The organism is Streptomyces sp. NRRL S-350 (assembly GCF_000719705.1).
Taxonomy (GTDB): Bacteria; Actinomycetota; Actinomycetes; order Streptomycetales; family Streptomycetaceae; genus Kitasatospora.
Genome location: NZ_JOHO01000002.1, coordinates 518,148 through 567,261 on the forward strand (window position 1 = coordinate 518,148; position 49,114 = coordinate 567,261).

Consider the following 49,114-nt stretch of genomic DNA (forward strand, 5'->3'; position numbering starts at 1 on the left):
ACTACGGCGCCGTGCTGACCTCGACGTTCTGGTGGCAGGCGCTCGGCGTCACCGTCCTGATCACCGCGGTGTCGGTGGCCGTCGAGCTGGTGCTCGGCCTGGCGCTCGCCCTGGTGATGCACCGCGCCGTCTTCGGCCGCGGCACCGTCCGCACCGCGGTCCTGGTGCCGTACGGGATCGTCACCGTGGTCGCCGCCTACTCCTGGCAGTACGCCTGGACACCCGGCACCGGCTACCTGGCCGCCCTGCTGCCGCAGGGCAGCGCCCCGCTCACCGAGCAGTGGCCCGCCGTCGGCCTGATCATCCTCGCCGAGGTGTGGAAGACCACCCCGTTCATGGCGCTGCTCCTGCTCGCGGGCCTGGCCCTGGTGCCCGACGAGACCGTCCGGGCCGCGATGGTGGACGGGGCGAGCTTCGGGCAGCGGCTGCGCCTGGTGGTCCTGCCGCTGATGAAGCCGGCCATCCTGGTCGCCCTGCTCTTCCGCACCCTGGACGCCTTCCGGATCTTCGACAACATCTACGTGCTGACCGGCGGCTCCAACGGCACCGGATCCGTCTCGATCCTCGGCTACGACAACCTCTTCACCGCGCTCAACCTGGGCATCGGCTCGGCGATCTCGGTGCTCATCTTCGTCTGCGTCGCGCTCATCGCGCTGGTCTTCGTCAAGCTGTTCGGCGCGGCCGCGCCCGGCGCCGAACCGGAGCGCCGATGAACGGCCGCCACGCCCGGACACTGACCGGCTGGGGCATCGCCAACCTGGTCGTCGTCCTCTACGCCCTGTTCCCGGTGTGGTGGATCGTGGCGCTCTCGTTCAAGGACCCGGCCACCCTCTCCGACGGCGACTTCGTGCCGCGCAAGTGGACCTGGGCCAACTACCGCGGCATCTTCCAGACCTCGGAGTTCACCCGCGCCCTGGTGAACTCCATCGGGATCGCAGTGATCGCCACCACCATCGCCGTCGTCCTCGGCACCATGGCCGCCTACGCCGTCGCCCGGCTGCGCTTCCCCGGCAAGCGGCTGCTGATCGGGGTGTCCCTGCTGATCGCGATGTTCCCGCCGATCTCGCTGGTCTCACCGCTGTTCAACATCGAGCGGGTGCTCGGAATCTTCGACACCTGGCTCGGGCTGATCATCCCGTACATGACCTTCTCGCTGCCGCTGGCGATCTACACCCTCTCGGCGTTCTTCCGCGAGATCCCCTGGGACCTGGAGAAGGCCGCCAAGGTCGACGGCGCCACGCCCTGGCAGGCGTTCCGGCTGGTCATCGCCCCGCTGGCGGCGCCGGGCGTGTTCACCACCGGCATCCTGGTCTTCATCTTCTGCTGGAACGACTTCCTGTTCGCCATCTCGCTGACCTCCACCACCGCGGCCCGGACCGTGCCGGCCGCCATCGCGTTCTTCACCGGAAGCTCCCAGTTCGAGCAGCCGACCGGCTCGATCGCGGCCGCCGCCGTGATCATCACGATCCCGATCGTGGTCTTCGTGCTGCTGTTCCAACGCCGCATCGTCGCCGGGCTCACCGCCGGCGCAGTCAAAGGTTGAGACCGCCGCACCCGGCGGACCAGGAAGGCGGATCGTGGCCGAGATCGTCCTCGACGGCATCACCAAGCGCTACCCCGACGGCGCCCTCGCCGTCCGCGACGTCAACCTCACCATCGCCGACGGCGAGTTCGTGATCCTGGTCGGCCCGTCCGGCTGCGGCAAGTCCACCACGCTCAACATGATCGCCGGGCTGGAGGACATCACCGAAGGCACCCTGAGCATCGCCGGGCAGGTCGTCAACGACCGCGCGCCCAAGGACCGCGACATCGCGATGGTCTTCCAGAGCTACGCCCTCTACCCGCACATGAGCGTGCGCGACAACATGGGCTTCGCCCTGCGCCTCGCCAAGGTCGACAAGCCGACCATCGCGGCGAAGGTCGAGGAGGCCGCCCGCATCCTCGACCTCACCCAGCACCTCGACCGCAAACCCGCCAACCTCTCCGGCGGGCAGCGCCAGCGGGTCGCGATGGGCCGGGCGATCGTCCGCGACCCCAAGGCCTTCCTGATGGACGAACCGCTGTCCAACCTCGACGCCAAGCTGCGGGTCCAGATGCGCACCCAGATCGCCGCGCTCCAGCGCCGCCTGGGCACCACCACCGTCTACGTCACCCACGACCAGGTCGAGGCCATGACGCTCGGCGACCGGGTGGTCGTGATGCGGGCCGGTGTCGTCCAGCAGGTCGGCACCCCGCAGGAGCTGTACGACGAACCGGTGAACCTCTTCGTCGCCGGGTTCATCGGCTCGCCCGGCATGAACTTCCTCGGCGCCGCCCTGGAGCGGAACGTGCTGCGCACCTCGCTGGGCGACCTGCCGATGGACGACCGCACCCGGCGCGCCCTGGAGCGCGCGGACGCGCCGCGCGACCTGATCGTCGGCATCCGGCCCGAGGACTTCGAGGACGCCTCCCTGGCCGAGCACCCCGGCGGCGTCACCTGCAGCGTCACCGTCGACGTCCGCGAGTCCGTCGGCTCGGACGTGTACGTCCACTTCGCGGAGGAGGGCGGCCCGGCCCCGACCGAGGAGCTCGCCGAACTCGCCGCCGACTCCGGCCGGGCCGACACGGGCATGCAGGAGCACCGTGTCGTCGCGCGGCTGAACACGGCCACGCGCGCGGCCGAAGGCAGCCCGCTGGAGCTGTGGGTCGACACCACCCGGATCCACGTCTTCGACCCCCGCGGCGGAGCCAACCTCACCCACCCGGAGCGCGCGTCGGGGTGACGCCGCCGCACTCCCTGCCGGTCGGCTCCCCTTCACTCGTACGGGACGACGGCGACCGGGCAGCGGACGTGGTGGATCGCCGCGTGCGCCACCGGGCCGAGGTGGTGGTGGCGCAGCGGCATCCAGTGCCGGCGGCGGCCGACGACGAGCAGCCGGGCCGTCGCCGCCGCGTCCACGAGCTCGACGGCGGCCTTGCCCCGGACCAGGTCGGTCGTCACCTCCACCTCGGGGTGGCGGGCCCGCCAGGACTCCAGGGCTTCGGCGAGGTCGGCCCGCTCGCCGGCGGACACCTCGCCCTCCAGGCCGCCGATGGCGCCGTAGGACAGGTGCGCACTGCCGGGCGGCGGTGCCCAGACGTGCACGACGCGCAGCGGCGCCGAGCGGAGTGCGGCGGCCTCGAAGGCGAAGGCCAGGACGGCGTCCGCCGGGCGCGCCAGGTCGAGGCCCACCGTCACCGGGCCGTTCCTCTCGCCCGCGTCCGACCGGACCAGCACCACCGGGCAGACGGCCCGGCGCAGCACCTCCTGGCTGACCGAGCCGACCAGGAAGCCGTGGACGGTGCCGAGCCCGCGCGAGCCCAGCACGACCACGGCGGCACGGCGTGCGGCGGCCTCCAGCGCCTCGGCAGGGTCGGCGGAGACGAGGGATCCGGCGACCGGCACCCCGGGCACCAGGGCGCGCAGCTCGGCCTCGCGGTCGGTGAGGCGGCCCAGGGCCTGGTCGTAGCTCTGCTCGCTGCCGACCACGTCCCGCTTGGGGAGGGGCCAGGCCCGGAGCAGGTCGAGGCGCAGGCCGCGGCGCACCGCCTCGCGGGCGGCCCACTCGGTGGCGGCCATGCTCTCGGGCGAGCCGTCGAATCCGGCGATCACGGATCCGCTCATGGCGTCCTCCTCGGTTCCGCGGCGGACCGAGGGGGCGTCCGCCGCCTCGGGTGCGGGCCCCAGTATCGGCAGTCGGCGCGGTCGGCGCCTCCCGGAGCGCGCCGCCGCCGCTCCGGGCCGTCCCCGGCCCCGGGCCCGGAGCCGAGGCCGGATCCGGTGCTGGGCGCCGCCCGCCGAGGGGCGGCGCAGCGCCGCTGACCACGGGAAACACCGATCGGGAGCCTGGATATGCTGGTCCCATGAGTGACACCCTTCCCGCCTGCCCGCAGTGCGCCGGCGAGTACACCTACGAGATGGACGCCCTCATGGTCTGCCCGGAGTGCGGCCACGAGTGGGCGCCCGCCGACGGCGAGGCCGCCGCCGGGGCCGCCCCCGCCGGGGGCGGCGAGCGAGTGGTCAGGGACGCGGTCGGCAACGTCCTGGCCGACGGCGACACCGTCACCGTCGTCAAGGCCCTCAAGGTCAAGGGCAGCGTCTCCGGCATCAAGGCCGGCACCAAGGTCCGCAACATCCGCCTGGTCGACGGCGTCGACGGCCACGACATCGACTGCCGCATCGACGGCTTCGGCGCGATGCAGCTCAAGTCCGGCGTGGTCAAGAAGGCCTGACGAGTCCTTCGCGGTCGAACCCGGCCCGCCGGCGCCGGCCGGGTCTTCACCGCGCTCTTCCCGGCACCCAGGGCAGCCCCGTATGGTCGGTCACCGCCGACTTGTCGAGCCACCGTCACCACCACGGGGATGCGCATGAAGAGACTCGGAACGCGCCTGCTCGCCCTGGCCGCGTGCCTGCCCGTACTCGCCGCCCTGGCGGCGGGCTCCGGCGCCGCGGCGCCGACGGGCGCCACCGCCGACCGGCCCGCCGCCGCGGCGGCCGCCGGTGCCCGGTCGGCCGCGACCTGGACCGGTCCGCTCAGCACCCGCGGGCGCTACATCGTCGACGCGAACGGCGACCGGTTCAAGCTGAAGGCCGCCAACTGGGCCGGGGCCCAAGGGACCTGGGAAGGCAGCGGTAGCGCCGACGACCCCGCGAACAACCAGGCCGGGCAGGTGTCGCACAACCTCCCGCTGGGGCTGGACCGGGTGCCGATGGCCCGGCTCCTGGACGACTTCCACGCCCTGGGCCTCAACAGCATCCGGCTGCCGTTCGCCAACGCGATGATCCACGACACCGCGCCCGTACCGGACGTCGCCGTCGCCGCGAACCCGCAGCTGAAGGGGAAGACCCCGCTCCAGGTGTTCGACGCCGTCATCGCCGCGCTCACCGCCGACGGCTTCGCGGTCATCCTCAACAACCACACCACCAGCTACCGCTTCTGCTGCGGCCTGGACGGCAACGAGCGGTGGAACAGCGGCCAGACCACCCAGGCCTGGGAGGACGACTGGGTGTTCCTGGCGAAGCGGTACAAGGACAACAAGCGGGTGGTCGGCGCCGACCTGCGCAACGAAGTCCGCCGCGACACCTGGGACGACCCCAACTGGGGCCTGGGCGACGCCCACGACGAGTACGCCGCCTTCGAGGAGGCCGGCAACCGGATCCTGCAGGCCGACCCGGACCTGCTCGTCGTCATGGAGGGCATCAACTGGTACGGCATCCCCGCCGCGCCGTTCAGCCACGGCCGCCCGATGCTCACCCCGGTGCGCAACCTCTCCAACACCCTGATCGACTCCGGCAAACTGGTGTACTCCGCGCACTTCTACGCCTACACCGGGCCGGCCAACACCGGGGCGGGCAGCGGCCCGGGAGCGACGAACGACCCCCGCTACGAGGACTTCACCCCCGCACAGCTGGCCCAGGTCGTGGACGACGAGGCGCTGTTCGTCACCCAGGCCGGGCAGCACTTCACCGCCCCGGTCTGGATCAGCGAGTTCGGCGCGGGCGGACGCGGCTCCACCGACACCGGGGAACAGACCTGGCTGGACACCTTCACCGACCTCCTGGCCCGCAACGACACCGACTTCGCCGTCTGGCCGCTGGTCGGCTGGGCCGACACCGGCGGACGGCCGCTGGACACCTGGGCGCTGCTCTCCTACGACCCCGCCGGCCGGCGCACCGGCCTCGGCGACCCCGGTGACTGGCGGGCACCCGACTGGCACAAGCTCGTCGACGCCCCCGCGCTCACCGGCCCGGTCGCCCGGGTGGACCACTGGAACATGCTCGACCTCGACCACAGCGACCGGAACGTCTCCCGGCGGATGCTCGCCCTGCCGGACTGGAGCCCCGGCAACCGCAAGGGCACCTGCCCGGACGGCCTGCGCCTGATCGCCCTGGGCCGCGGCGCCAGCCGAGGCCTGTGCACCGACGCGGGCGAGCCCGCGACGGGCACCGGCGACTGGACCACCGTCACCGACGAGCGCTACGTCACCGCGGGGGACTGGGCCCCCGGCTACAACAAGCTGCAGTGCCCCGACCACACCTACGCCGTCGGCTACGGCGTGCACGGCGACGCCATGGCCGCCCTGCTGTGCGCACCCGGCGCGGGGCCCCTGCCCACGACCGGTCGCACCCTCTGGTTCGACCGGGGCGACAACCGGCCCCCCACCGGCGGCTCCGTCGCGAGCGACTGGGCGCCGGGCCACTACAAGGGCCAGTGTGCGGACGGCGAGTACCTGGCCGGCGTCGCCTACACCTGGCGGTCGCTCCAGTACGGCGCCCCCGACGCCCTGCTCTGCCGCCCGCTCGCCTGACCGGCTCCGGCCGCCGCCGCCCGCCCGAGCGGTGGCGGGCGGCCTCGACGGGACCGGGCGCGCCCCGCCGGGACCGAGCGCCGGGCACGCCCCGCCGGGACCGGTGCCTCATGTGCCCGGGACACCGGGTGCAGGACACTGCTGCCATCCGGCCGTCGGCGAGGAGAGGGTGCTCATGGCTGCGGAGAGTGCGCGAAGAGCCTGGTGGCGGCCCCGGTCCGGGCCGGCGGAGCGGCAACTGGCCATGGCGGGCTGGTGCGCCGCCGTCTGCCTGGTGGCCGGCGGCCTCTGGGTGGGCTACGTCGTGAGCCACCTCGGCTCGCCCGGGATCTCCCCGCCGGCCCACCACCTGGCGGTCCTCGGCTACGGCCTCGCCGCCGTCGCCGGCGGGATGCTGCTGCACGCCCACCGGCCGGGCAACCAGCTCGGCTGGGCGCTGCTCGCCTACGGGACGGCGCTGATCGTGCCGCTCGCCGCCCAGGCCCCGGTCTGGGTGGAGGTGGGCGACTCCAGGGTGGTCGGGGCCGTCGTGGTCCTGGTGTCGGTCGGCTACACCGTCAGCGGCACGCTGTGGCACGCGCTGCCGCTGTGGCTGCCGTACGGGACGCTGCCCAGCCGCCGCTGGTGGTACGCCATCGGTGCCGTGGGCCTGTGGATGCTGCCGCAGGCGTGCTACTACGTCTACCAGCCCACCGTGTTCGGCCGGCCGAACCCGTTCGCCGGCAGCGCCGTCGCGAGTCGGCTGCGGCAGTTCGACGACCGGCTGCACGTCGCCCAGCTCGTGGTGTTCGTCGTGCTGACCGCCGTGGTGATCCTCGTGCCGCTCGCCCGCACCCGCGGTTTGTCCCCCCGACGGCGGCAGAACGTGCTGATCGGGCTCGGCGTCTACCTGCTGTGGGGCGGTGCCGAACTCGGCTACTACTTCGACGAGCAGAGCACGGCCTCGTACGTCGCCTTCGCGGTCGCCTCCGCGCTGTGGACGCTCACCCTGGCCGTCGTCGCCGTGCGCGACGGCTCCTGGCGGCTCGACCGGGCGGCCCGCCGGGTGCTGGTCGGGCTGCTGGTGGCCACCGGACTGGTCGTGGCGTTCGTGCTGGTGGCCTGCGTGCTCTCCACCATGCTGCTGCCCGGGCGGCGCGGCGCCGGGGCGCTGCTGCTGGTCGCCGTCGTCTTCGTGTTCGCCGCCGGGCTGCCCCGGGGCGTCCGGTGGGCCTCCGGCGTCGTCGACCGCTGGTACTACGGCTCGCGCGCGCAGCCGTACCAGGTGCTGCGCAGCCTGGCCGGACGGGTCAGTCAGACCGTCGACCCGCAGGACGTACCGGCCGTGCTGTGCACCACCGTCAGTGACGAACTCCGGCTCTCCGGCGTGGCGTTGACCGTCTCCACCCGCGGCGGCGAACGCCCGCTGGCCGCCGTCGGGGACCGCTCCGGCAGCGGCGAGGGCTTCGCCCTGGTGCACCGCGGCGCCGAGATCGGCCGGCTCACCGTCGCCCCGCGCCCCGGCCAGCAGACACTCGACGCCAGCGACCGCGACATCCTCCGCTCGCTCGCCGACCAGGCCGCGCCCGCCGTCGCCTCGCTGCAGCTGATGGAGGACCTCCGGGCCAGCCGGGAGCAGATCGTCGCGGCCCGCGAGGAGGAGCGCCGCCAGCTGCGCCGCGACATCCACGACGGCCTCGGCCCGTTGCTGGCCGGCCTGCGGCTGCGCCTGCAGGGTGCGGCCGCGGTCGACGACCCGACGCAGTTCCCGGGCGCGTTGGAGCGGCTCGCGGACGACCTGGCCTCGGCCGTCCGCGAGGTCCGGCGGATCACCGACCGGCTCGGGCCGACCGCCCTGGGCGACTACGGACTCTCCCAGGCGCTGAACCGGCTCGCCGAGACCTTCAGCGACGCCGACCTCGCCGTCACCACACGACTGGAGCCCGACCCGCTGCCCGAGCTGCCCGCCGCCGTGGAGGTCGCCGTCTACCGGATCACCGCGGAGTCGCTCAACAACGTGCTCCGCCACGCCCGGGCGAGCAGGGCCACGGTGTCCGTGCGGGTGGACACCGGGCAGCTGGAGCTCGTCGTCCAGGACGACGGGCAGGGCCCGGGGCGGTGCGGGGCCGCGCATCCGGGGGTCGGGCTGCGGTCGATGTCCGAGCGGGCCGCGGAGATCGGCGGCAGTTGCACCGTCGACGCGCTCGGCCGTGGCACCCGGGTGCACGCGGTGCTCCCTCGGCGGCCCGTGAGCGAGTGAGCGCGGTGCTCGCCGGTGCTTTTCGGTGCTCCTCGGTGCTTTCGGCGAGCCCCGGCGCAGCGCTCGCGGCCGGACCGGCGACAGGGGGCCGCCCCCGGCGCGACGGGCGGTCGGCCGGGGGCGGGACGTGTCAGGGGATCGGGGGCAAAAGGGTGGGTAGCGCGTTCAATTGCAGTTCGGCGGATTGGGGCACCGGGGTCGCGACGGGCCGGTGCCGGCGCCCGTGCCGGGCCCGGGGCGGGGCCACCGCTTGGGTCCGCGGCCGCCCGCGGTGCTCTCGGTGCTCCCGACCCGGCACCTGCACGCCCGGGCGGCCGCGGCGAGGCTCACGGCGGCGAACACGGCGGCGACACCGGCCGCCGCCAGCGCCGTACCGGCCGATCTGTCAGTCATGGCTGACCTCCAGGGTGGGTTCCGCAGGCCGGGCGCTCCGACCTGCTCCTCCATGCCACCGCCGGTCCTGCCCCGACCGCATGGGGCGACGGTCCTGTCCCGGTCCCGCTGCGCGCTGGGGCGGTCACCATGGGTGATGCGGCGCGGGCGGTGGCTGGTCTGCGGTCGGGTACCTCCGCATCCGGGCTCCGCTGGGGTCCACGGGATCCCCCCGGGTTCCCCGGGGTTCCGGCCGGGGGTGGGGGTTCGGTACGGGGCGGTGCGCTGGGGGCGACTCGGCGGACGGCCGGGCCCGGGCACCGGGGGAGCCTCTTCTGGAAGCGTAACGGCGTGAACGTCCCTGGCAACTCGGCCACTTGGGAAGCCCGGCAATGGCGGAACGGTGGCGGGGGTGGGAGGGAACGGGTTCGTTCACTAACATCGACAGTAGTCCCGTGACAGAGAACCTGCATTCGCCGTCGCGCCGGCGGACGGGGACTCCCTTTCGGAGGTCCGCGTCCCGGAGAACCACGGCGCGGACGAATGCGTGTACCGATGGGATCGAGGAAGGCGACTGGAGAAGGTGCGCAGCCATGACCGCTGAAACGGACGCCGTGCGCGGACCGCTGACCGGAGCCCCGCTGCGGCGGCGCGGCGAGGTGCTGGAGAGCGCCATCTACGACGCGGTCCTCCAGCAGCTCACCACCGACGGCTACGCCCGGCTGACCATGGAGGGAGTGGCCGCCGCGGCGCAGACCGGCAAGGCCGCGCTCTACCGCCGCTGGTCCTCCAAGGAGCAGCTGGTCATGGACGCCCTGCAGGCCAGCCTGCCGCCGGGCGGGGCGGCCCCCGACACCGGCAGCCTGCGGGAGGACCTGCTGGGGGTGGTGGCCGGGCTGCGCGCCGCGATGTTCAGCGACGTGGGCGCCGCCGTCCGGGCGATCATGAGCGAGCTCGACCACCGGCGTGCCCACGCCTTCGTGGAGATCGTGCTGGAACGGGTGGTCGAACCGACCACCGCCCTGATCGCCGAGGTGCTGGACCGCGGCACCCGCCGCGGTGAGGTCCGCCCGGGGGCCGTCACCCCGCTGGTCACCGACGTGGTGCCGGCGTTGATGCTGTACCGGATCAAGATGTGCGGCGGGGAGGCGGTGCAACTCGACCCGGAGGAGATCGTGGACGAGGTGCTGCTGCCGATCGTCCGCCCGTGACGCGGCGCCGCGCGGTGTGCGAATTCCGGCGCGGTACGGCGATCGGCAGCGGCGGTCGGATTTCCCGGGTGCGGAACCGGCCGCTTTCCGGCCCCGCCGGGCGCCCTTTCCGGTGACCTTTCCGGTGTCCCCTCCGGTGGCTGCCGTTTCGGCGTGCCGTTTTCGGGGCGCCGTTTCCGGGGCGCCGTTTCGCGGGGTGCTTTCGGGGCCGTTCCGAGGCGCCGCTTCCGGGTGCCCTGGCGGAAGTGACGGCTTGGGGAGTGCCGTTCCGGAGGGTGTTGCGGTCGGTTCCGGGGAAGGTGCGGCGCCGCGCGGCCTCACGCCCCGCTGTGGCGGATCATCTCCTCGCGCTCGACGACCTTGACCCGCTCACGGCCCTCGGCCCGGCCGAGCGCGCGCTCGTACCCGTCGAGCAACTGCCAGCCCGCCCAGGTGGTGTAGCGCACGCCGCGGCCCCGCAGGTGCTCCTCGACCGCCGCCGGATCCGGCTCGGCGGCGCCGGGCAGGCGGCCGGCCGCGTGGTCGTCCAGCAGGCAGGCGACCGTCTCGTTGGCATCGCCCTTGGTGTGGCCGATCAGGCCGACCGGGCCGCGCTTGATCCAGCCGGTGACGTAGGTGGCGGCGTGGTGCGAGCCGTTGCCGTCCACGACCCGGCCGGCCGCGTGCGGGACGGTGCCGGAGACCGGGTCGAACGGCAGCTTGGGCAGTTCGTCGGAGTAGTAGCCGACGGCCCGGTAGACCGCCTGCACGTCCCAGTCCGTGAAGCGGCCGGTGCCGCGCACGTTGCCGGTACCGTCCGGCTCGGTGCGCTCGGTGCGCAGCCCGACCACCCGGCCGTCCGCACCGAGGATCTCCACCGGGGACTCGAAGAAGTGCAGGAAGACCCGGTGCGGGCGGTCCCCGACATCGCGGATCGCCCAGTTCTCCAGCGTCGACGCGACCAGGTCGACGTGCTTGACCGCGCGGCGCTCGGCGACCGAGCCGGCGTCGTACTCGATGTCCGCCGGGTCGACGATCACCTCGATGGTGGGGGAGTGGTCCAGCTCGCGCAGCTCCATCGGGCTGAACTTGGCCTGGGCCGGGCCGCGGCGGCCGAAGACGTGCACCTCGCGGGCCCGGTTGCGCAGCAGGCCCGCGTGGACGTTCGGCGGGATCTCGGTGGGCAGCAGCTCCTCGGCGGTCTTGGCGAGGATGCGGGCGACGTCCAGGGCGACGTTGCCGACGCCGAGCACCGCGACCTTCTCGGCCGCCAGGGGCCAACTGCGCGGCACGTCGGGGTGGCCGTCGTACCAGGAGACGAAGTCGGCGGCGCCGTGGGAGCCGTCCAGGTCGACGCCGGGCAGGTCCAGTGGACGGTCGGCCGTCGCGCCGGTCGCGAAGACCACGGCGTCGTAGAACCGGTGCAGGTCGTCCAGGGCGACGTCGGACGGGTAGTCGACGTTGCCGAACAGGCGGACCTGCGGCTTGTCGAGCACCTGGTGCAGGGCCGTCACGATGCCCTTGATGCGCGGGTGGTCGGGCGCGACGCCGTAGCGGATCAGGCCGAACGGGGCGGGCATCCGCTCGAACAGGTCGATCGAGACGCCGGGCGTCTGCGCGGCGTCGGACTTCAGCAGGGCGTCGGCGGCGTAGATGCCGGCGGGGCCGGCTCCGACGATCGCGACTCTGATCGGGCGGGGCATGGCGGGCCTCCGGTCGGGCGCAGCGGGAGGTGGTCTGGACCCTTGCAGCCAACCCGGGGGCGGGACGGGGGTGTAGGGGGCTCCGGCCTATGACGGCATAGAGGCGACCTATGGGTGAGCGGACGGCCTGGCGGTCCGCGCGGCGCGACCGGCCCGGGACGCCGCCCGGGCCGGCCGCGTGGCGGGGTCAGCCGCCGTCGCCAGGGGCCTGCGCCGGTACGGCGGGCGGCGGGGTCCGGGTCGGGTGACCGGCCGGACCGCCGGCCCCGTCGGCGACCCCGGCGGCGGCCTCGAAGAAGCGCAGCAGCTCCACGGGGAACGGCAGCACCAGCGTCGAGTTCTTCTCCGCCGCGACCTCGACGACGGTCTGCAGCAGCCGCAGCTGCATGGCCGCCGGCGTCCCGGCCATCCTGGTGGCCGCCTCGGCCAGCTTGGTGGCGGCCTGGAACTCGCCGTCGGCGGTGATGATCCGGGCCCGGCGCTCCCGGTCGGCCTCGGCCTGGCGGGCCATCGAGCGCTTCATCGAGTCGGGCAGGCTGACGTCCTTGATCTCCACCCGGTCGATGTGCACGCCCCAGCCGGTGGCCGGACTCTCCAGCATGACCTCCAGCCCCTGGTGCAGGTTCTCCCGACCGGAGAGCAGGTCGTCCAGCTCGCTCTTGCCGATGATCGAACGCAGGGAGGTCTGGGCGACCTGCAGCATGGCGAAGGCGTAGTTCTGCACGTCCACGGTGGCCTTGACCGGGTCCACCACCCGGAAGTACAGGACCGCGTCGACGCTCACCGAGACGTTGTCCTTGGTGATGCCCTCCTGCGCGGGCACCGGCATGGTGATGACCTGGACGTTGACCTTGCGCATCCGGTCCACCACCGGCACCAGCAGGGTGATGCCCGGCTCGCGGACGCGCCCGCGCACCCGCCCCAGCCGGAACACCACGCCGCGCTCGTACTGCTGCACCACCCGGACGCCGGTCAGCAGCCAGAGCAGGAGCACCACGGCGACGATCACGACCGCTGTCACCAATCCCACCTCCCCCGTCGGCGCGCAGCCGGGCCGGACCCGGGAGGCCCTGTCGCGCGGTGCGAGCCGCGCAGGACAGTATGCGCCCGGGCTGCCGGGCGGGACAGGCTCGTGCACGGGGCTTCTGACGGGCCTTCGGCGGGCGGCGGCCCCCGGTCCTGCGACAGCCGGCGGGCCGGGTGGTGCGAGCCGACACGCACGGGCCGTGCTGTTGCTCGACTTGCCGCGGGCCGGGCGCTTGGATGGCTCTGCCCTGGTCAACTGGACGGACCCGGCCAGCCGAGGAGCGACCCACCGTGAACGACACCCCCGATGCCGCCGCCGTGGCTCGCCGGATCACCGAACGGCGCGAGCAACTCGGCCTGAGCGAGGACGATCTGGCGCGCCGGTCCGCGATGGCCCCCCGCTACCTGCGGCACCTGCTCCAGGCCGGGCCCGCGTTCGACCTCGGCGGGTTCCTGCGGATCGCCGCGGCCCTCGGCAGCAGCCGGTCCGAGATGCTGGAGGGCCGTAGCGACGCCCCGCCGGGACAGGGCGGCCCCGGTCCGCGCCCCCGGCTGCAGAACCTCACCGAAGCCGAGTGCTGGGAGCTGGTCGGCACGCACGGCATCGGCCGGATCGGACTGCCCGTCGAGCCGGGGCCGGTGGTGCTGCCCGTCAACTACGTCGTCGACCGGGCCTCCTTCGCCTTCCGCACCGGCGAGCACCACGCCGCCGCCCCGGAGGAGGGCGCCGCGGTCTCGTTCCAGGTCGACCGCATCGACGAGTACCTCGGCCGCGGCTGGAGCGTGCTCGCCCTCGGCCGGGCGCACTACGTGAACGATCCGGACGAGGTCGAGCGCTTGGCCGGCCTGCCCGGTGCCAGCCCGTGGTCGGGCGGGGAACGGCCGTGCTGGGTCCGGATCCGCCCGCAGGAGGTGACCGGGCGCCGGCTGGTCTCGGGCTGAGGGACCGGGCCGCAGGGCGGGCCGAGGGGGCCGCGGCTGCGGACGGCGCTGCCGCCAGTCGTCGAACCGGTGGCCGGAAGTACCGGCCGGGAGGGTGACGCCGAGCCGTTCCCAGGGTGCGGGGGCTCCGTCAGTGGGCTGGGGCTGGGGCTGGGGCGGGAGCGGGCCGCCCGGGCTCGGCCCCGGCACGGCCGATAACCGAAAGGTCACGAGTTCTCCAAGTCGGGTGCGCGAACGCGTCGATCATGGTGGGTTCTTGTCAGTCCCCCGCCGAGGGGGACCTTCGGCTCGGAACGCGAGCAGTGCGGCGAGCGGTCAAGCGGACAACAGGAGACACGTGGTGGCGGTCGACGGGGGCAACATGGCCCAGGTTGTGATCGATACGGCATACAACGAGCGCAAGCGGCTGCACACCGGCCGCAGCCGGACCACCGCCATGGTCGTGCTGGGCCTGGTCGCCGCGGTCGGGCTCTTCCTGGCACTGGTGGTCGGCAAGTCGGACCCGACCTCCGCGCCGACCTGCGACGGCCACACCATGACCCGGACCAGTGAGTGCCGGATCTGGTCCAACCACGGCGGCGGGGGCACATACTCGTACGACGAGATGATCGACCGCCGGGAGTCCTCGAACGGGGTCTGGCGGGTCGTCGGCTTCGGCGGTGCGGGCCTCGCCGTCGTCCTGATGCTGGTCTCCTACACCAAGCTCAACCCGAACCGCCCGTGGGGCACACCGGTCAACGCCGCCTGCCCGCGTTGCCGAGAACTGAACCTGCGGGAGAAGCTCACCGTCCACAGCGTCACCCGGGGCCGCACCACCCACCGCTACAGCGGCATCGTCACCCTCTGCACCCCCGCCTGCGGATTCGCCACGATCCGCCAGCGCTGACCGACCGCCCCGAGCGGAGGCCCACCTGAGTCCTCCGGCTCCCACCCGCTACGCTCGGTGCCCGTCGAACGAATGATGGGTGAAGCGAGTGAGCAGGTGGGAGCGGGCGCTCGACGCGGCCGGCGTACACGACCCGGCCCTGCGGGCCGACTACGGCCGGCAGCGGCAGGAGGTCGCCCGGTACAAGCGAGAGGTCGCACTGGCCACAGCCCTCCTGCTGCCCGGCCGGACCGTCCCGCACGTGATCGCCGCAGCCGCCTTCATGCACCGCACCGACACCATCCTGGACAGCGGACCCCTCGCCGGACGCCGCGCCGCATCCGCCCGCTGGCGGCAGCAGGTCACCGAGAGCCTGGCCGCCGGGCGGACCGACGACCCCGAACTGCGCCCCCTGCTGAACAGCATCGACGCCCACCCAGCCCTGCGCGACCGGGTCCTCGACTTCCTCGCCGCCACGGACGCGGACCTCGACTTCTCCGGGTTCGCCACCGAACAGGACTACCAGGCCTACGTGGACGGGTACTCGCTGCCCGCCTTCATGGTCGTCGCCGCGCTGCTCGGACCGGACGGTGACCAGAGCGCCTACCGGGCCGCCTGCCGTACCTACATCGACGCCAGCCAGCGGCTCGACTTCGTCAACGACCTCGCCGAGGACCTCGCGGACGGCCGGCTGACCCTCCCCGAACAGACGCTCCGGGAGCACGGCGTCACCCGCGCCGACCTGGAGCACGGCCGCGACCTGCCGACCGTACGGGCCCTGCTGGGCGACCAGCTCGACCTGGTCGACCGCACGCTCGCCGAGGGCAGGACCGTCATCGGCCTGGTACCCGCCGTCCACCGGCCGATGGTCCGGTGCATCGTCGGCGTGGACGAGCTCACCAGCGCCGCCGCCCGGGCCGACCAGGGCGCCCTGCTGCGCCGCTCCGCGAGCCCGTCCAAGCCCGGCGCGCTGCGGCTGCTCGGGCGCGAGTACCTGCGGGCGCGTCGGCTGCGGGGCTGAGGCTGCGGGCTGCCGGGGTGCGGGCTGCCGGGGGCGGTGGGTGGTGGCGTGGTGGGTGAGCGTATGCGGAGGAGCCGTCCACAAACGGAACCACCCTCTGTCGTAGGAGAGTTCGCAGCTCCGTCACGGCCCTGTCGCGGCCCCCGGCGCCTGGCTAGCATGAGCGCCCAGCCGAAGGACCCGACAACCAGAACCACCGGGAGGATCCCCATGAGTGCACTGGTGACCGACATCCGCGACGCGGGGCTGCTGGACATCGACGAGGACGCCATCGTGTTCGAGGACGAGTTCGACGCGGACCTCGCACCGGTCGCGTGTCTCGCCGACCCGTGGGTCACGTACGTTCCGACCCGATTCCCCTGCGAGATGAACGCCTGACCGTCCGGATCATCCGGACCGTCCGGACCGTCCTGGCTGTCCGGACCGTCCTGACTGTCCGGACCGGACGAACCGGCCTGATCGAACCGATCCGGCCGAGCTGACGGACCGTGTTCCGTGGGCGCAGCGGCGGACCCGGGGGAGGGCCCTTGACCACACGACCCGATCCCGGATCCGCCGAGGCACTGCGGCGGCGTGTCGAGGCGTTGACCGCCGACGCGCCCGACGCGCGCCGCCCGCTGGGCTCCGACGGCCCGTGGTGGTACCTCCGGGATCCGAGGATGCCGGCGCTGCCGCACGGCTGGAAGCTGCACGTGTCCGCCCGCCCGGGCGAACTGGCCGCCCTACTGGACGTGGTGGTCCCGATCCTGCTGCGCCACACCTGCGACGCGAAGTTCGCGCGGAGCGCGGCGGTGCTGCAGGAGCTCAACAGCGGCCGGCACGGCGCCGCCGCCGTGGGGAAGGCCGTGACGGTCTACCCCCGGCCCGAGGAAGTCCACGCTCTGGGGCTGGAGTTGGCGCGGGCCCTGGCCGGGTGGGCCGGTCCCCGGGTGGCGAGCGACCGCCGGATCCGGCCGGACGCCCCGGTGCACTACCGCTACGGGCCGTTCCGGGTGACGGACGACGAGGCGGAGCGCGGCATGACCGGACCGGACGGCACGGTGTTCCCGGGCCTGGCCGAGGCCCGCTACCGCCAACCCCCCTGGGCGGCGGACCCGTTCACCCCGAGCGGCGCCCCCGCCACCCCCGCCCGCCCGGCGACCACCCGCGTCGGCGACGGGCGCTACCGGATCACCGCGGGCATCACCCGCGCGCCGAGCGGCCACGTCTACCGGGCCGTCGAACTCGCCACCGGGCGCGAGGTGGTGGTCAAACAGGCCCGGGCCTTCGTCGCCGAGGACGGCGCGGGCACCGACGCGCGCGGCCGGCTGCGGCACGAGCGCCGGGTGCTCGCCGCCCTGGCCGGGGTGCCCGGAGTGCCGCCGCTCGTCGACTACTTCCGGCACGGCACCGACGAGTACCTGGTCAGCGGCGCCTGTGGGCAGCGCGACCTGCGGCGGTCCGTCCTGACCTGCGGGCCGTACACCGCACGGGACGCGGACGGCGCGCAGGACGCGGAGGGCACCGGGGACGGGGACGGCGGCGGGCGCGACGGGTGGGAGCTGGCGCGCGGACTGCTGCGCATCCTGGATGCGGTGCACGCCCGCGGCGTGGTGGTGTGCGACCTCAAGCCCGCGAACGTCGTCCTCGACCGCGACGGCCGCGCCGCGATCGTCGACTTCGGGGTGAGCGCCCTGGCCGGCGACCGACCGCCGGGGTCCACCGCGGGCTACGGCCTGCCGGGCGCCACCGGCGACGACCCCACCGAGGACTACTACGCGCTCGGGAGCACGCTGCACTACGCCCTCACCGGCCTCGACCCCGTCGTGATCGACCCGGATCCGGCGACCAACCGCGACCGCACGGTGGAGTGCCTGCGCGCAGCCCTCCCGGCGCCGGCGCACCCGTTGGTGGGCCTGGTCGAGGGGCTGCTGGGCCTCGACCGGGCGGAGCGCGCCGCTGCCGCCTCCGCGCTTCGCTCCGGTGGTGCGGGTGCGGGTGCGGGTGCGGGTGCGGGTGTGGGTGTGGGTGTGGGCGTGGCGGCGGGTGTGGGTGTGGGTGTGGGTGTGGGTGTGGGTGTGGGCGTGGCGGCGGCGCCCGCCCGGGCCCGGGTGCGGTCCAGGTCGGGGCGAGCGCTGCTGGACGAGGCGCTGGAGCAGACCGTCACCACCTGCGTCCGGATGGCCCGCGAGCTGGTCGCCGCAGGCCCCGGCGCGGAGCGGCCCCGCACCCTGCTCTCGCTCTACGACGGCGGGGCCGGCCTCGGCCTCGAACTGCTGCAGCACGCGAACCGGGCGGACGCCCGCGCGGCCGCCGCCGAGCTGGCCCGCTGGACGGCCGCGCACCCGGCACTCGACCGTCTGGACGGCTCGCTGTACCAGGGCCGGATCGGCGTCGAGCTGTTCCTCGCGGAGGCGGCGGCCGTCCTCGGAACGGAAGCGCCGGAGTACCGCGTTCCGGCAGCGACCGGGGCGGCGACGGCTACGGCGACGGGGGCGGGGACGGCGACGGCGACGGGGGCGGGGACGGCGACGGGGACGGGGGAGGGGACGGACCAGATCGCGGGTGCGGCCGGGATCGGCACCGGGCATCTGCTCCTCGCGGCCCTTGGCTCGGCTCCCGGGCAGGCCCTCCGCGCGATCGCAGGTCCGGGCCCCGGCCCGGCCCCGGCCCGGGGGCCGAACCCGATCGTCGACCGGCACCGCGCGGCAGCCGCCGACTGTGCGGCGCGGCTGGTCGCCGGGCCGCTCGACGAGCCCGAGGACGCGCCCAACCCCGGCACCGCCGCCCTGGCGGAAGGCTTCGCCCACGGCCGCGCGGGCGTCGCCCACTTCCTCCTCGCCATGCCCGACGCGGCGTCGCAGCGCACCGCCCGCCGGATCGTCGACGGCCTTGCCGCCGACCTGCCCCGGATCGTGGACGCGGCCCGTCGCCCCGGGGCGACCCGCCGCTACCTCTCCTGGTGCCGGGGGCTGGCCGGACTCGGCACGCTCCTGGTCCAGGCCGGTCTGCGGCACGGCGACGACGACCTGCTCGCCCTGGCCGCCGACGCGGCCGACGCCTGCCGGGCGCTCGCGCCGAGGACCGCCCAGGTCTTCCGCTGCTGCGGACTGGCCGGCGTCGGGGACCTCCTGGTCGACCTCGCGACGGCCACCGGGGACGACCGCCACTGGGCCGCGGCCGAGGAGTTGGCGACGCTCCTGCTCACCCGGGCCGGCGGCCCGCCGGGGAGGCCGGTCCTGCCAGGCCGCCGACCGGACGCCGAGGCGCGCGCATGGGCCGTCGGCACCCCCGGCGTCGCCACCTTCCTCCGGCGCCTGTCGCGGCGCGGTGGCCCGGTGCCGGGGCTGCTGCCGCTGCGCTGAAGAGTCCGTCGTCGGGCGGGTGCGGGCGATCCCGGCCCGCCGTTCGGCATGCCCTTCGGCGTGCCGTTCGGCGTGCTTCCAAGTGCCGTGCGAAGGGCGGTGGTTCGGGTGGCACCACGGGGTGACAGGCCGGCGGCCGGTGACGGATCGCTCAAGCGCCGCTAAAGAGGCGGCGGCGATGCGCCGCCGGGGAGCGGACTACCGGCCAATGTGCGGTCCGCCCATGCCGCCGGCCTGTGCCCGCGACCTAGACTCGCCGACGGGCGGCGCGACCTCCGGGTCCGAACGGCCCGCGTTCGCCGCACCCACGGGGGGCCCGGCACATCCCGCAGCACCCGCTTCGCAGCCGCGTCCCGGATCGTCCGGCACGCCTGCCACCTCAAGGGAGTCCGCCATGTCCGACACCGCCATGTCCCGTTCCGCTGCCGCCGAGACCGGTCTTGACCTCCAGGACCTCGACCTCAGCGAGCTGACCGTCACCTCCCTGCGCGACACCGTCGCGCTGCCCGAGAACGGCGCGTCCTGGGGCTCCTGCTCCTGCCAGGGCTCGTCCTCCTGCGCCCAGCCGCAGACCATGGTCACCCCGATCGCCTGACGTTCCGTCAGAGCGTCGTCTCGGGACGCCTCGTCCGAGAATCCGGGCGAGCGCATGCCCGACCCCGCCAGGGGTGAGCTCGCGCTCGGCGAGATCCTCGCCCTCGACGGCCTCGACGGCCTCGACCTGGGGGAGCTGACCGTCACCGCGCTGCGCGACACCGTCGCGCTGCCCGAGACCGGTGCCTCCGGCGTCCCCGGCTCGACCTCCTGCGGATCGTCGTCCTGCGCCGTTCCGCACCCGCCGACCCAGAGCTTCTGAGGCCGGTGCCCCCGAACCACCAACGGACCCGGCGCGTTCGCGCGGACGCGCCGGGTCCTCCCGTGCACCGCCCAGGCCCCGTCGGAGGGAAGCGCCATGCCGAACCGAGCCCTGCCGCGGGGCCTGCCCCCGGCATCGCCACCGGGCGCCCCGCTGCCCGTGCTTCCGCACCCGGCGTCCGTGCTTCCGCAACCGGCGTCCGTTCTTCCGCAACCGGCGCCCGAGCCCGCGCGGGGGCCGACCGCGACCACGGCGCGCCACGCACTGGTCCGCGCCACCGTGCTCGCCCGGCCCGCGCAGCCCGCCGCGGCGGCCGCCGTACGGGGCCTGCTGGCCGAACTCGGCGCCGTCGAGGCCGCGGACCACGCCCTACGGCCCGCCGTCTGCGACGACCTGTACGCCAGCCGCACCGGGCACGACGAGGACTTCCACCGCCGCGTCGTGCTCCCGCTCCGCCGCGACCTCTACAACGGGCGCCCGCCCCGCGCCGCCCTGCTCGACCGGCTCGACGGCCTGCCGCAGCGCCTCCCGCGCCTCGCCGCCTGGCTGGACCTGCGGCAACGCCGCACCCGGGTGCTCGCCGCGCTCGCCGACGCCCTCCCGCCCGCGCTCGCCGCCGAACGCACCGCCCTCGCCGACCTCTGCCGCGAACCCGCCTTCGCCCGAGCCGTCGCCCTCACCAGCGGCGACCTGCTGCGCGCCGTCACCCGCACGGCGCGCGGGGCCGGCACAGCCGGCGCGGCCGGTGCGGCCGGGGAGCGGTCCGGCCGGGCCCGCAAGGAGGAAGCCGCCGTCCTGCGGCACGCCCTGCGGGCCACCACCAAGACCAGCCCGCTCTCCTGGTTCACGGCGGTCGACTGGGCCCCGGCGGACGGGCGGCCGGACGGTCCGGCGGAGCCCCCGCGCGCGGTCGTCCGGGAGAACCGGACACTGGTCGCCGCCCTCGTCCGAGCCCTCCTCGACGACCCCCGGCGCAGCCGTACCCTGCCGCACCGGATGGCCGGCGCCGCCCGCGTCGCCGACGGCCGCGCCCACTACCCCCGCAGCGAGGAGGTGTTCGCGGGCGGCCGCTACCTCGTCACCCGCGAGGAGGAGGTCGCACTCGCCGCCCGGCCCGAACTCGCGCTGCTCGCCTCGATCGCCGACACCCCCGGCACCCCCGACCGCCTCGCCACCCGCCTCGCCGCCGCCCTCGGCCGCCCGGACGCCGACCCCGCCGTCCACCGGTTCGTCGGCCGACTCCTCGCCGCCAGACTGCTGGTGCCCACCGACCCGGTCGACCCGCAGGACCCGCAGCCGCTGCGCAGCCTCGCGGCGTGGCTGCGGCAGTGGCCGGAGGACGCCACGATCGTCACCCGGATCGATCGGCTCATCGACTGCACGGCGCAGTGGGCGGAAGCCCCGGGCGAACTCCGCCCCGCGCTGCTCGCCGTGCTCGACGACGCCTGGCGCACGCTGCTTGCCCACGCGGGCCGCCCCGTCCCGGCGGACGCTGCACCGCTCACCGTCCTCAGCGAGGACGTCCACGCCCCCGCCCCGCCGCAGCCCCGGCCCACCGGCGCCGACCGGTCCGCACTCGCCGAACTCACCGCACTCGCCGAGCTGTTCGACCACGGCCACCTGATGCGCCGGGCCGCCCGCGACCGCTTCGTCGCCCGGTACGGGCCCGGCGGGGTGTGCGCCACGCCGTGGGAGTTCGGAGCCGACGCCGCACAGGCCTGGGCGGACACCGCCGTACCGGACGAACTCGCTTCCGTGCGAGCCGAGTTCACCACGATGTCGACGGCCGACGGCGAACTGGTGCTCCCCGCCGAGCCGGTCCGCGCGCTGGCCGCCCGGCTACCCGACTGGACCGCCGCCCGGCCGCTCAGCTACTCCTGGTTCGTCCAACGCGACACCGTCGACGGCCCGTTGTGCGTCAACCACGTCTACGGCGGCTGGGGACGCTTCACCAGCCGCTTCCTCGACGCCGGCGCGTCGCCACGGGCCGCCGCCGACGTCGCCCGGCAGATCCGGCGCGGCCTCGGCGACGGCGCCCGCGCCGCCCAGATCCGGCCCGTAGGCGGCTTCAACGCCAACCTCCACCCCCTGCTGCTCGCCGACGAGATCGGCCCCGACCGGCAGTGGACCAGCCTCGCCGAGGCCGACCTCGACCTCGTCCACGACACCGCCACCGACCAGCTCCGCCTCCGCCTCCGGCGCACCGGCGAGCTACTGGACGTCCTCTACCTGGGCTTCCTCGCCCCGCTGATGCTGCCCCAGCGGCTGGCGCCGCTGCTCGCCGACCACCCCAACGGCGTCGTCGACTTCCGGCCCGTCCTGCCCCGCACCGCCGTCACCGCACCCGGCGGTACCGTCACGCAGACCCCGCGGCTGCGCCACCGCCACGTCGTCCTCGCCCGCCGCCGCTGGCACCTCCCGGCCGCCGTCCTCGACACCCTGCGCGCCGACCTCGCCGCCGACCCCGGCCCCGGCTCCCACACCGGCGGCGTCCCGGCGGCAGCCGCCGCCCGCTGGCGCGCCCTGCTCGGCCTCCCAGAACAGCTCTTCCTCCACCCCGTGCCGGCCGCCACCACCACCGGCACGCCCGCCGACGCCTTCGTCGCCCACCTGCGCGCCCCCAAGCCCCAACCCGTGGACCTCGGCAACCCCCTGCACCTGCACCACCTCGCCAAGTGGCTCACCCGGTACCCGAACGGCGTCGTGCTGGAGGAGGCCCTGCCCGCCATCGCCGGCACGGCGGAACCGACCCGGGCGGTCGAACTCGTGGTGGAGACGTACCGCCCCGGAAGGGCGGGCGTCGGCGCGGCTCGGGAGGGGGCCCGGTGACGGCGCGCCGAACCCCGTCGGCCGCCCGTTTCGGGCCTACGGCCGCCCGTTTCGGGCCTACGGTCGACGGCGGCGCCAGCCCGTTCGGCCGACTTGCCCGCCCATCCGTCCCGACCCCGCAGAGCCGAGGAGACGTGCGATGAGTGACCCGGCCGACAGCCCCGAGGCCGTGACCGCCTGCGACGTGGTCCTGACCCACTACCAGCCCGTCAAGGCCCGTGCGCTGCGCGAGGCCGTCCTGCCACAGGCCCGGCGGGCGGCGGCGGACGGGCTGGAGGCCCACGTCGAGCGGCACTGGCGGTTCGGGCCGCACCTGCGGCTACGGCTGCGCGGCCCCTCCACCCGGGTGACCGCCGCGGCCGAGCGGGCCGCCGAGCGGCTGCGGGCCTGGGCCGCGGCGCACCCGTCCGTCGCCGACCGGAGCGACGAGCAACTGCTGGCCGAGGCCGCCGTCGCCGGACGGGCGGAGCTGGTGGCGCCGCCGTACGGGCCGCTGGTGCCGGACAACACCGTGCGGGTGGTGCCCGTCGACCCGTCCGCCGAGCACACCCTGCGGGCACTGATCGGAGCCGAATCCGCCGACCTGCGTGACGAGTTGCTGCGCCTCGGACTCCCCGCCCTCGGCTCGGGCTGCGACTTCCTCGGCGCCCACGGCGACGCCCCCGAAGCGAGGGTCCAACTCGTCGTCTCGGCGCTCGCGGCGCACGCCGCCGCGCACCCGGACGGGCTGGTCGGCGGCCACTACTCGATGCTCTCGCACCTGGAGGACTTCCTCGTCCACGAGGACCCGGACGGCAGCCTGCGAGCCGCCTTCGACCGGCGCTGGCAGCGGGTCGGCGGCACGGTCACGGAACTGGTGGGCCGGATCGCCGCCGACGGCGCACGGGGTTGGGAGCGGGACTGGTCACACTGGTCGACGACGGCCTGGCGACTGGCGGAGCGGCGGCTGGCGGCCGGGGCCGACCTCGGCGGCCGCCACGACGAGTACCGGGAACGCGCCGCCGCCCTCGGCGACCAGGCCACCGCCGAGCGGTGGAACCCCGAACTCCGCACCCGCTACAGCGAGTTCCACCAGCTCCTGCACCGATCCGACCCCGACGGCACCATGTGGACCCGCCCGGACTACCTGATCTACCGGGCCTGCACCAACGGCCTCTACCGGCTGCTCGCGATCTGCGACGTCCGGCCGGTGGAGCGCTACCTCGCCGCCCACCTGGTGGTCCGCAGCGTGCCCGCGCTCACCGGGCACCGGTGGCAGGACCGGGTGGACGAAGTCATCGCCGCGGTGGAGGGCGCCGCGTGACGGCCACCGAGCCGGACTCCGGAGCGGTCACCGATCCGGGCCCGGGAGCGGTCACGGAGCCGGACGCCGGAGCGGCCACCGAACCGGGCGCCGGGCCCGGCACCGGATCCCGCGCCGGAGCGGCCACCGAACCCGGCGCCGCGCGGCCCGGGCGGCTGCGCCCCCACCTGCGCCCGGGGGTGGCGGCGACTCCGCTGCGGGACGGGCTGCACCTGCGCGGCCGCGGCACCAGCCTGACCCTGGAGGGCAGCCGGGCCCTCCCGGTGCTGTGGAAGCTGCTCGCCGCCCGGCTCGCCCCAGGCCCGGACGCGGCGGCACAGCCAGTCCCCGAGCCACAGGTGGCGGCGGCGCTGGCCACCGTCACCGCCCGGCTGCGCGAGCACGACCTGGTCGTGGACCACCCCGACGGCACCCGGCTGCCGCACTGGCCGGGTTCGGTGGCGGCCGCGCCCGCCCGCGCGGCGACGGCCCTCGCGGCCGTGCGACCGGTCGTCGCGGCGGCGGACCCGGACGGGCCGCCGGCCCGAGCGCTGGCCCGCGCCCTCGCCCGGGCCGGGACGGCCGCACCGGTGGTGGTCGCCGAGCCAGGGCTGCCGGCGGGGCGGGTGGTGGCGTCGGCGGGCGAACCGGCGGTGGCGGTCGCCGTGCAGTGCGGCGTGGACGGCGGCTTCGTCACGGAGCCGGCTGACCCGGTCCGCACCCGCGCGGACGCCGCAGCCCTGGCAGCCCGACTGGGCACCGGCACCACCGACCACGCCACCGACCACGCCACCGACTCAGCCCCCGGGACCACCAGCGGGCCGACCACCGGGCCGGCCGCCGGGGCCGCCACCGGGCACTCGGCGACGTCGGCCGTGCTGCTCGCCGCCGCCGGCGCCCAACGGCTGCTCTGCGCCGTCGCGGGCCTGCCGGACCCGGGCGCGCCGGACGGCGACCCGCGCCTGCTGGCCGGCCGCCCCGCCGTCCTGCTCGCCGAAGCCCGCCCGCCGCGTGCCGAGCACCGCCCGTGGGCGGCCGGCCCCGGTGGCGCCGCCGCGCCGCCCGACGACCTCGCCGAGTGCCTGCGCCGGGTGACCGCCCTCGGCGATCCCCGGCTGGGCGTGCTCGACGTGCCGTCGCCCGGGGAACTCCCGCAGCTGCCCGCCGCCCTGGTCTCCTGCGGCACGCCGGCCGGCACCCTGGCGGCGGGTGCGGCCCGGACGGACCTGGCGCGGCTGGCCGCAGCCTGCCGGTCCGCCGAACTCCACCTGGCGGCCGTCGGCGCGGGAGTCGGGGTGACGGACGGAGTGACGGCCGGCGTGACGGTCGGCGCCGACCCGGACCACGCGCTCGGCCGGGCGCTGCGCCGGGCGGCCCTCGCGCACCTCGCCCCGGGCGGCCGCGCGCTGCCGGACGCCCGCGCGCTGTCGGAGGACGCCTGGCGGGACCATCCGCAGGCCGCGCACTGGTGGGGCGTCCTGGCCCGCAGACTCGGTCGCCCGCCGGTGCTGACGCTGCATCGAACCAGTGAAGTGCCAGTCTGCCTGGCGAGCGTCGAAGGCGCCCGAGCCGTCGAGGCCGCGCCCGCCGACGCGGTCGCGCACGCCGCCCTGGGCGCCCTGACCCGCCTCCTCGCCCGGGAGTACCGCCTCGACGCCGCCCAGCACACCGCCCTCACCGGTGCGGCCGCCCCACTCGCCGCCGCCGGGCGCCACCCGGCAGCCTGGACCGACGAGGGCTGGACGGACCGCTGGCTCGCCGAACTCGCCGACCGCGAAGCCGGCTTGCGTGCCGCCCTGCGGCGCCTGACCGGCCTGCGCACCACCCCCTGGCGGCCCACCACCCCCGGCGCCCGCCCGCTCGCCAACGCCCTGGACGGCTGCGGGTTCACGGCCCTCGTCACCGCCGGAGGCAGCCGATGAGCGAACTCCCCGTCCTCACCCCGGACCAGGCCCTGGCCACCACCAGCGGTTCCGCCGTCGTGCACCTCGCTGAGTGGACGCTCGGCCTGGCCACCCGGCTCAGCCGCCACGCCCTGGCCCACCCCGTACGGCTGGTGCCGGTGCGCGAGGACGGCGCGCTGACCCTGGTCGGCCCCGTCCTGCACCCCGGCGCGCCCGCCTGCCTCGGCTGCACCGAGTACCAGCGGCTCGCCACCGCCGGCGGCCGGGTGCCCTGGCAGAGCCCGGAGCTGGCGCTGGCGGGCACCGGCACCCCCGCGTTCGGCGAAGCGGTGGCCGCGCTCGCCGCCGACCTGGCCGCGACCGCAGCCGCGACCCCCACCGGCCCGGCCGCGACCCCGACCGGCCCGGCCGCGACCGCCGCCGCCACCGGCCGGACCGATGGCACCGTCCACGTCGTGAACGGCGCCCGGGCGACCTGGTCCACCCACCGGGTGCGCCCCGTCGGCGGCTGCCCGGTCTGCCGTCCGCTGCCCGCCGACACAGCGGAGGCGGCCCGGCTGGTCGCCGCACCCCGCCCGCTGCCCGACCCCGCCGTGCTGCGCGGCCCCAACGACCTGACGAGCGCGGCGCAGTTGCGAGCCGAACTGCACGATGAACGGTTCGGCCCGGTCCGCCGACTGTTCCGCACCGAGGACTCGGCCTTCGCCCTCACCACCGCCTGGGTGACCGACGGGCGGGCGATCGACGACGGCGGGTACGGGCGGGCGGCGGACTTCCGCTCCAGCGAACGGGTGGCGCTGTTCGAGGCCGTGGAGCGCTTCGCGGGCATGCGTCCGCTGGGGCGCCGGACCGCCCTGCGGGCCTCCTTCGCCGCGCTCGAGAGCGCGCGGGGCCCCGGCGCCGTGCTCGACCCCGCTCGGCTCGGCCTGCCCGACCCCGCTCACCACGGGCACCCGGCCGCCGCCACCGTCCCGTACACGCCCGACCTCGTGCTCGACTGGGTCCACGGATGGTCGCTCACCCACCGCCGCCCGGTCGCCGTCCCCGAACACGTCGCCTACTGGGACCTGCCGGACCGCGACCGCCCCCGCGTGGTCTACGAGTCCTCGAACGGCTGCGGCCTCGGCAACAGCCCCCAGGAGGCCGCGCTGTACGGGCTGTTCGAGGTCGCCGAGCGGGACGCCTTCCTGATGGCCTGGTACGCGCGCACCCCGCTGCCCGGCGTCGCCGTCCCCGCCGACGACCCGCAGGTGGCCGACCTCGCCGAGCGCGCCCGGCTGCTCGGCTACCGGCTCACCCTGCTCGACGCCACCAACGACCTCGGTGTCCCCGCCGTGATCGCGCTCTGCCGCCACCACGACGAGCAGAGCGGCGGCCACCCGGAGGCCCCGCGCACCTTCCTGGCCGCCGGCGCCCACCACGACCCCCTGACGGCGATCCGCTCCGCCGTCGCCGAGGTGGTCACCAACGTCCAGGAGGCGCCGCACCGCTCCACCGCCCCGGGCGGCCCGCGCGACCCGGGGCGCCTGCGGCCGATGCTGGAGCGGCCCGACCTGGTCGTCAGTCTGGACGACCACGTCGGCCTCAACGCCCTGCCCGAGGCGCAGCCCCGGCTGGACTTCCTGTTCGCCGGCCCGCCCCCCGTGCCCTGGCGCGAGCGCTGGCCCGGGGCCCCCGAGCCCGTCACCGACCTCACCGACCTGCTGGACCGGACGGTCGCCCGCCTCGCCGTGGACGGCCTGGAGGTCGTGGTGGTCAGCCAGGACGAACCCGGCGTCCGCGACCGCCTCGGCCTGCACTGCGCCAAGGTGGTCGTGCCCGGCACGCTGCCCATGACCTTCGGCCACGTGAACCGCCGCACCCTCGGCCTGCCGCGCCTGCTGGAGGTCCCGTACCGGCTCGGCCGCGTCCCGGCCCCGCTGCGCCACGACGAACTGCCGCTGCACCCGCACCCGTTCCCCTAGCCGTCCGGGAAGGACGCGATGACGACCCACCAGCTGCCGACCGCCCCCGCCGCACCGAGCACCGGCTGGCACAGCCTGCACCTCGCGCTGCCCCTGTCCGCCGCGCAGGCGGACGGCTTCGTCACCGAGGACCTCGCCCCGCTGATGGACGGACTCGCGGGCACCGACTGGTTCTTCATCCGCTACGGCGAGGGCGGCCCCCACCTGCGGATCCGGCTGCGCCACCCCGGCCCGCCGACGGCCTCCCCGGCCCTCGACCCCACCCGCCTCGCCGCCGACCTCAGCCGCCTCGCCGGGCGCCGCACCCCGCCCGACGGGCCCTGGACAGCCCGGCACGGCGAGGTCACCGAGGTGCCGTACGCGCCCGAGACCGAGCGCTACGGCGGCCCCGCCCTGCTGCCGATCGCCGAAGAGGTGTTCACCCACTCCACCCGCACCGCCGTGCACGCGCTGCGCGCCCTCGCGTCCGCCCCCGACTCCCGGCTGCCGCTCGCCCTCGACCTCGCCCACACCACCGCGCACGCCCTCGGGCTCGACGAACTCGCGGCCTCGCGCTGGCTGCGCCGCCACGCCGCCTCCTGGCGGTGGGTCACCGAGTACCCGCCGCTGCCCGGCGCCGCCGTCCACACCCGGGTCAACACGGTGTTCGCGCGGCAGCGGCAGGCCCTGGCCGGGCGCGCCCGGGCGCTGCGCGCCGCGCTCGACGCCGGGACAGCCGCTCCCTGGCTCGGCGACTGGGCCGCGCGGACCGCCGACGCCGCAGCCAGGATGCGGGCCGTGGCGCCCGCGGACGCCTCGGAACGCCTCTCCTGGGTGTGGGCCTCCCAGCTGCACATGCTGTTCAACCGGCTCGGTGTGGGGCCCGACGAGGAACGCGCCGTCTGCCGCCTCGCCGCCCGGACGCTGCTCGAGGCCGGGCAGCCGTTCACCTTCTTCCCCGCCGACCACCACGCCCCCGACCACCAGTACCTGGAGCGGAGCAAGTTCCAGATCGGCCGCCCCGAGGACACCGCCCTGCGGGACCTGCCGCCCACCCCGGCCTCGCCGCCCCGGGCCGGAGACCTCCCGCTGCCCGCCGACCCCCTGCCGCCGGTCACCCTCGCCGCCGCGCTGCACGACCGGCGCTCCACCCGGGGCCCGCTGACCGGGCCGCTCACCGCCGGCACCCTCGGCGGCCTGCTGTGGTCCGCGTACGCCCCCGGCGCCGACACCGGCCACCGCCCGTACCCCAGCGCGGGTGCCCTGCACACCGTCCGCGCCCGGCTGGTCGCCCTCGCCGTGGACGGCCTGCCCGCCGGCACCTACCAGTGCCTTCCCGAACACCGCGGCCTGCGCCCGATCGGCCCGGCGCCCGCCGTCGACGACCTCAGGGCCCTCTCCTCCTACCTCTCCCGCCCCGCCGACGACCCGAACGCCATCGACATCGCGCAGGCCCCCGCCGTCCTGGCCGTCTACCTCGACCTCGCCCGCCTGCGCCGCCGCTACGGCCTGCGGGCGCTGCGCCTCGGCCTCCTCGAAGCGGGCCACCTCACCCAGAACCTCCTCCTGACCTCCGCCGCCTTCGGCCTCGGCACCACCCCGCTCGGCGGCCTCCACGACGACCTCGCGCACGAACTCCTCGCCCTCGACGACCTGGAGGAGCCGATCCAGTACCTGCTCCCGCTCGGGCGGCCGACGCCGGCGCGCGGCCGCGGAACGACGGCGGGGTCGCGGCGCGGGGAGGGGCCGTGACGGCGCGTCAGTCCGCGAGACCCAGGGGGTCGGGGGCCTCGGCGAGCAGTTCGGGGCCGTTGTTGCGGACGCTGTTGACGCCGGGGGAGACGGCGCGGACGCGCAGGTCGCCGTCGGCGGGGCGGCGGAGCAGGTGGTGGAGTTCGGCGGAGTCGGTGTGGGCGGGGGAGAGCCAGACGGGGAGGTCGTCGGGCGCGATGGTGAGCGGCATCCGGTCGTGGACGCGGCCGGCGCTGTCGGTGGCGTCGGTGGTGATCACGGTGGCGGTCGCGAGCCAGGCGAGCGGGTCGTCGTCCGGGCGGGTGCGGTCGCGCCAGAACTCGTAGAGGCCGGCCATCAGCATCACGCCGCCGGTGCTGAGGAAGTACGGCTGCTTGTACTTCCTGCGGTCGGCGGTGGCGGGGACCTCGCGCCATTCGAAGTAGCCGTCGGCGGGGATGACGCAGCGGCGGGCGGTGAAGGCCTTGCGGAAGGCGGGCTTGGTGTCGACGGTCTCCGAGCGGGCGTTGATCATGCGGGCGCCGCCGGACGGGTCCTTGGACCAGGACGGGACGAGGCCCCAGCGCAGTGGGCGCAGCCGGCGCTGCAGCTCGCCGGTCTCCCGGTCGACGCGTTCCAGGACGGCCGGCACCGGGTCGGTGGGGGCGACGTTCCAGCTCGGCGCGAGGGCCTCGGCCGGATCCCAGCGGAGCTCGCCGAGGAGGGAGACGAGGTCCTGGGGCGTGGTGGTGGAGACGAAGCGGCCGCACATGCGGCCAAGCCTGCCACGCGGCACGGACGACGCGGTCGTGCCCGGGCGGTCAGCGCGGCGCGTGGCCGCCCGGGGTGTGGCCGAAGGTGCGGCGGAAGACGTCGATGAAGGCGCTGGCGGAGGCCCAGCCGCAGCGGTGGGCGACGGCGGTGACGGGCAGGCCGTCCGCGAGCAGCACCAGGGCGTGGTGGAGTCGCAGCTGGGTGCGCCACTGGGGAAAGGTCATGCCGAGGTCGGCGCGGAAGAGCCGGGAGAGGGTGCGGTCGCTGGCGCCGACGGCGCGGCCGAGTTCGGCGAGGGTGCGGCGGTCGGCCGGGTCGGCGTCCAGCAGGGCGCACAGGGCGCGCAGCACGGGCGTGCCGGGGGTGGGGAGGTGGAGCGGCTGCTGGGGGGAGGCGCGCAGCTGGTCGAGGAGGACGGCGCGCAGCCGGGCGCGTTCGGGCGTGTCCTGGTCGGGGGTGCGGGTGTAGGCGACGATCAGTTCGCGCAGCAGCGGGCCGACGGCGAGGACGGTGGGCCGGTCGAGGGCGAGCGGGTTGTCGGTGGCGGGCAGGCCGACGAGGTGGAGTTCGAGTTCGCCGTGGGCCTGGTGGGCGTGGACGGTGCCGGCCGGGATCCACAGGGCGCGGTTGCCGGGGGCGACCCAGGAGCCGGCGTCGGTGGTGACGGCCACGACGCCCCGCGCGGCGTAGGCGATCTGGTGGTCGTCGTGCCGGTGGGCGTCGATCCCGCCGCCGGGCGGCAGGAGTCGGGAGCGGGTCGGCGCTGTCGGATCGTGGCGGATTTCCGGCATCGGATGGCAGCTTATCGGAAGTCCGACAGGGGGTGGTGAGCGGAGCATGGCGGCATGCCGAAGCGAACCTCCGAGCGCACGTCGATCCTGCTGCTCTCCGTCGGGCACGCCTGCGTGGACGTCTACCAGGGCGCGGTGGCGGCCCTGGTGCCCTTCTTCGTCGCCGAACGCCACTACACGTACGCGGCCGTGTCCGGGGTGGTGCTGGCGGCCTCGCTGCTGTCCTCGGTGGCGCAGCCGCTGTTCGGGGCGCTCACCGACCGCCGTCCGCTGCCGTGGCTGCTGCCCGCCGGCACGCTGACGGGCGGGGCGGGCATCGCGCTCGGCGGGGTGAGCGGCTCGTACGGGCTGACGCTCGCCTCCGTGGCGCTGTCCGGGATCGGGGTGGCGGCCTACCACCCGGAGTCGGCCCGGGTGGCGCGGCTGGCGGCGCGGGGCGGGCGGGGCGGCCACCGGGGGATGGCCTGGTTCTCGCTGGGCGGCAACCTGGGTTTCGCGGCGGCGCCGCTGCTGGTCGCGGCCGTGGTCGGCACCGGGGGGCTGCGGCTGACGCCGCTGCTGGCGCTGCCGGCGCTCGCGGGGGCGGTGCTGTGCCTGCCGGTGCTGCGCGAGCTGGAGCGGCGGCGTGCGGCCGGGGCGGGCGGGGCGAAGCCCCCGGTGGCGGACGACCGGGCCTCCTTCGTGAAGCTGTCGCTGGCCGTGGTGTGCCGCTCGATCGCCTTCGTCGGGCTGAGCACCTTCCTCCCGCTCTTCGTCGCCCAGCGCCTCGGCGGCGGTACGGCGGCGGGCACCGCGGCGCTGGTGGTGCTGTACGCGGGCGGCGCGGTGGGCTCGGTGCTGGGCGGCGCGCTGGCGGACCGCTGGGGGCGGGTCACGGCGGCCCGCCGGTCGTACCTGGTGGCGGCGGCCGCGGTCGCCGGGGTCCTGCTGGTGCCGGGGCCGGCGTTGTACCCGTGCGTGGCGCTCACCTCGGCCGGGCTGTACGTGCCGTTCTCGCTGCAGGTCACGCTGGGGCAGGACTACCTGCCGTCGCGGGTCGGCACGGCGAGCGGGATCACCCTCGGGCTGACGGTGAGCGTCGGCGGCCTGGCCGGCCCGCTGATCGGCGGCCTCGCGGACGCGGCTTCGCTGCGGACGGCGCTGCTGCCGCTGGTGCTGATGCCGGTGCTGAGCTGGGCCCTGTTCCGGACGCTGCCGGAGCCCGCCGGGGCACCGGAGGACGAGCCGGCGGGCCCCGGCGGCGTCCGGGCGCCGGCCGCCCCCTCGCGGTAGCGGTGCGGCGCCCGGCGCGGGGGCTCACGAGCCGAGGCGCCGCCCGCCCGGAGTACCGGGGCGGGCGGCGCCGGCGGGTGGGGCGGGCCCGGTCAGCCCCGGGCGACCAGCAGTTGGCTGGAGCCGTCGGGCAGGCCGGCGATGGCGGCGCGCTGGGCCGGGAAGGTGCTCGCGCCGTACGGGCCCTGGACGGCGGCGAAGCCGGACCAGGTGCCGTTGGCGAACCGGGCCTGGTGGTAGACCATGCCGTCGTTGCCGATCGCCACCACCTGCGAGGAGCCGTCGGGCAGGCCGGCGATGCCGACCGTCCGCGCGGCCATGGTGGGCGTGCCGACTCCCGGGATCGCGGCGAAGCCGGACCAACTGCCGTTGGCGAACCGGGCCTGGTGGTAGACGATGCCGTCGTTGCCGAGCGCCAGGATCTGGGAGGAGCCGTCCGGCAGCCCTGCGACGGCCACCCGCGTGGCCGCCATCCGCGGGCTGTTCACCCCGGGGATCGCGGCGAAACCGGACCAGTTGCCGTTGGCGAAGCGGGCCTGGTGGTAGACGATGCCGTCGTTGCCGATCGCCACCACCTGCGCGGAGCCGTCCGGCAGGCCGGCGATGGCGACGTCCCCGGCCGCCATGGTCGGGGTGCCGATCCCGGGCAGCGCGGCGAAGCCGGACCAACTGCCGTCGGCGAAGCGGGCCTGGTGGTAGACCATGCCGTCGTTGCCGATCGCCACCACCTGCGACGAGCCGTCCGGCAGGCCGGCGATGCCTGCCCGCTGGGCGGCCATGGTCGGGGTGCCGATGCCGGGCAGCGCGGCGAAGCCGGACCACCCGCCGTTCGCGGCGCGGACCCCGTGGTACAGCTGGCTGTCCAGTCCGATGCCCAGCTCCTGCGAGGAGCCGCCCGGCAGACCGGCCGCCGCGGCCTCCGAGCCGCGGAACACTCCCGCCGCGCCCGCCAGCGGACTGAAACCGGGCCAGTTGCCCGAGCTCTGGCGCACGCCGAGGTAGAACCCGGAGGACTGGCCCGCAGGGGCGCTGCCGAGCCGGATGTCGAGGACGTCCTGGTCGATCCCGATGCTGAAGCCGCCCCAGGTCTCCGGGGCCTGCGGCGAGGCGTACTGGTGGGCGCGCTGGTGGTCGCCCCAGTAGCCGGCGGGTATCGCCGGGTCGTCGGTGTCCTCCCGGCCGTTCCAGTTGGCGCTGAAGACGGCGTCGGGCATGGCGTAGGCGCTGTTGCCGGCGTTGGCGGCCAGGTCCTTCATGCCGGACGAGGAACTGCTGTACACCCCGGAGTTGTAGCCCCAGGCGTGCAGTTCGTAGGTCCAGGCGGTGAGGAAGCCGAGCACCGCGCCCGAGTACTGCGGGGCGTAGGCCTCCATGTCGTAGTAGAGAATCGTGCCGGGGCCGAAGCCGAGGGACTGGGCCTGGCTCACCGCGTCGTCGGCGGCGCTGGCGCCCTCGGCGGCGGGAGAGGCGATCTTCGACGCCTGCGTGCCGACGTACAGCGGCATGAAGGCCCAGCCGCCGGCCTGCTGCTGCTGGACCCAGGAGGCCGTCAGGTTGGGTTGGGCGCAGGCCCGCTTGGCGCCGCCGATGTAGATGCCGACCGCCCGGTAGGGGGAGGAGGCCATCCACGCGTTCATCGCGGCGCCGGAGGGCGCCGTGCAGGCGTCGAAACCCTTGCCGGTGTAGTTCGTCGCCGACGCGGGTACCGCAGCCGCGGCCGGGGCAGTCGACGCCGGTTCGGACGGCGCGGCCGCAGCCGCGGCGGTGCCGGACCGCGGTGCGGAGCCCGGCGCGGGGGCCGTGCCGGGGCCGCCGGGCGCGGACGCCGGGTGACGCGTCGGCTCGGGGGTGAGCCCGGCGCCGGTGATGATCCGCCGCACCGACGGCTGGTCCGTGTCGTACGTCCCGGTCACGGCGACGACACCGTCGTTCGCCCGGAGCGTGTGCGCGACGGGGTTGGAGCCCTCCCGGTCCGGCGTGGCCGTCGCGGCGGGCTCGACCAGCAGCGCCTCCGTGCGGCCGATCAACCGGGGCGGGCAGACCTGCTGTTCGCCCGGGTGGCCGAGGTAGACGGTGTGCTGGTCGAAGCGGACACAGGCCTGCGGGTCCACGCCCAGGTCGACGACCGGCCAGGCCGCGGGGACATGGAAGACGCGGCCCTGGTACGTCACCGCCTTGGTGTCCTGACCGCCGGCGGGCGCGGCTGCGGCGGCGCCGGCGGTGGGCACCGCCATGAGCACGGCCGCCGCGACGGCCGAGGCGCTGCGGAGCGCTGTCATACGGGACTTCACCCAGATCTCTCCTGACATGGCGAAGGGCCGCGCGCAGAGAAGTCGGCCGCGCGGCGATGGCGGCCACGATATCCACGCCCGTGACGGGTGATCGACACTGACCCCACCGGTCGGGCCGATTCGCCGTCAGCTGTTGCTGCGGAGGCCGCCGTTCCGGCGTTCCGTGGCGTGCGGCGCGTCCCGTGCCAGGTGACGGGCAGGCCGGGCGGGATGCCGGAACAGGGTAATTGAACGCGTTCAGAATCATCGGCTACGCTGGGCGGGAAACCGACGCGCCAGGGGGCATCATGAAGGTCGTCATTCCCGGTGGATCCGGCGCCCTCGGGGCGCTGCTCGACCGAAGCCTCACCGCCGCCGGGCACCAGGTGGTCACCCTGACCCGCAGGCCGGCCCGGCCCCGGCAGGTCGGCTGGGACGGACGCACGCTCGGCGCCTGGGCAAAAGAGGTCGACGGCAGCGACGTCGTGCTCAACCTCGCCGGACGCAGCGTCACCTGCCGCTACACCGAGGAGAACCGGCGGGCCATGATGGACTCCCGGGTGCTCTCCACCCGGGCCGTCGGAGAGGCCGTCGCAGCCGCCCGGCGCCCGCCCGCCGTCTGGCTGCAGATGAGCACCGCCACGGTCTACGCCCACCGCCACGACGCCCCCAACGGCGAACGGGACGGTCTGATCGGCGGCGATGAGCCCGACGCCCCGCCGTCCTGGCGGCACAGCATCGACATCGCCCGGGCCTGGGAGCAGGCCCAGGCGGAAGCCGAAACCCCGCACACCCGCAAGGTCGCCCTGCGCACCGCCGTCGTCCTCGGCCCGGAACGCGGCGGCGCCCTCGACTCGCTCTCCTGGCTGGCCCGCCTCGGCGCCGGCGGGCCGATCGCCGGCGGCGCGCAGTACGTCTCCTGGATCCACGAACGCGACTTCGCCCGCGCCGTCGACTTCCTGATCGCCCGCCGGGAGCTCGCCGGGCCCGTCAACCTCGCCGCCCCGAACCCGCTCCCCCAGCGCGAGTTCATGCGCGACCTGCGCAGGGCCTGGGGCATGCCGCTGGCCCTGCCCGCCACCCGCCGGATGGTCGAACTCGGCGCCTTCGCCCTGCGCTCCGAGTCCGAACTGCTGTTGAAGAGCCGCCGCGTGGTGCCGGCCCGCCTGCTGGATGCCGGCTTCACCTTCGAGTACCCGCGCTGGCCGGCCGCGGCCCGCGACCTCGTCCGGCGCCTGCGCGGGAGGTGACCCGGGGCGGACGGCACGGTTCGTCACGGGGCCGTCACAGCTCCGCCGCCGCGCTTGTCCCGGGCGGTCGCCCACCGGGAGGGTGGGAGGACGCGCGGGCAACAGGGGGCGAAATGCTGACGGTGCGACTGGCGTTCATGCGGCGCCTGGTGGACGTCTTCGGGATCGGCTGCCTGCTGGCCATCGTGCCGGTGATCGTCCTGGGCGGGACCGGCGCCACGGGCGGGGGAGTGACCGCGCTGATCGGGGTCGCGATCGTCGCCGCGGTGACCTTCGGGGCGCCGTGCACCTTCCGGCTGCGGGAGGAGGAGAGCGGCCTGGTGCTGGTGCGGCTGCTCGTCGCCAAGCGCTACGCCTGGTCGGAGATCCGGGGGCTGGCCATGGAGTTCACCGAGGATTCGGAGACCGGCGCCCACCGGGTCCGGCTCCGGGTGCGCCTCGTCGATCCGCCGGGCCGCCACTGGGGCCCGTTCCTCGGGGAACTCGCCGCCACCGCGGAGGACCGGCCGCGCGGAGTCGAACCGCGCGCCCTCGCCGAGCTGTTCGCCCTGTTCGGACGGCGCGGACTGCCCGTCGACCGGCCGGAGTTCGCGAACGCCGTGCTCTCCGCCCACGGCCTGCCACCGCTGCCGCCCCCGCACGTACGGAACGCGCCGACCGGGCCCGTGCCCGAGCCCGGGCAGGCGTACGCGGACGCCCCGGGAATCGAGGAAGAAGACGGGTACCTCGCGAACCACCGCAAGCTCGTCCTGGGGCCGCCCCGGGCGCGGCGCGACTACCTGCTGCGCGCCGCCGCCCTGCGCGACCGGGTGGCGCTGGGCAACGGCGACGCGGACGCCGAGCAGGTGGCGAGCGCGCTGTACACGGCCTGGCAGCTGGCCCACCACGACGGCGTCACCGTCCAGGGCGACGTGCGCGGCTACGTCCGGGAGCAGTACCCGGGCCGGCGCCGCGCCGGGTAGCCGCGTTACGGCCGCAGCAGCCGGTCCAGCACCCGGCCGAAGACGAGCCGGCCCACCGAAGCGACGACCGGATCGGCGAACCGGGGCAGACCGGTGATCAGCAACTCCTCCGCCCAGACCGCCTCGCAGCCGCCGCCCACCGCCCGGACCCGCAGCACGGCCCCGCCGCGCACCGGGCGGCCGCGCTTCGCCAGTCGGCAGAGGCCGTCGCGCCCGGGCCCCGGCGCGACGAACTCGACGACCTCCATCGGGTCGTCGAAGCGCAGCGGCCCGAAGGCCGTCCGGGCCAGGACGACATCGCCGACCTCCCGGCCGGTGCCCCGGGCGACACCGACCCGGGTGAACGGCACCCGCTCCCCGTGCCGGGGCCAGTCGGTCAACCGCTCCCAGCAGCGGGCCGGCGGCAGCTGGGAACGGCGGGTCAGGACGAAACGGGCCATGGGTCCACGGTAGTGGCGTCGGGCCGGGGCGGGCCGCTCGCGGCCGGGGCGCGCCGCACCGGCCGTGCGGGCCCGACGCCGGCCCGGGCCTCGGCGCCGGGGCAGGCCCCGCGACCGGTGCGGACGTCAGCGCCGGGGCGCTGCCGCCAGCAGGCCGGCCAGCACCGTCAGGTCGTCCTCCTCGTCGAGCAGCACCACCAGCGGCGGGTGCGTCGCGGCTCCCAACCGGGCGATCTCGTACGCGGTGACGCCGAGCCCCGGCGGGGCGACCAGCGCCACCGGCGCGCGGGACTCCAGCAGGGGGGCGAGCACCGGCCGGTAGGCGGCGGGCGGCGCCCCGCCACCGGCGGGGCGCAGCACGGCGAGGGCCTGCGGGCCGGGCCAGCGGCGGGCCGCGCCGGGGTAGCGGTCGTGCGGGGCGCCGGGGGGAGGCAGCAGCAGGACCCAGCCCGCGCCCGGGCGGGTGGCCCGGTGCAGCAGGTCCAGCCGCACCGCCGGGGCGTCGTCGGCACCGGGCGAGACGCCCGTGTCCCCCGAGCCGCCCGGGCCGACCGAGCCGTCCGCAGGGTCCGAGCCCGGTTCGCCGAGCCGGGGCGTCGGCTGTCCGGCGAGCGTGGAGCGCAGCACCTCCGTGGTGCTCAGCCCGCTCGGCAGGTCGGGGAAGGCGCGCAGCAGGTGGGCGCTCTGGCTGAGGAGTTCGAGGGCGTCCCGGTCGGCGAGCAGGGCGCGGTCGTGGGTGGCGGTGAGCACGAGCCCGCCGGTGGCGTCGTAGTGGGCGGCGAGGGTGATCGGGTACGAGGTGAAGGTGCCGGCGGCGGGGACGGGGCTCTCCACGTGGATGCCGTGCGCGGCCAGATCGGTCTCCAGCCGCAGGTGGTGCGAGGCGGGCGGCTGGTGCTCCAGCACGACCAGGCTGTTGGGCCGCTGCCCGCGCGAACCGGCCGTCCAGCGGTGGGCCTGCCCGGGGGAGACCCACTCGTACGCGGCGAGGTCGAGCACGCCGTCGCGCAGTGCCGCGAGCAGCTGCGGCACGGTGGTGCCGGGGTGCAGCCGGACGGAGATCGGCAGCGGGTTGCGCAGGGCGCCGGGCAGCCGGTCGATGCCGTCCAGCGGGATGCCCCGGCCGGAGACGGTCACCGCGAAGCCGACCCGCACGGCCTTGGCGGGGCGGCGGAGCCGGTCCGACTGCGTCGCGCGGTACAGCAGCAGCGCCCACGCGGCCTGCAGCGCGCTGCTCTCGCCCGCGCCCCAGGCCGCCGCCCAGCCGCGCAGCCGTACCGCCTCGTACGGGGTGAGCCGGCGCCGGGCCCGGCCGCTGCCGCGTCGGCTCGGGTCGGGGGCGAGCGGCAGGACGGCCGTGCCGCCCGGTCGGGTGGACCAGAACTGCCTCGGCGCGTCGGTGCCTTGGGCCCGCACCCAGCGGGCGTGGTCGCGGAGGTCGGGGCGGCGTTCGCCGCCGGGCAGGACGCCGCCGGTCAGGTAGGCGCGGTAGAAGGACTGCAGCAGCAGGCGCACGCTCCAGCCGTCCAGCATCGCCTGGTGGTAGCTGAGCAGTACCCGGGTGGCGGGCCCCTCGTCGGCGTCCGGCGGGGCGTCGAGCAGGGTGGCGCGCAGCAGGGCGGGGCGGCGCAGGTCGAAGCCGCGCCGGCGGTCGGCGGCGAGCAGTTCGTCCCAGTCGGCGGTGCCGTGCGGGTGTCGGGTCACGTCGGGGGCGGCGCGTTCGTGGAGCACCATCCACGGGTCGCCGGTGCCGTCCTCGTCCCAGTCGAAGGCGGCGCGCAGCACCGTCTCGTGGTCGGTGACGGACTGCCAGGCCGCCGCGAAGCGCTCGGTGTCCAGCGGTCCGTGCCAGTTCCAGGACAGCTGCTCGACGTGCCGCCCGTCGTGGTCGGCCGGGCCGAGGACCTGGCGCAGCATCTCCCGTTGCAGTGCGCTGGTCGGCACGGTGACCGGCTCGGGCGGCTGCGCCAGCGCCTCCCGCAGCTCCTCCAGGAGGGCGGCGGCGCGCTCGGGCGGGCCGGGCGCGAGGCCGACGAAGAGCCGCGGTCGGCCGTCGCGGTCGGCCGCGTCCCGGCGTTCCCCGCCGCCGCCCCGGTCCTCGACCAGGACGGCCCGCAGTCGCGGCCCGCCGGCCAGGCTGCGGCCCAGCTCGGCGAGCACCCGGTCGAGGGCCGCCGGGCCGTCCGCCGTCCGCTGCCACAGCGTGTCGTCCGGGGTGCCGGGGGGCGAAGCTCCCGCGGCGGCGGGAGCCCGCAGGACGGTCCGCAGCGCGGCGCGCAGCACTTCGGGTTCGTACGCCCGGTGCAGCTCGGCCAGCACGAACTCCCTGGCGCGGGCGGACGGCGCGGCGGCTCGCCGCGGCGGGGCCTCCGGTCGGGCCGCCGGGCGGGCCAGCGCGGCGCTCACGGCCCCCGCGTCGAGCCGTCTCGGCGGGCGGGCGGCGGGCAGGCAGGGCTCGGGCGCGGGGGCGCCGGACACCAGGACGGTGACGGGGGCGCTGGAGAACTGACGGTTCGTCATCGCTGATCAGCGGGCACCGGAGCCCGAGTCCTTCCCGTGGGCCGGCCTGGATCGCGCCGGGGTTACTGGGTGGCGAGTCCGCCGCAGACGTTGAGCGCCTGGGCGGTGATGCTGGCGGCGGTCGGGGAGGTGAGGTAGCCGGCCAGCGAGGCGACCTCCTCCGGGGTGGTGTAGCGGCCGAGCGGGATGTGCGTCTGGAAGTGCCGGTGGATGGTCTCGGGCGTGGTGTTGTAGGCGGTGGCGTACTCGTGGTGGATCCGGGCGGTGTGCGGGGTCTGGACGTAGCCCGGGCAGATGGCGTTGACGGTGGTGCCGGTGGGCGCCAACTCCTTGGCCAGCGCGCGGGTGAAACCGATGACGGCGTGCTTGCTCGCGGTGTACGGCGCGCCCAGGGTGACGGCCTGCTTCCCGGCCGTGGACGCGATGTTGATGATGCGCGGGTGTGCGGTGGTGGTGATGTGGCCCTGCCGGAGGGTTTCGCGGGTGACCAGGAAGACGGCGTTGAGGTTGGTGTCGATGACGTCGTACCACAGGTCGTCGGTGGTGGTCGCGGTGGGCCCGCCGCCGGTGCGGCCGGCGTTGTTGACCAGGACGGTGATCGGGCCGTGTTCGGCCACCGTGTGCCGGATCAGCCCGGCGACCTGGGCCGGCTTGCGGACGTCGCAGGTGAGGCCGTCGGCCTGGTGGCCCTCCTCGCGCAGGGTGGCGACCGCCTGGTCGATGTGCTGGGCGGTGCGGGCGCAGATGAAGACACGGTGGCCGCGGCTGCCGAGTTCGCGGGCGATGGCGAGGCCGATGCCGCGGGTACCGCCGGTGATCAGGGCGAGGGGTTTCTCGGGTGCGGTGGTCATGACGCGTCCTGTGGGTGAGGGCTGGGAGAGGTCGGCGGGACGGCCGTCCTGGCGGGGCTCAGGCCGAGTACAGGTTGTAGGTGGTCGGGTGCGCGGTGGCGGGCGTGTTGAGGGCCGGGTCCAGGTTGAGGATCGCGTGCTGCAGGTGCTGCAGGTGCGGGGAGGGCTGGATGCCGAGCTCGGTGGTCAGCCGGTGGCGCAGGTGGTGGTAGGCGGTCAGGGCGCTGGTCTGCCGGCCGGCCCGGTAGAGGGCGACCATGGCCTGGGCGTGCAGGCCCTCGTGGTGGGGGTGCTGGTGGGTGAGGTGGGTGAGTTCGGGGATGAGCTCGTTGTGCCGGCCGAGCCGCAGGTCGGTGTCGATGCGCCGTTCGAGGGTGACGAGCCGGCTCTCCTCCAGGCGCATGATCTCGATGGTGAGGATCGGTCCGGGCCGTACGTCGACCAGGGCGGGGCCGTGCCACAGGGCGAGGGCCTGGCGGAAGTGGGTGGCGGCCTGGTCGTCGTGGCCGTGGTTGAAGGCGTGCTGGCCCTGGGTGATCAGCAGGTTGTAGGTGTGGACGTCCAGGTTGTCCGGGTGCGTGGTGAGCTGGTAGCCGCCGTGGCGGGTGGTGAGGACGTCCTTGGCGGTGGTGTGCGGGGTCGGGCCGAGGGCCTGGGTGATGCGGCGGCGCAGCTGCAGGATGTACGTCTGCATGGTGGTGAGCGCCTGTCTTGGCGGGTCGTCCCCCCAGATCTCCTCGATCAGCGTGGCGATGGGCAGGATCCGGTTCGGGTAGAGCGCCAGGAGGGCGAGGAGCTGGCGCTGCTTCGCGGCGGAGGGGACGACGGAGATGCCGTTGAGGTCGGCGGTGAGCGGGCCGAGGACTCTGAGCTGCATGGCGGTTCTCCTTTCGTGCGCGGGACGGTGGTTCGTGTGCGGGACGGTGGTTCGGGCGGGGCGGAGACTCGGTCGGGCGGATGTGTGTTCGAATCGAGGGGATGGTGGGTGGATGCGTCGCACCATAGTTGTGCCGCAGGGCCCGGTCCGGATTCCTCTAGTGCGGGTCGAGCGCGGTTCCGGGCGCCTTGGTGGGAGTCTCCGGGCAGGCCGGTGCGGCGGGGCGGCTCCCGGTGCGGGTGCGGCCCCGCCGAAGGGGGCGGGCAGGGGGTGGAGTGGGGGGAGTGGAGTGGCAGGGCCCGGGCGGGAGGGCCTCGGGCGGGGGCTACTTCTTCCGCAGGTCGCCCGAGAAACCGCCGACCAGCAGGTGCAGACTGCCGTCCGGGTTGGGGGTGTACACCTGGTCGTGCGGATCGGCCGCGCAACCGCTCAGCGAGTTCATCGGGGCGGTGCGCAGCACCACGCGGTCGGCGGTGGCCTGGACGAGGTCCGCGACGGCGTCGCAGTAGCGGGTGCCGGCGCCGCTGTTGTTGTGGATCCGGGCGACCGGGTCGTTCGGCCGGCCCTGGCTGAGCGTGATCGTGAAGTCGGCCTTGAGGAAGGTCTGTTCACTGCCGAGGGTGCCCTGCCAGGTGCCGAGGAACGCCGCCGGGACCACACCGTCGGACTCGGGGGCGGCGATGGCCGTCGGCTTCGGGGTGGTGCCCGGATCCCCGGCGGCGCTGTGGTCGCCGTCGGGGGCGGCCAGGTACACCACCGTGCCTGTCAGCGCGGCGATCAGCACGGCGGAGAGGAGCAGCGTGCCGCGTCGGAGGCGCGGGCGGACGGGCGGCGCCTGCGGAGGGTGCGGCTGCTGCCGGAAGGGCTGCGACGGATGGGCCCCGGGGTACGGCGCCCCCGGGTGCGGCTGCGGGTGCGGGTGCGGGTGCGGGGCCGTCGGGGACCGGTGCACGGGCGGCGGCGCGGACCACGGCTCGGCCGGGCCGAACTGCCCGGTTGGGGCGGTGGGCCGGGAGGGTGCGTCGCCGTCCAGGTCCAGCAGGTCGACCGCCATGGCGGCCAGTGCCCCGCCGATCGCCGGGGGCAGCCAGTCCCGCTGGTCCAGCCGCTCGGCCGCCGCCCGGTCCTGCGCGGTCAGCCGCTCGCGCAGCTGCGCCGGGGTCGGGCGGCGGTCCGGGTCCTTGGCCAGGCAGTCCGCCACGACGGCGTGCAGCCGCGGGTCGGGGATGTCGAGGTCGGGCTCCTCGTGGAGCACCCGGTAGAGCAGGACGGCCGCGCTCAGCCCCGACCCGAACGGCGCGGTGCCGGTCGCCGCGTACGCCAGTACGGCGCCCAGCGAGAAGACGTCCGACGCGGCCCCGGCGCCCCGGCCCTCGGCCTGTTCGGGGGAGAGGTAGCCGGGGGAGCCGACCACGAAGCCGGACCGGGTGAGCGCTGTCGCCGCGTCCAGCGCCCGGGTGATCCCGAAGTCGATCAGCCGCGGGCCGTCCAGCGCCAGCAGCACGTTCGACGGTTTGACGTCCCGGTGCACCAACCCCCGGGCGTGGACGGCCTGCAGGGCCTCCGCGAGTCCCACCCCGAGCGAGCGGACGGCCGCGCCGGGCAGCGGGCCGAAGTCCCGGACCGCGCTGCCCAGCGAGGGCCCGGCGACGTACCCGGTGGCCACCCAGGGCTGGGCGCCCTCGGTGTCCGCGTCCAGTACGGGCGCCGTCCACCGGCCGCCGACCTGCCGGGCGGCGGCCACCTCGTTGCGGAACCGCACCCTGAACTCCGCGTCCGCCGCGAACTGTTCGTGCACCAGCTTGACGGCCACCGTGCGCCCGCCCGCCGTACGGCCCAGGTACACCCGGCCCATGCCGCCCGCGCCGAGCCGGCGCAGCAGCCGGTACTCGCCGACCTGCCGCGGATCCGCGTCCCCCAGTGCCTCCACGCCGACTCTCCCCTCGCCGCACCCGCCCCGTACTCCACGCCAGACGGTACCGCCGGGAGCCCCGGTTGCGGTGATCGGTGTGATGCCGGGACGGGCGGGCGGCTCAGCCGCGCGGAGCGCCGCTGGGCTCACCACTGGGCGTGGCGTCCGGTGCGGTGTCCGCCTCGTGGCCCACGGTGTCGTCGCCGGGCGCCCCCTGCCCGTCGCGGCTCGGACGGCGGCTCGTCGGGCTCGTCGGACTCATCGGGCTCGGACGGCTCGCGGGGGTGGCGGCGGAGGCGGGGGTGGCGGCGGGTGCGGGGAGGTGCGCCTGCTGGTCCGGCGGGTAGAACTGCCGTGCCCAGTGCCGCATCGCGCCGATCGGCCCGTCGCCGGCGGCGAGCCGGGGCGGCGACAGGTACCTCTTGGTGGACCAGATCGGGAAGTCGGCCGAGGTGAACTCGAGGTTGCGCCTGAACATCGGCCCCGCCAGCGCCGCGGTCAGCGTGCGGCTGACGGCGCGGGCGACGAGCGGCGGCAGGCCGGCCGGCTCCCTCATCACGAAGCGGCTCGCCTGCCGCAACTGCATCCGGCCGGGGGAGACCTGGGTGGGCATCACCAGCGAGCAGATCTCCATGCCGAGCGAGGGCGTGCGGACGTCGGTGTGCAGCGCGGTGAGGCCGTACCCGTCGACCTCGACGTCGACCTGCCGCATCCCGAGCAGCGGGAAGGTCTCGCGCACCCGCATCGAGACGTGGAACCGGGTGCCGTCGAACTCCACCGGGGCCGCCAACTCGCCCTGCGGCCAGCCGTGCAGGGTGACGAAGTGGCCCAGGTCGAAGGAGTTCTCCATGACGTCCTGGGCGTAGCCGGGCATCTCGAAGGAGGCGTACCGCAGCGGCTGACGGCCGTCGCCGAGCACGTGCCAGGCCGGGATCTCCCAGTCGGGCTCCCGGCCGTCGTGGTGGCGCCAGACGAAGACGGTCTCGTTCACCTCGCGGATCGGCAGCGGCGTCAGGGCGGCCTTGGGCGGCGGGGTGCCGTAGCCGGTCCGCACGCAGCGGCCGTCGGCGTCGAAGGCGAACCGGTGGAAGGGGCAGACCAGGTCGTCGCCCTCGACGGCCGCCAGGCCGAGGTGGGCGCCCAGGTGCGGGCAGTACGGGTGGATCGCGCGTACCCGGCCGTTCCGCAGCCGGTACAACACGACGTCCTGTCCGGCGAGTTGGCGGGTGAGGACGGTGCCGGGCGGGAGCTCGGCGGAGAAGGCGAGGGCGGACCAGCCGTCGGGGTAGGGCAGGGCCGGCGGCAGGGCGAGGTCGGCCCCGGTGGGGCGGTCGCTGACGGGGTGGACGTGCTTGTGGGACACGTGCATGGACTCTCCTGTCGGGGTCCGTCCGGCGCCGCCCCTCCCAGGCGATTAGCGCGCGAACGGAATGCCTTTCAGATGCTAGTCACGGATCGTGTGTGCTCGCACGGACAACGTCTCCGGAATCAAGCAAGTCTGATGATGTGTCAGGAATGGATGGTCAAGCCTTGGTAAATTCCGGTCAGCTCACTGGATGTGCCATTGCACATGTCACATCATGCTCCCCATGAGAAAAGCCATCGCCCTGCTCGCGGCCGTCGCGGCCGTCGCCGCCCTCGGCGGCACCTCAGCCTCCGCCGCCGGACCGGACGCCGCCGACCTGGCGGACACCGGCCAGGGGAAGCTCGTCTGGAGCCCCTGCAACGACGCCGCCACCCCCGCGCTGCAGTGCGCGATGCTCGACGTGCCGGTGGACTACGCCGACCCGCACGGGCGGAAGATCGCCATCAAGCTGAACCGGCTCCCCGCCACCGCACCCAAGGAGCAGCAGCAGGGCCCGATCCTGCTCAACCCCGGAGGTCCCGGCGACTCCGGGCTCTGGATGCCCGCGTACATCTCCGGGCAGCTCCCGGCGGACGTCGCCTCGACCTACGACTGGATCGGGTTCGACCCGCGTGGCACCAACGGCAGCGACCCCCATGTCGTCTGCGACGCCCACTACTTCGACGGCGAGCGCCCCGACTACCAGGTGAGCCAGGGCACGTCCAAGGCCTGGCTGAAGAAGGCGGCCGGCTACGCCGCCGACTGTGCGGCCGACTGGTCCTGGCTGCTGCCGCACATGACCACCGTCGACAACGCCCGCGACATGGACAGCATCCGCCGGGCGCTCGGCACCCAGAAGATCAACTTCTACGGCGGTTCCTGGGGCACCTCGCTGGGCTCCACCTACGGCCAGCTGTTCCCCTCGCACGTGCGCCGGATGGTGCTCGACAGCATCGTCGGACCGACCATCAGCTGGTACGACCACAACATCCTGCAGGACAAGGAGCACCAGCGCCGCTTCGACGCCTTCGCGGCCTGGGCCGCCAAGGCCGACCCGGTCTACCACCTGGGCACCGACGCCACCGCCGTCGAACAGGCCTACCACCAGGTCGAGGACGCCCTGCGGAAGGACCCGGTCGACGCCGCCCCCGCCCCCGGCAGGATCGGCCCGGCCGAGTTCGAGGACACCTTCTACGGCGGCGGCTACAACTTCCTGCGCTGGCCCCGGATGGCCACCGTGCTCTCCGCCTACCTCACCCAGCACGACACCCGCCCGCTGAACATCGCGTACAACAAGTACGCGGCCCCGGGCTCCGACGACGGCACCTTCCCGGCGTACAACGCGGCGCAGTGCACCGAGAACGCCTGGCCGCGCGACTGGGAGACCTGGAAGAAGGACCAGGCCAAGGTCGACGCCACCGCACCCTTCTACACCTATAACAACATGTGGTACAACGCCGCCTGCATGTTCTGGCCGTACCAGGGCAACCCGGCCGGCCGACTGAAGATCACCGGCAAGGGCCTGCCCCCGGTACTGCTCTTCCAGGCCACCGAGGACGCCGCCACCCCGTACGAGGGCGGAGTCGCCATGCACGACGCCCTGCCCGGCTCCAGGCTCGTCGTCCAGACCGGCGGCAGCTTCCACGAGATCCTCTTCCACGGCAACGCCTGCCTGGACGACACCTTCACCGCCTACCTGCGCGACGGCAGCCTGCCCCAGGGCAAGGGACGGATCGCCAAGACCTGCGCGCCCGAGGCCGATCCGCAACCCGTGTACGTCACGCCGCCGCCGGCCGCCGCCAAGGCCGCGCCCGAGGCCGGCAGCACGGCCTCCGGCACCGGGGCCGGAGGCGCCACCCGCCTCGCGCCGACCGACCCGGAGGCCGTGCACGGCGTGCTGCGGTAGCCGACGGAACGGGGGTGGTCCGCGCAGCCCGCGGACCACCCCGCTGCGGCTCGCGCCGGACCACCCCCGCTGCGGCTCAGCCGCGGGCTACCCCCTTCTGCGGCTCACCGACCGCGCTCAGCGGCGAGGCCAACGACTCCAGGCTGCGCCCCTCCGCCCGGACCCCGATCGCAGCCTCCACCAGCCCGGCCACCGTCATCAGCGCCGCCCCGATGCAGAACGCGAGCGTCGTGTCGGAGGGCCGCCCGCTGCTCACCAGCCCGTTGAACAGCAGCGGCCCCGTGATCCCGCCGACCGCCGTGCCCACCGCGTAGAAGAAGGCGATCGACAGCGCCCTCGTCTCCAGCGGGAAGATCTCGCTCACCGTCAGGTAGGCCGCGCTCGCCCCGGCCGAGGCCAGGAACAGCACGAGCGTCCAGCAGGCCGTCATCGTCGTGGCGGACAGCTCGCCGCGCTGGAAGAGGACGGCGGTGGCGAAGAGCAGCACGCCGGAGCCGAGGTAGCAGCCGGCGATCATCGGCTTGCGGCCGACCGAGTCGAAGAGGTGGCCGAGCAGCAGCGGCCCCAGGAAGTTGCCGACCGCGATCACCGCGAAGTAGTAGCCGGTGTGGCCGTCCGCCACGCCGAAGTAGGTGGTGAGGATGACGGCGTAGCCGAAGGTGATCGCGTTGTAGAGGAACGCCTGCCCGACGAAGAGCGCGAGCCCGAGCGCCGTGCGGCGCGGGTAGCGAACCACGACGGCCCGGACGATCGTGCCGAAGCCCAGCGACGCCCGCTCGCTGATCCGGATCGGCTCACCGGTGACCGGCGGCAGCGGCTCACCGGTCGAACGCTCGACCGCCCGCTCCGCCTCGGCCACCACCTCCTCCGCCTCCTGCGCCCGCCCGTGCGTGAACAGCCAGCGCGGGCTCTCCGGGACGTGCCGGCGCACCAGCAGGATCACCAGGCCCAGCACCACGCCGATCCCGAAGGCGAGCCGCCAGCCGATGTCCGTCGCGAACAGCGAACTGTCGAGCAGCGCGATGGAGGCGAAGGCGCCGAACGCGGCACCGACCCAGAAGCTGCCGTTGATGATCAGGTCGATCCGCCCGCGCACCCGCGCCGGGATGAGTTCGTCGATCGCCGAGTTGATCGCCGCGTACTCGCCGCCGATGCCGAAGCCGGTGAAGAAGCGGCACACGAAGAAGAACCAGGCGGACCAGGACAGCGCCGTCACGGCCGTCGCGACCAGGTAGACGGCGAGCGTGAGCATGAAGAGCTTCTTGCGCCCCAGCCGGTCCGTCAGCCAGCCGAAGAACAGGGCGCCGGAGCAGGCGCCCGCCACGTACACCGCGGCGGCGATGGTGGTCACCTGGCTGGTGGAGATGGCGATCCCGCTGCCGTTCTCGGCCAGGCGGGCCGCCATGTTGCCGACGATCGTCACCTCGAGGCCGTCCAGGATCCAGACCGTGCCCAGGCCGATGACGATCCGCCAGTGCCAGGAGGACCAGGGCAGCCGGTCCAGACGGGCCGGCACCCGGGTCTCGACCACCCCCGGCTCCGAGGACTGGCCCCGGGCGGTCGACGCCGCTGGTCCTGATGACGCCGTCGATGCCGATGACGCGGTTGATGTCGATGACGTGGATGAAGCGGATGGCGCGGGTGACTTCCCCGGATCGGCCATGACGGGTCCCCTCTCGTTCGTGCTGTCCCGCTTGTCCTGCCTGTCCCGCCGCGGCCCTCCCGCGTGTCGATCGCCCGCGAAGCGACCCGGCGGAGGAGCCGGGGCTGCCGGCCGGGCTTCCGTCTGCCCGCTCCGGCTTTCCCCATTCACGGCCGCTTCGCGGATTCCCCCAGGCCCGTTCCGTTCGGAATTCGCGGCCGTTTCCGCAGGCGGTCGAAGAGGGGTCGAGGCGTGCTGGAATGCGCTTTCGGGCGGGGATGGGGTGTGTTGTGGTGGATGGCGGGAGAGTCGTGGCCGCAGACGGTCGAGGAGCCGCCGACGGGCCGAGCCGCTGGTGGGCGGTCTGGACGCTCGCGCATGGACGTGAGTGCGGCGGCTATGGCCCGCCCGGCCCGGGGGGATTTGAATGGTGCCACGACGACGAACCGATCGGCGCGACGGGCGCCTTCGGCAGGTCCGTCCCCTGTGATTCCTCCGTGTCTCTTCGAATGAGGGTGATCGTGATGGCTGGTGTGGTGGATCTTGCGGTGGATGCCGGTGTGGTGCTGGTGGTCGGCGGTACGGGCAAGACAGGGCGGCGGGTGGCGGAGCGGTTGGCGGCGCGGGGGTTCGGGGTGCGGGTGGGGTCGCGGTCGGGTGCGGTGCCGTTCGACTGGGACGACCGGGGGACGTGGGAGGCGGCGTTGGAGGGGGTGAGTGCGGCGTAT

General features: G+C 75.3%; 36 protein-coding genes and 1 pseudogene (1 of these 37 running past the window's edge). 24 read left to right on the forward strand and 13 right to left on the reverse strand.

Annotated features, from left to right (window positions below):
• The 3 genes in view from IF30_RS0103660 to IF30_RS0103670 are tightly spaced (at most 34 nt apart) and all read left to right on the forward strand, a layout consistent with a single transcriptional unit that may run on beyond the window.
• Positions 1–713 carry the 3' portion of a carbohydrate ABC transporter permease gene (locus tag IF30_RS0103660; protein WP_234322575.1) on the forward strand. Its footprint begins 139 nt before the window's first position, so the window shows 713 of its 852 coding nt (coding positions 140–852); its start codon lies off the left edge, out of view; its stop codon occupies positions 711–713.
• Positions 710–1,543 carry a carbohydrate ABC transporter permease gene (locus tag IF30_RS0103665; RefSeq protein ID WP_030231807.1) on the forward strand — a complete coding sequence of 278 codons (834 nt, stop codon included), beginning with the start codon at positions 710–712 and terminating at the stop codon, positions 1,541–1,543. Before IF30_RS0103660 ends, IF30_RS0103665 begins: the two co-directional genes overlap by 4 nt.
• 34 nt (positions 1,544–1,577) lie before the next feature.
• Complete coding sequence (locus IF30_RS0103670; protein ID WP_030231810.1) at positions 1,578–2,762, forward strand: ABC transporter ATP-binding protein; 1,185 nt, start codon at positions 1,578–1,580, stop codon at positions 2,760–2,762.
• 32 nt (positions 2,763–2,794) lie between these two features.
• Here IF30_RS0103670 and IF30_RS0103675 read toward each other — a convergent pair whose 3' ends face one another.
• The gene (locus IF30_RS0103675) at positions 2,795–3,643 is read right to left on the reverse strand and encodes a universal stress protein (RefSeq protein WP_030231812.1); all 849 of its coding nucleotides are present in this window, start codon (positions 3,641–3,643) and stop codon (positions 2,795–2,797) included.
• 239 nt (positions 3,644–3,882) lie between these two features.
• Between IF30_RS0103675 and IF30_RS0103680 the strand changes: the two genes are divergently transcribed.
• From IF30_RS0103680 to IF30_RS0103695, 4 genes are all read left to right on the forward strand, one after another.
• The gene (locus IF30_RS0103680; protein ID WP_030231815.1) at positions 3,883–4,251 is read left to right on the forward strand and encodes a zinc ribbon domain-containing protein YjdM; all 369 of its coding nucleotides are present in this window, start codon (positions 3,883–3,885) and stop codon (positions 4,249–4,251) included.
• A gap of 135 nt (positions 4,252–4,386) precedes the next feature.
• Entirely contained in the window at positions 4,387–6,327 is a 1,941-nt protein-coding gene (locus IF30_RS0103685) for a glycoside hydrolase family 5 protein (RefSeq protein WP_234322566.1), read from the forward strand.
• 175 nt (positions 6,328–6,502) lie between these two features.
• Positions 6,503–8,566 carry a sensor histidine kinase gene (locus IF30_RS0103690; protein ID WP_158834725.1) on the forward strand — a complete coding sequence of 688 codons (2,064 nt, stop codon included), beginning with the start codon at positions 6,503–6,505 and terminating at the stop codon, positions 8,564–8,566.
• 965 nt (positions 8,567–9,531) lie between these two features.
• Positions 9,532–10,149 (forward strand): TetR-like C-terminal domain-containing protein, encoded by a 618-nt coding sequence (locus IF30_RS0103695; protein WP_051709130.1) that lies wholly within the window; start codon positions 9,532–9,534, stop codon positions 10,147–10,149.
• A gap of 317 nt (positions 10,150–10,466) precedes the next feature.
• Here IF30_RS0103695 and IF30_RS0103700 read toward each other — a convergent pair whose 3' ends face one another.
• Complete coding sequence (locus IF30_RS0103700) at positions 10,467–11,831, reverse strand: FAD-dependent oxidoreductase (RefSeq protein ID WP_030231827.1); 1,365 nt, start codon at positions 11,829–11,831, stop codon at positions 10,467–10,469.
• Positions 11,832–12,018: 187 nt separating this feature from the next.
• Positions 12,019–12,852: a slipin family protein gene (locus tag IF30_RS0103705; RefSeq protein ID WP_078891097.1), complete on the reverse strand. Its 834-nt coding sequence runs from the start codon at positions 12,850–12,852 to the stop codon at positions 12,019–12,021.
• A 296-nt stretch (positions 12,853–13,148) separates the two neighbouring features.
• Between IF30_RS0103705 and IF30_RS0103710 the strand changes: the two genes are divergently transcribed.
• The 12 genes from IF30_RS0103710 (at position 13,149) to IF30_RS43200 (ending at position 29,595) form a co-directional block, all read left to right on the forward strand.
• Entirely contained in the window at positions 13,149–13,799 is a 651-nt protein-coding gene (locus IF30_RS0103710; protein WP_030231834.1) for a helix-turn-helix domain-containing protein, read from the forward strand.
• 340 nt (positions 13,800–14,139) lie between these two features.
• Positions 14,140–14,685 (forward strand): hypothetical protein, encoded by a 546-nt coding sequence (locus IF30_RS0103715; protein WP_030231836.1) that lies wholly within the window; start codon positions 14,140–14,142, stop codon positions 14,683–14,685.
• 79 nt (positions 14,686–14,764) lie between these two features.
• The gene (locus IF30_RS0103720; RefSeq protein ID WP_234322567.1) at positions 14,765–15,685 is read left to right on the forward strand and encodes a phytoene/squalene synthase family protein; all 921 of its coding nucleotides are present in this window, start codon (positions 14,765–14,767) and stop codon (positions 15,683–15,685) included.
• A 210-nt stretch (positions 15,686–15,895) separates the two neighbouring features.
• Entirely contained in the window at positions 15,896–16,063 is a 168-nt protein-coding gene (locus IF30_RS48550) for an SflA family class IV lanthipeptide (RefSeq protein ID WP_199807811.1), read from the forward strand.
• 149 nt (positions 16,064–16,212) lie between these two features.
• Positions 16,213–19,029, forward strand: a complete 2,817-nt coding sequence (gene lanL, locus IF30_RS0103730) for a class IV lanthionine synthetase LanL (RefSeq protein ID WP_030231843.1) — start codon at positions 16,213–16,215, stop codon at positions 19,027–19,029.
• A gap of 394 nt (positions 19,030–19,423) precedes the next feature.
• On the forward strand, positions 19,424–19,624 hold the full coding sequence (locus IF30_RS0103735) for a thiazolylpeptide-type bacteriocin (RefSeq protein ID WP_234322568.1): 201 nt from the start codon (positions 19,424–19,426) through the stop codon (positions 19,622–19,624).
• 54 nt (positions 19,625–19,678) lie between these two features.
• Positions 19,679–19,885 carry a thiazolylpeptide-type bacteriocin gene (locus tag IF30_RS0103740; protein WP_030231849.1) on the forward strand — a complete coding sequence of 69 codons (207 nt, stop codon included), beginning with the start codon at positions 19,679–19,681 and terminating at the stop codon, positions 19,883–19,885.
• A gap of 96 nt (positions 19,886–19,981) precedes the next feature.
• Positions 19,982–22,714: a lantibiotic dehydratase gene (locus tag IF30_RS0103745; protein ID WP_051709134.1), complete on the forward strand. Its 2,733-nt coding sequence runs from the start codon at positions 19,982–19,984 to the stop codon at positions 22,712–22,714.
• 139 nt (positions 22,715–22,853) lie between these two features.
• A complete protein-coding gene (locus IF30_RS0103750; protein ID WP_030231853.1) occupies positions 22,854–24,017 on the forward strand; it encodes a lantibiotic dehydratase C-terminal domain-containing protein in 1,164 nt (387 codons plus the stop codon).
• Positions 24,014–25,918: a hypothetical protein gene (locus IF30_RS0103755; protein WP_051709135.1), complete on the forward strand. Its 1,905-nt coding sequence runs from the start codon at positions 24,014–24,016 to the stop codon at positions 25,916–25,918. Before IF30_RS0103750 ends, IF30_RS0103755 begins: the two co-directional genes overlap by 4 nt.
• Positions 25,915–27,864 (forward strand): TOMM precursor leader peptide-binding protein, encoded by a 1,950-nt coding sequence (locus IF30_RS0103760; protein WP_030231858.1) that lies wholly within the window; start codon positions 25,915–25,917, stop codon positions 27,862–27,864. Before IF30_RS0103755 ends, IF30_RS0103760 begins: the two co-directional genes overlap by 4 nt.
• 18 nt (positions 27,865–27,882) lie before the next feature.
• Positions 27,883–29,595, forward strand: a complete 1,713-nt coding sequence (locus IF30_RS43200) for a thiopeptide-type bacteriocin biosynthesis protein (protein ID WP_051709137.1) — start codon at positions 27,883–27,885, stop codon at positions 29,593–29,595.
• Positions 29,596–29,602: 7 nt separating this feature from the next.
• On the opposite strand, the gene IF30_RS0103770 is transcribed toward IF30_RS43200, so the two are convergent.
• Both IF30_RS0103770 and IF30_RS0103775 read right to left on the reverse strand, forming a co-directional pair.
• A complete protein-coding gene (locus tag IF30_RS0103770) occupies positions 29,603–30,346 on the reverse strand; it encodes an SOS response-associated peptidase (RefSeq protein WP_030231863.1) in 744 nt (247 codons plus the stop codon).
• 49 nt (positions 30,347–30,395) lie between these two features.
• A complete protein-coding gene (locus IF30_RS0103775) occupies positions 30,396–31,139 on the reverse strand; it encodes an AraC family transcriptional regulator (RefSeq protein WP_030231867.1) in 744 nt (247 codons plus the stop codon).
• Positions 31,140–31,193: 54 nt separating this feature from the next.
• Here IF30_RS0103775 and IF30_RS0103780 point away from each other — a divergent pair, with 54 nt between their 5' ends.
• Positions 31,194–32,411, forward strand: coding sequence for an MFS transporter (locus tag IF30_RS0103780; protein WP_037898740.1), 1,218 nt, complete (start codon positions 31,194–31,196; stop codon positions 32,409–32,411).
• A 92-nt stretch (positions 32,412–32,503) separates the two neighbouring features.
• On the opposite strand, the gene IF30_RS49035 is transcribed toward IF30_RS0103780, so the two are convergent.
• Entirely contained in the window at positions 32,504–34,690 is a 2,187-nt protein-coding gene (locus IF30_RS49035) for a glycoside hydrolase domain-containing protein (protein ID WP_051709138.1), read from the reverse strand.
• 299 nt (positions 34,691–34,989) lie between these two features.
• Here IF30_RS49035 and IF30_RS0103790 point away from each other — a divergent pair, with 299 nt between their 5' ends.
• Together IF30_RS0103790 and IF30_RS0103795 are read left to right on the forward strand one after the other, a co-directional pair.
• Positions 34,990–35,931: a TIGR01777 family oxidoreductase gene (locus IF30_RS0103790; RefSeq protein WP_030231874.1), complete on the forward strand. Its 942-nt coding sequence runs from the start codon at positions 34,990–34,992 to the stop codon at positions 35,929–35,931.
• Positions 35,932–36,044: 113 nt separating this feature from the next.
• Positions 36,045–36,893, forward strand: coding sequence for a hypothetical protein (locus IF30_RS0103795; RefSeq protein WP_030231876.1), 849 nt, complete (start codon positions 36,045–36,047; stop codon positions 36,891–36,893).
• 5 nt (positions 36,894–36,898) lie between these two features.
• Here IF30_RS0103795 and IF30_RS0103800 read toward each other — a convergent pair whose 3' ends face one another.
• The 6 genes from IF30_RS0103800 to IF30_RS0103825 all read right to left on the reverse strand — a co-directional run bounded on the left by IF30_RS0103800 (position 36,899) and on the right by IF30_RS0103825 (position 44,862).
• Positions 36,899–37,333, reverse strand: a complete 435-nt coding sequence (locus IF30_RS0103800) for a hypothetical protein (protein WP_030231879.1) — start codon at positions 37,331–37,333, stop codon at positions 36,899–36,901.
• A gap of 126 nt (positions 37,334–37,459) precedes the next feature.
• Complete coding sequence (locus IF30_RS43210) at positions 37,460–39,853, reverse strand: condensation domain-containing protein (RefSeq protein ID WP_051709140.1); 2,394 nt, start codon at positions 39,851–39,853, stop codon at positions 37,460–37,462.
• Positions 39,854–39,915: 62 nt separating this feature from the next.
• Entirely contained in the window at positions 39,916–40,704 is a 789-nt protein-coding gene (locus tag IF30_RS0103810; protein ID WP_030231884.1) for an SDR family NAD(P)-dependent oxidoreductase, read from the reverse strand.
• A 58-nt stretch (positions 40,705–40,762) separates the two neighbouring features.
• Positions 40,763–41,581, reverse strand: coding sequence for an AfsR/SARP family transcriptional regulator (locus IF30_RS0103815; RefSeq protein ID WP_030231886.1), 819 nt, complete (start codon positions 41,579–41,581; stop codon positions 40,763–40,765).
• Positions 41,582–41,906: 325 nt separating this feature from the next.
• Entirely contained in the window at positions 41,907–43,511 is a 1,605-nt protein-coding gene (locus IF30_RS0103820; protein ID WP_051709142.1) for a serine/threonine-protein kinase, read from the reverse strand.
• 103 nt (positions 43,512–43,614) lie between these two features.
• On the reverse strand, positions 43,615–44,862 hold the full coding sequence (locus tag IF30_RS0103825; RefSeq protein ID WP_063752471.1) for a Rieske 2Fe-2S domain-containing protein: 1,248 nt from the start codon (positions 44,860–44,862) through the stop codon (positions 43,615–43,617).
• A gap of 220 nt (positions 44,863–45,082) precedes the next feature.
• Here IF30_RS0103825 and IF30_RS0103830 point away from each other — a divergent pair, with 220 nt between their 5' ends.
• A complete protein-coding gene (locus IF30_RS0103830) occupies positions 45,083–46,744 on the forward strand; it encodes an alpha/beta hydrolase (protein ID WP_051709145.1) in 1,662 nt (553 codons plus the stop codon).
• Between the two features lie 76 nt (positions 46,745–46,820).
• On the opposite strand, the gene IF30_RS0103835 is transcribed toward IF30_RS0103830, so the two are convergent.
• On the reverse strand, positions 46,821–48,407 hold the full coding sequence (locus tag IF30_RS0103835) for an MFS transporter (RefSeq protein ID WP_078891100.1): 1,587 nt from the start codon (positions 48,405–48,407) through the stop codon (positions 46,821–46,823).
• A 488-nt stretch (positions 48,408–48,895) separates the two neighbouring features.
• Here IF30_RS0103835 and IF30_RS49040 point away from each other — a divergent pair.
• Positions 48,896–49,114 (forward strand): annotated as a pseudogene (locus IF30_RS49040) (hypothetical protein); the annotation flags it as partial.

Excerpts from the sequence above, each read along its gene's own strand:
- IF30_RS0103665 (WP_030231807.1), top strand. The coding sequence starts at position 710 with ATGAACGGCCGCCACGCCCGGACACTGACCGGCTGGGGCATCGCCAAC.
- IF30_RS0103675 (WP_030231812.1), bottom strand. The coding sequence starts at position 3,643 with ATGAGCGGATCCGTGATCGCCGGATTCGACGGCTCGCCCGAGAGCATG.
- IF30_RS0103680 (WP_030231815.1), top strand. The coding sequence starts at position 3,883 with ATGAGTGACACCCTTCCCGCCTGCCCGCAGTGCGCCGGCGAGTACACC.
- IF30_RS0103685 (WP_234322566.1), top strand. The coding sequence starts at position 4,387 with ATGAAGAGACTCGGAACGCGCCTGCTCGCCCTGGCCGCGTGCCTGCCC.
- IF30_RS0103690 (WP_158834725.1), top strand. The coding sequence starts at position 6,503 with ATGGCTGCGGAGAGTGCGCGAAGAGCCTGGTGGCGGCCCCGGTCCGGG.
- IF30_RS0103695 (WP_051709130.1), top strand. The coding sequence starts at position 9,532 with ATGACCGCTGAAACGGACGCCGTGCGCGGACCGCTGACCGGAGCCCCG.
- IF30_RS0103700 (WP_030231827.1), bottom strand. The coding sequence starts at position 11,831 with ATGCCCCGCCCGATCAGAGTCGCGATCGTCGGAGCCGGCCCCGCCGGC.
- IF30_RS48550 (WP_199807811.1), top strand. The coding sequence starts at position 15,896 with ATGAGTGCACTGGTGACCGACATCCGCGACGCGGGGCTGCTGGACATC.
- IF30_RS0103735 (WP_234322568.1), top strand. The coding sequence starts at position 19,424 with ATGTCCGACACCGCCATGTCCCGTTCCGCTGCCGCCGAGACCGGTCTT.
- IF30_RS0103740 (WP_030231849.1), top strand. The coding sequence starts at position 19,679 with ATGCCCGACCCCGCCAGGGGTGAGCTCGCGCTCGGCGAGATCCTCGCC.
- IF30_RS0103745 (WP_051709134.1), top strand. The coding sequence starts at position 19,982 with ATGCCGAACCGAGCCCTGCCGCGGGGCCTGCCCCCGGCATCGCCACCG.
- IF30_RS0103750 (WP_030231853.1), top strand. The coding sequence starts at position 22,854 with ATGAGTGACCCGGCCGACAGCCCCGAGGCCGTGACCGCCTGCGACGTG.
- IF30_RS0103760 (WP_030231858.1), top strand. The coding sequence starts at position 25,915 with ATGAGCGAACTCCCCGTCCTCACCCCGGACCAGGCCCTGGCCACCACC.
- IF30_RS43200 (WP_051709137.1), top strand. The coding sequence starts at position 27,883 with ATGACGACCCACCAGCTGCCGACCGCCCCCGCCGCACCGAGCACCGGC.
- IF30_RS0103770 (WP_030231863.1), bottom strand. The coding sequence starts at position 30,346 with ATGTGCGGCCGCTTCGTCTCCACCACCACGCCCCAGGACCTCGTCTCC.
- IF30_RS0103775 (WP_030231867.1), bottom strand. The coding sequence starts at position 31,139 with ATGCCGGAAATCCGCCACGATCCGACAGCGCCGACCCGCTCCCGACTC.
- IF30_RS0103780 (WP_037898740.1), top strand. The coding sequence starts at position 31,194 with ATGCCGAAGCGAACCTCCGAGCGCACGTCGATCCTGCTGCTCTCCGTC.
- IF30_RS49035 (WP_051709138.1), bottom strand. The coding sequence starts at position 34,690 with ATGACAGCGCTCCGCAGCGCCTCGGCCGTCGCGGCGGCCGTGCTCATG.
- IF30_RS0103790 (WP_030231874.1), top strand. The coding sequence starts at position 34,990 with ATGAAGGTCGTCATTCCCGGTGGATCCGGCGCCCTCGGGGCGCTGCTC.
- IF30_RS0103795 (WP_030231876.1), top strand. The coding sequence starts at position 36,045 with ATGCTGACGGTGCGACTGGCGTTCATGCGGCGCCTGGTGGACGTCTTC.
- IF30_RS0103800 (WP_030231879.1), bottom strand. The coding sequence starts at position 37,333 with ATGGCCCGTTTCGTCCTGACCCGCCGTTCCCAGCTGCCGCCGGCCCGC.
- IF30_RS43210 (WP_051709140.1), bottom strand. The coding sequence starts at position 39,853 with ATGACGAACCGTCAGTTCTCCAGCGCCCCCGTCACCGTCCTGGTGTCC.
- IF30_RS0103810 (WP_030231884.1), bottom strand. The coding sequence starts at position 40,704 with ATGACCACCGCACCCGAGAAACCCCTCGCCCTGATCACCGGCGGTACC.
- IF30_RS0103815 (WP_030231886.1), bottom strand. The coding sequence starts at position 41,581 with ATGCAGCTCAGAGTCCTCGGCCCGCTCACCGCCGACCTCAACGGCATC.
- IF30_RS0103825 (WP_063752471.1), bottom strand. The coding sequence starts at position 44,862 with ATGCACGTGTCCCACAAGCACGTCCACCCCGTCAGCGACCGCCCCACC.
- IF30_RS0103830 (WP_051709145.1), top strand. The coding sequence starts at position 45,083 with ATGAGAAAAGCCATCGCCCTGCTCGCGGCCGTCGCGGCCGTCGCCGCC.
- IF30_RS0103835 (WP_078891100.1), bottom strand. The coding sequence starts at position 48,407 with ATGGCCGATCCGGGGAAGTCACCCGCGCCATCCGCTTCATCCACGTCA.